The following is a 54,611-nucleotide window of genomic DNA, read 5'->3' as shown; positions in this document are numbered from 1 at the left end:
GGGGCGGGCCAGAGGGCGGTGTGTGCGGGGTTAACGGTCATGCGCCCCACTTTAGTGGCTGAAGACGGCCCGAGATCTCGATCAAAAGCGGCGAAACCGCGACGAAAACCAGGCAGGAGCCGTCGTGTACGGATACACGCCGTACCGGTGTTCACACCTCCAGCAGCCAGCGGCCCCCGCCGATCAGCGAGCACAGCGACACCGCGTGGAACAGGAACAGCCACAGCCCCGCCGGTACGTGCGTGAGCCGCGACAACTGGTCCGCGTCCGAGTCCCCGGCGCCTCCCCGCGACCGCTTCAGCTGCAGCTCGAACGGTGGCCGTACCCCGCCGAACAGCAGGAACCACACCACCGCGTACGCGAACGCGGCCTGCACCTGGGGCCCCGCGAGCCACGACACCAGCAGGAAGGCGCCCCCCGCCAGCACCACGGTCAGGACGCCGTACGCGTTGCGGATCATCACCAGCATCGCCACCAGCAGGGCCGTCGCGGCCCAGAGCAGCAGGGTGATCCGGCCCGCGGCCAGCAACGCGGCCCCGCCCAGTCCCAGCAGGGAGGGCGCCGTGTACCCCGCGGCCGCCGTCAGGATCATGCCGAGACCGTGCGGCTTGCCCCGGCTGACCGTGAGGCCGCTGGTGTCGGAGTGCAGCCGGATACCGGTGAGCCGGCGGCCGGTGAGCAGCGCGATCAGCCCGTGGCCGCCCTCGTGCGCGATGGTGATCGCGTTGCGGGACATCCGCCACACGGTGTGCGGGACGACCACGGCGAGGGCGGCCACCGAGGTGGCGAGCACCACCCACAGGTCGGGATCGGGCTGGGTACCGGTGAGCCGGTCCCAGAGGTCGGGCAGCGCGAGGGCGGCGAGGCTGTCCATATGTCTGAGGGGCCCCTGTTCTCGTACGGAGTCTGGCAGTGTGGCACGTATGTGCGGACGGTATGCATCGAGTCGTAGGCCCGAGGATCTCGCAGGAATCTTTGAGATCGACAAGTGGGAGCCCGAGGAGACCCTGGAACCGGACTACAACGTGGCTCCGACCAAGGAGGTCTACGCCGTCCTCGACCGTCCCCTGAAAGACGCGGACTCCCCGCATCCGGTTCGCCAGCTGCGCAAGCTGAAGTGGGGACTGGTGCCGTCCTGGGCCAAGACGCCCGAGGGCGGCGCCCGGATGATCAACGCGCGGGCCGAGACCGTGCACGAGAAGCCCGCCTACCGCCGTGCCTTCGCCGCCCGGCGCTGCATCGTCCCGGCCGACGGCTACTACGAGTGGGTCACCGGCACGCAGGAGCGCGAGCTGGAGGCCGAGGGGAAGAAGAAGCGGCCGCGCAAGCAGCCGTACTTCGTGCTGCCGGCCGACGGCTCGGTGTTCGCGATGGCCGGGCTGTACGAGTTCTGGCGCGACCGGACGCTTCCGGACGACCACCCCCAGGCCTGGTGGGTCACCTGCTCGGTGATCACCACGGAGGCCGAGCGGACGCCGCTGGCCGTCGCCCCCGCCGAGGGCCCGCACGCCCTGGTCGACATCCACCCCCGGATGCCGCTGATGCTCACCCCGGACCGCTGGGACGCCTGGCTCGACCCGGCGCGCACCGACCCCGACGGCCTGCGCGACCTGCTGGCCCCGCCCCCGCCCGGCCTGATGCGCGCCTACCCGGTCTCCACGGCCGTCAGCAACGTCCGCAACAACGGCCCGGAACTGCTGAAGGAGCTTGAGGCACCGGAAGAAGGGACACTCTTCTGACGTGATCGAGATTGTCGAGACCGACGCCGGGACCGCACGCATCACCTGGCACAAGGCGAAGAAGGCGCGCCTGGTCCTGGCCGTGAGCCATGGCGCGGGCGGTGGCATCGAGGCACGGGACCTCCAGGCGCTCGCCCGGGTGCTCCCCGGGCACGGCGTGACCGTCGCCCTCGTGGAGCAGCCCTGGCGTGTCGCGGGCAAGAAGGTCGCCCCCGCCCCGAAGACCCTGGACACCGGCTGGCGCGGCATCTGGCCCGCGCTGTCCGGGATGGGGCTGCCGGTGATCTCCGGCGGGCGCAGCGCCGGCGCGCGGGTCGCCTGCCGTACGGCGGCCGAGCTGGGCGCGCACGCCGTACTCGCGCTGAGCTTCCCGCTGCACCCGCCGGGCGAGCCGGAGAAGTCCCGGGCCGAGGAACTGCTGGGCGTGGCCGCGCCGGCTCTGGTCGTCCAGGGCGGCAACGACACCTTCGGGAAGCCGGAGGAGTTCCCCGAGGGCTCGTACGCACTGGTCGAGGTGCCGTACGGCGATCACGGCTTCGCGGTCCCCAAGCGAGCGGAGATCACCCAGGAGCGGGCCCTGGAGATCATCACCGAGGGTGTCGTGGAGTGGTGCGCGCCACTCGGGTGACCTCCGGGAATGTTGTGGGGCGGGCCCCTGTTGAGGCGGACAGAAGTGCTGAGGCCTCGGCACCGACGTCGTGGGAGAGGAAGTCCGCCGCATGGGTTCGACCATCTGCCCGAGCCGTAAGCGCAGCGCTGACCTGGACTGGACGGTGCTGCACTCGGCCAAGGCCGCTCCGATTCGAGGGGCGGCAGGCACGGGTCGTGTTCTATCCTCCGAATCGAGTGGGACCGGTTTCGGTCCTGCCCGGGATCTTGAGGAGGTGGGTCCGGTCACCGGTACCGACGCAGGGACCGACAACGGCCAGGCGGAGCAGCCCGAGGGCCAGGGCGTGAGCGCGGAGGCGAACTCCGAGTCCACCGCCGAGCGCACTGCGCGCTTCGAGCGGGACGCGCTCGAGTTCCTCGACCAGATGTACTCGGCCGCGCTGCGCATGACGCGCAACCCCGCCGACGCCGAGGACCTGGTGCAGGAGACCTACGCGAAGGCGTACGCGTCCTTCCACCAGTTCCGCGAGGGCACCAACCTCAAGGCGTGGCTGTACCGGATCCTCACCAACACCTTCATCAACTCCTACCGCAAGAAGCAGCGCGAGCCGCAGCGCTCCGCCGCGGAGGAGATCGAGGACTGGCAGCTCGCCCGCGCCGAGTCGCACATGTCGACGGGTCTGCGCTCCGCCGAGTCGCAGGCGCTCGACCACCTGCCCGACTCGGACGTGAAGGAAGCGCTGCAGGCGATCCCCGAGGAGTTCCGCATCGCCGTCTATCTCGCGGACGTAGAGGGCTTTGCGTACAAGGAGATCGCGGACATCATGGGGACACCCATCGGTACGGTGATGTCCCGGCTGCACCGGGGCCGCCGTCAACTGCGCGGCATGCTGGAGGACTACGCGCGCGAGCGCGGGCTGGTCCCGGCGGGCGCCGGAGAGTCGAACGAAGCGAAAGGCTCGGGCTCATGAGCTGCGGAGAGCCGCACGAGACGGACTGCAGTGAGGTCCTCGACCACCTGTACGAGTTCCTCGACAGCGAGATGCCGGACGTCGATCGCGACAAGTTCCGGCACCACTTCGAGGAATGCTCGCCGTGCCTGGAGAAGTACGGCCTGGAGCAGGCCGTGAAGAAGCTGGTCAAGCGGTGCTGCGGGCATGACGACGTGCCCGCCGACCTGCGGGCCAAGGTGATGGGCCGGCTGGACCTGATCCGCTCCGGCCAGACCGTGCCCGAGCACGACGTGACGGCGACGCCGCAGGAGAGCTGAGCACCGGGGGTGCATCACCCGAACGTGCTAATCCTCAGGTCGTAGACCCCGCACCCCCCGATCCCCGGCCTAGGCTCCCAGCCCGGACAGGCACGGTCGGGGAGGGGCGCGATGGAGGCGGTACCCGCGAGGGCACGCGGCTATGTGGCCGCTGTCGCCCTGCTGGCGCTGCTCTGCCTCCTGCCGCTGACGACGATACGCACCCCCTGGTGGGCGCTCGGCCTGCTCGCCGCGCTCTACGCCGCCTGCGAGCACGTCGTACGCCGCCGCTTCGGCGGCACGTTCTACCCCGTCCTGCTCGCCGGGGCGTTCCTGCTGCCGCCGCCGGCCGCCGCGCTGGTCCCGCTGCCCGCGGCCCTGCTCTCGCCCGCCGGGCAGGACGGGCACCGGCCCGCGCCGCTGCGGCGCGTCTGGCGGGGCGCGCGGCCCGCGCTCGCCGTGTGGGGCGCCGCCCGGGTGCACTGGGCGCTCGGCGGCCGGGACGCCGTCGTCGCCTCCGACTTCCCGTACGCGCTGCTGCCCGCCGGCGCGGCCGTCCTCGCCTTCTGCCTCGTCCTCACCGTCCTCGACGGCGGCATCCGCGCGGCCGCCCTGGGCATCCCGCTGCGCCGGGCCTGGCGCGGGCTGCTGTCCCGCTCTCTCGCGCCGGTCGCGGTGCACGGACTCGCCGGGCTGATGACGGCCGTGCTGTGGCGCAGCCCGTACGGCCCGGTCGCCGCGCTGCTCGTGCTGCTGCCGATGTGCGTGTCCTGGTGGATCTTCGCCCAGTACCACCGGGAACGCGCCGCCCACCAGGCCACCATCCGCGCCCTCGTCCAGGCCGTCGACATCAAGGACGGCTACACCCGCGGCCACAGCGAACGCGTCGGCCATGCCTCCGTGCTGATCGCCCGTGAACTCGGCATGGACGACGACCGCGTCGAGGTGCTGCGCTTCGCCGGCATCCTGCACGACGTCGGCAAGCTCGGCGTCCCGACGAGGCTGCTGCGCAAGGACGGCCCGCTGACCCCCGAGGAACGCCGGGTCATCGAACTGCATCCCGAGTACGGCCATGAGATGGTCCGCGGGATCTCCTTCCTCGGCGAGGCCCGCGCCGCGATCCTGCACCACCACGAACGCCTCGACGGCAGCGGTTACCCGTACGGCCTCGTCGGCGACCGGATCCCCGAGTGCGCCCGGGTCGTCGCCGTCGCCGACGCCTTCGACGCGATGACCTCCACCCGCTCCTACCGCCGGGCCCGGCCCGTCGAGGCGGCCGTCGCCGAGCTGCGGCGCTGCGCGGGCACGCAGTTCGACCCGCGCATGGTCGGCGCGCTCGTCCGCGCGCTGGGCCGCTACGGCTGGCACCCGACGGTCACCGCCGAGGACGCCGGGACGCGGTACGAGGGCCAGGGCCGGGCGCCGGTCATCGGGGCACCCCGGTGACGGCCCTGCGCATCGTCCACGGCGCCGCCGCGCTCACCGCGGCCGGCTCTCTCGCCGTCACCCTGTGGACCGGGCTCGACGAACGGGGTGTCGCGCTCGCCTTCGGGGTGCTCATAGCCGTCGGCGAGCTGACCCGGTGGAGCGACGCCGAGGTACGGCAGGCCGCCCCCCTCGCCACCGCCGGCTCGCTGTCGTACGCCCTGCTCGGAACCGAGGCCGGACGGCACGGGCAGCACGACGCGGCGCAGGTCGTCACCGTCGCCCTCGCGGCCGCCCTGCTCGGCACCGTCCCGCACATCTGGCACGGACACACCCCCACCCTCGACCATCTGGCCCGCCGCGTGCTCACCGTCGGCTTCGCCGCCGTCTGCTTCCAACCGCTCTACAACAAGGGCGTGTTCATCTCCTGGAGCGGCCCCGCCTACGCCCTCCTCCTCGTCGCCCTGCTCTGCCTCACCGCCCTGTGCGACGCCGTCCTGGCCGCCGCCCTCGCCCACTCCCGCACCCGCTGGCCGTTCGGTCCGCTGCTGCGCGAGGAACTGCGCGGGCTGCTCGGCATCGGCTCCGCCGTCTGCGCGACCGGCGCGGTGATCGCGCTCGGGGTCGCCGTCGCCGGGCTGTGGGCGCTGCCCGTGTTCTGCCTGCCCCTGCTGCTCACCCAGTTGTCCCTGCGCCGGTACGCGGCCGTCCGCGCCACCTACCGGCAGACCATCGCCTCCCTCGCCCGGGCCACCGAGATAGCCGGCTGCACCCCCACCGGGCACGCCCGCCGCGTGGCCGCGCTCGGCCTCGCCGTCGGCCGGGACCTCGGCCTGAGCGGGGGTGAACTGACCGTCCTGGAGTACGCGGCGCTCATGCACGACATCGGCCAGCTCAGCCTGGTCGACCCGGTCCCGGCGGGCGCCACCGCCGGACTGCCCGCCGCGGAACAGCGGCGGATCGCGCTGCTCGGCGGGGCCGTCGTACGGCAGACGGGCGTGTCCGCGGCCGTCGCCGTGATGGTGGAACGGCAGGCGGACCCCTACCGCGAACAGCCGCTCGCCGCCCGGATCATCCGGGCCGTGAACGCCTACGAGGAGAAGAGCCGCGACGCGGGCCCCGAGGGGCCCCTGCGGGCGCTGGAGGAACTGCGCCTCGGCACCGCCGGCGACTACGCTCCGGAGGTGGTGGAGTCCCTCGCCCGGGTGCTGGCCCGGCCACGGACCTGGCGGGAGAGCGCGGCGGTGGTGGGCGACGGGAGACGTACGGCACTGTCTGACCCCCCTCGCGGCTGGGTAACCCATGGGTAATGAGCGCCTTTCCCGCCGTACGTGGTTGGATGCGAGGGAGAGGGTGTCCGGGGGCACAAGCCAGCCCACTGAGCGGAACTGGAACTGGCAGGCGGGAATCGTGAGGATCTTCGGCAAGGGACGGCACCGGCCCTCCGCCTCCTGGCGGCAGGCCACGGACCGCGCGTTCACGCTGATCGGCGACGGCCGGTACGAGGACGCGGGCGAGCTGCTGACACGGGCCGCCGATCTGGAGCCCTGGCTCGCGGAGTCCTGGTTCAACCTCGCCCTGCTGCACAAGTTCCGGCACGACTGGGAGCAGGCCCGCGCGGCCGGTCTGCGGGCGGTCGCGCTGCTGGACCGGGAGGCCGGGGCGCCCGACTGGTGGAACGTCGGGATCGCCGCCACCGCCCTGCAGGACTGGTCGCTGGCCCGCCGCGCCTGGCAGGCGTACGGGCTGAAGGTGCCCGGCGGCGCCGCCGTGGCCGGGGAACCGGTCGGCATGGAGCTGGGCAGCGCGGCCGTGCGGCTCTCCCCGGAGGGCGAGGCCGAGGTCGTGTGGGGCCGCAGGCTGGATCCGGCGCGGATCGAGGTGCTGTCCATCCCGCTTCCCTCGTCCGGTCGACGCTGGGGCGAGGTCGTGCTGCACGACGGTGTCCCGCACGGCGAGCGCACGACCTCCACCGGGCACGCCTACCCGGTCTTCGACGAGATCGAGCTGTGGGCGCCCTCACCCGTTCCGACCTGGGTGGTTCTGCTGGAGGCGGCCACGGAGGCGGACCGGGACGCGCTGGAGCAGCTCGCCGCGGACGCGGGGTTCGCCGCGGAGGACTGGTCGTCGTCGGTCAGGCTGCTGTGCCGGATGTGTTCCGAGTCGCGCATGCCCTCCGACGAGGGTGAAGGGCTGCATCTGGACCCGCACGACCACAGTGAGCCGGGGCATCCCGGGCCCTTGGGCCATCGGACGGACGGGCAGCTGTGGGTGCCCGAGCGCGAGTGCGGGGTGGCCGCGCCGGCTTCGCTGGTGCGGGGGCTGCTGGACGGATGGGTTGCTGACAGCCCGGACTCGCGGGACTGGCGGGACCTCGAAGAGGTGTGCTGAGGCCGGCGGCCGGCTGCGGGTCCGTCGTGGCTGGTCGCGCCCACGCGGCGGAGCCGCATATCGGCGCAGTCCCGCGCCGCTTCAGGGCCCGTCCACGTACCCTGTATCAGCATTCACTCCCAGTTTTGCAGGAAGGCGTACGTCGGTCATGGCGCAGCAGGACACCGATCAGCAGCACGCGGGCGTGCTCCCCGTCGACGACGAGGGGTACGTCGTCGACACGGAGGGCTGCGAGGAGCGCGAGACCGCCTGGCGCGAGCGCGGCACCTCGCGGCCGATCACGGTCGTCGGCAACCCGGTGCTGCACAAGGAGTGCAAGGACGTCACCGAGTTCGGCGAGGAGCTGCAGCAGCTCGTCGCCGACATGTTCGCCAGCCAGCGCACCGCCGAGGGCGTGGGCCTGGCCGCCAACCAGATCGGTGTCGACCTGAAGGTCTTCGTCTACGACTGCCCGGACGACGAGGGCGTGCGGCACACCGGCGTGGTGTGCAACCCGAAGCTGGTGGAGCTGCCGGCCGACCGGCGCCGGCTGGACGACAGCAACGAGGGCTGCCTGTCCGTGCCGACGGCGTACGCGCCGCTCGCCCGTCCCGACTACGCCGAGGTGACCGGCCAGGACGAGCAGGGCAACCCGATCAAGGTCCGTGGCACCGGCTACTTCGCACGGTGTTTGCAGCACGAGACCGACCATCTCTACGGCTACCTGTACATCGACCGGCTGTCCAAGCGGGACCGCAAGGACGCGCTGCGACAGATGGCCGAGAACCAGCCACGTTATCCGGTGGTCGCCAACGACTAGTCGGCACCGGGGGCTTGGGGCGCCCGGCCGGGATCACTCCCGGTCGGGCGCCCTTCGCACGGGCCGGTCTCGCTCGTCCGTGCGTCGTACAACCGATCCCTTCTGTGCTCCTGGTGATCCTTAATCGGTCACACGAGGGGGGATTCTCGGCACCTTGGGGTAGTGAGTGAAGCAAATCCGTTCCCATGACGGTCAGTTGTGGTGCTGAATGTAAGTGCGGGGATACGCAACGGCGCACGCCTGGCACGACGGGAGGGGTGTGCGCTCCTGGCGGCGGAGAGGGGTTTGTACGTGCATGCTTTCCGACACGGCACCACAGCGACGCCGACGGCGGTCGTAGTACCACCCTCACTGGCACTCCCGGTGATCGAGTCCGCCTTTCCTCGGCAACTGCACCCGTATTGGCCGCGACTCCAGGAGAAGACGCGGCTGTGGCTCCTGGAAAAGCGGCTCATGCCGGCGGACAAGGTGCGGGAATATGCCGACGGACTGTGCTACACCGACCTCATGGCGGGCTACTACCTCGGTGCCCCCGACGAGGTCCTGCAGGCCATCGCCGACTACAGCGCATGGTTCTTCGTCTGGGACGACCGCCACGACCGGTACGTCGTCCACGGCCGGGCCGACGACTGGCGGCGCCTCCGGCACCGCCTTCACTCGGCCCTCGACGCACCCCGGCACCATCTGCACCACCCGGACCCGCTGGTCGCCGGGTTCGCGGACAGCGTCCTGCGGCTGTACGGCTTCCTGCCGGGCACCTGGAACCAGCGGTTCGCCCGGCACTTCCACGCGGTGATCGAGGCCTACGACCGCGAGTTCCGCAACCGTACCGAGGGATACATACCCGGCGTCGAGGAATACCTCGCCCTGCGCCGGCACACCTTCGCGCACTGGATATGGACGGACCTGCTGGAGCCGAGCGCCGGGTTCGAACTCCCGGACGCGGTAAGGGAAAACCCGGCCTATCGCCGGGCCGCGCTGCTCAGTCAGGAATTCGCCGCCTGGTACAACGACCTGTGCTCGCTGCCGAAGGAAATAGCGGGCGACGAGGTCCACAATCTCGGCATCAGTCTCATCACCCATGAAGGGCTGACACTCGAGGAATCGGTGGACGAAGTCAGGCGGCGCGTCGAGGAATGCATCAGCGAATTCCTCCAGGTCGAAAAGGACGCACTGCGGTTCGCCGACGGCCTCGACGACGGCACCGTCCGCGGAAAGGAACTGAGCGCGGCGGTACGCGCCTGCGTCGGCAATATGCGGAACTGGTTCAGCTCCGTCTACTGGTTCCACCACGAGTCCGGCCGGTACATGGTCGACACCTGGGACGACCGGTCCACGCCCCCGTACGTCACGAACGAAGCGGCAGGTGAGAAATGACCGTCGAGTCTGTGAAGCCCGTGACCCCCGAGGCCATGGGGACCACCGAACTGCGTGAACCGCCGCTGGCCGGCGGCGCGGTGCCGGGCCTCGGGCACGGCCTGAAGCTGGTCCGCGACCCACTCGCGTTCATGTCCCGGCTCCGCGACCACGGAGACGTCGTACGCCTCAAGCTGGGCCCCAAGACGGTGTACGCCGTCACCACCCCGGAACTCACCGGCGCCCTCGCGCTCAACCCCGACTTCAAGATCGACGGACCCCTGTGGGAGTCCCTCGAAGGGCTGCTCGGCAAGGAGGGAGTGGCCACCGCCAACGGCCCTCGGCACCGGCGTCAGCGGCGCACCATCCAGCCCGCGTTCCGGCTCGACGCGATCCCGGACTACGGGCCGATCATGGAGGAGGAGGCGCACGCGCTGACCGAGCGCTGGCGGCCCGGCGAGACCGTCGACTGCACCTCGGAGTCCTTCCGGGTGGCCGTCCGCATCGCCGCCCGCTGCCTGCTGCGCGGCGAGTACATGGACGAGCGCGCCGAGCGGCTCAGCGTCGACCTCGCCACCGTCTTCCGCGGCATGTACCGGCGGATGGTCGTCCCGCTCGGACCGCTGTACCGGCTGCCGTTCCCGGCCAACCGCGAATTCAACCGGGCGCTGGCCGATTTGCATCTGCTGGTCGATGAGATCGTCGCCGAGCGGAGGGCATCTGGTCAAAAGCCGGACGATTTGCTGACGGCATTGCTAGAAGCAAAGGACGACAATGGCGACCCCATCGGGGAACAGGAGATCCACGACCAGGTCGTCGCGATACTCACCCCCGGCAGCGAAACAGTGGCATCCACGATCATGTGGCTGCTGCAGGTCCTCGCGGAACACCCGGAACACGCCGAGAAGGTACGGACCGAGGTCGAATCCGTGACCGGCGGCCGACCGGTCGGATTCGAACACGTCCGCTCACTCACGCACACCAACAATGTCGTCGTCGAGGCCATGCGGCTCCGGCCGGCCGTATGGATATTGACGCGGCGCGCGGTGACCGACACGGCGCTCGGTGACTATCGCATTCCGGCCGGGGCGGACATCGTCTACAGCCCGTACGCGATCCAGCGCGACGCCCGCTCCTACGACCGCCACCTCGACTTCGATCCCGACCGGTGGCTGCCGGAACGGGCCAAGCAGGTGCCCAAGTACGCGATGAGCCCCTTCAGCGTCGGCAACCGCAAGTGCCCCAGCGACCACTTCTCCATGACCCAGCTGAGCCTGATCACGGCGGCGATCTCGGCGAAGTACCGCTTCGAGCGGGTCGCGGGGTCGAACGACACCACCCGTGTGGGCATCACGCTCCGCCCGCACGACCTGCGGCTGAGGCCGCTGCCCTGGTAGCGGTGTCCGGGCAGGAGAGCTGGTACCGGCGCGCGCTCAGGCGGCCTCAGGGCCCCGGAACGCGCGCCGGTAGGCGTTCGGGGTGGTGCCGAGCGCCCGGACGAACTGGTGCCGCAGCGCCGCCGCCGTACCGAACCCGGTGCGCCAGGCGATCGCGTCCATGGTCTCGTCGGTCCCCTCCAGCAACTCCTGTGCGCGCAGCACCCGTTGCCGCAGTATCCACCGGTAGGGAGTGGTCCCGGTCTCCTGCTGGAAGCGGCGGGCGAAGGTGCGCGGCGCCATGTGGGCACGGGCGGCGAGCTGCTCGACGGTCACCTCCTGGTCGAGGTGCTCCTCCATCCAGACCAGCACCTCGCCGACGGTGTCGCACGGGCCCTTCGGCAGCGGCCGCTCGATGTACTGAGCCTGCCCGCCGTCCCGGTGCGGCGGTACGACCATCCGGCGGGCGATCTTGTTGGCGACCTCGGGACCCTGCTCCTTGCGCACGATGTGCAGACAGGCGTCGATCCCGGCGGCGGTGCCGGCCGAGGTGATCACGGGATCCTCGTCGACGTACAGCACGTCCGGCTCCACGCTCAGCCGCGGGTACTGGCGGGCCAGCTCCTCGGCATGGTGCCAGTGCACGGCGCAGCGCCGGCCGTCCAGCAGCCCGGCGGCGGCGAGCACGAAGACGCCCGAGCAGACGCTGAGCACCCGGGCGCCGCGGTCCACCCCGCGCCGCAGGGCATCCAGCAGCTCGGGCGGGAACGCACGCGAGTCGTAGCAGGCCCCGGCCGGTACGGCGATCAGATCGGCCGCTTCCAGGCGCTCCAGGCCGTGCTCGACCTGCAGGGTGAACCCCGCGTTGGAGCGCAGCACAGGGCCCTCGGCCGAGGCGACCGCGAAGTCGTACACCGGCAGACCCTCGTCACTGCGGTCGATGCCGAAGACCTCGCAGACGACGGCCATCTCGAAGGGGTTCACGCCGTCGAGCAGTACGGCGGCCACGTTCTGCAGCATGCTGCCAGTGTGCCTCGCCGGTGGCAGTAAATCGAGGGTGTATGGCAGTCCTGCCACTCCCGGTAAGGAGCATCCGGCGCGAGAGTGGTGTCCATGAACGTGACGCAGACAGAAGGACTGCTCGGAATGATCGCCGTGATCGGGATCCTGGGCCTCCTGGTCCTCCCGGCGGTGATCGGCATCGTCCACGACAAGATCATCGACCGCCAGATCAGCAGGGCGCAGCGCGAGGAGGTGACGCAGACGAAGGAGACGAAGGAGACGAGGCGGCCGAGCCGGCCCCGCGGGCACCATGGCGCGGCCCGCCCCGTCTGAACGGCCGGTCAGAAGTCTTCGTCCAGGTCGACGGTGCCCTCGACCGCGACCTGGTACGCCGACGGGCGGCGCTCGAAGAAGTTCGTCAGTTCCTGGACGCCCTGCAGCTCCATGAAGGAGAACGGGTTCTCCGAGCCGTACACCGGGGCGAAGCCGAGGCGGGTGAGGCGCTGGTCGGCGACGCACTCCAGGTACTGCCGCATCGACTCGGTGTTCATGCCCGGCAGGCCGTCGCCGCACAGGTCGCGCGCGAACTGCAGCTCGGCCTCGACGGCCTCCCTCAGCATGTCGGTGACCTCCCGCCCCAGCTCGTCGTCGAAGAGGTCCGGCTCCTCCTTGCGGACGGTGTCGACCACGTCGAAGGCGAAGGACATGTGCATCGTCTCGTCGCGGAACACCCAGTTGGTGCCGGTCGCCAGGCCGTGCAGGAGGCCCCGGCTGCGGAACCAGTAGACGTACGCGAAGGCGCCGTAGAAGAACAGGCCCTCGATGCACGCGGCGAAGCAGATCAGGTTGAGCAGGAAGCGGCGGCGGTCGGCCTTCGTCTCCAGCCGCTCCAGCTTCTCCACCTCGTTGATCCACTTGAAGCAGAACTGCGCCTTCTCGCGGATGGACGGGATGTTCTCGACGGCCGCGAAGGCCGCCGCCCGGTCGTCCGGGTCGGGCAGGTAGGTGTCCAGCAGCGTCAGATAGAACTGGACGTGCACGGCCTCCTCGAAGAGCTGACGGCTCAGGTAGAGCCGCGCCTCGGGGGAGTTGATGTGCTTGTACAGCGTCAGCACCAGGTTGTTGGCGACGATCGAGTCACCGGTCGCGAAGAAGGCGACCAGGCGGCCGATGAGGTGCTGTTCCTCCGGCGTCAGCTTCGCGAGGTCGGCGACGTCCGAGTGGAGGTCGACCTCCTCCACATGCCAGGTGTTCTTGATGGCGTCCCGGTAGCGCTCGTAGAAGTCGGGGTAGCGCATGGGGCGCAGAGTCAGCTCGAAGCCGGGGTCGAGCAGGTTCTGGTCAGTCATGACAGTCGGCGCGAAGCGCCGTCCTCCAGGGGTGGTGGTCGGGTGGCGGGCGGGAATTACTGGCAGGCCTCGCAGGACTCGGGGTTCTCGAGGGAGCAGGCGACGGCGTCGGGGTCGGCGGCCTGCTGGACCGGGATGGGGGCCGTGGTCCGCTCCTGGCCCTGGGCCGCGCGGGCGATGCGGGTCGCCGGGCGGGAGCGCAGGTAGTACGTCGTCTTCAGCCCGGACTTCCAGGCGTACGCGTACATCGAGGAGAGCTTGCCGATGGTCGGCGTCTCCAGGAAGAGGTTCAGGGACTGGGCCTGGTCCAGGAACGGGGTACGGGCCGCCGCCATGTCGATCAGTCCGCGCTGCGGGATCTCCCACGCCGTGCGGTACAGCCGTCGTACGTCCTCGGGGATCCAGACGAAGTCCTGCACCGAGCCGTTCGCGTCGCGCAGCGCCTCGCGGGTGCGGGCGTCCCACACGCCGAGGTCCTTCAGGTCCTGCACCAGATAGGAGTTGACCTGGAGGAACTCACCGGACAGCGTCTCGCGCTTGAACAGGTTCGACACCTGCGGCTCGATGCACTCGTACACACCCGCGATGGAGGCGATGGTGGCGGTGGGCGCGATGGCGAGCAGCAGGGAGTTGCGCATGCCGACCTCGGCGACACGGCTGCGCAGGGCGGCCCAGCGCTCCGGCCAGGTCAGCTCGACGCCGTAGTGGTCGGGGTGCAGCACGCCCTGGGCCGTACGGGTCTTCTCCCAGGCCGGCAGCGGGCCGCTGCGCTCGGCGAGGTCGGCGGAGGCCTCGTACGCGGCGAGCATGATCCGCTCGGCGATCCGGGTGGACAGGGCCTTGGCCTCCGGCGAGTCGAAGGGCAGGCGCAGCTTGAAGAAGACGTCCTGCAGACCCATCGCGCCGAGGCCGACGGGACGCCACTTGGCGTTCGACCGCCCCGCCTGCTCGGTGGGGTAGAAGTTGATGTCGACCACGCGGTCCAGGAAGGTGACGGCGGTGCGGACGGTCTCGTCCAGCCGCCGCCAGTCGAGGTCAGCGGTCGTCGTGTCGACAAAGGCACCCAGATTGACGGACCCCAGGTTGCACACCGCCGTCTCCCCGTCGTCCGTGACCTCCAGGATCTCCGTGCAGAGGTTGGAGGAGTGGACGACGTGCCCCGGCAGGGCCGTCTGGTTGGCGGTGCGGTTGGCCGCGTCCTTGAAGGTCATCCAGCCGTTGCCGGTCTGCGCGAGGGTGCGCATCATCCGGCCGTACAGCTCACGGGCCGGCATGGTCTTCTTCGCCAGGCCCGCCTGCTCGGCCTTGCGGTAGGCGGCGTCGAACTCCTCGCCCCACAGGTCCACCAGGTCCGGCACGTCCGCCGGGGAGAACAGCGACCACTGCCCGTCGGCGTCGACCCGGCGCATGAACTCGTCCGGGACCCAGTGCGCGAGGTTCAGGTTGTGCGTACGGCGGGCGTCCTCACCGGTGTTGTCCCGCAGCTCCAGGAACTCCTCGATGTCGGAGTGCCAGGTCTCCAGGTAGACGGCCGCGGCACCCTTGCGCCGGCCGCCCTGGTTCACGGCCGCCACCGAGGCGTCCAGGGTCTTCAGGAACGGCACGATGCCGTTGGAGTGCCCGTTGGTGCCCCGGATCAGCGAACCGCGGCTGCGGATGCGGGAGTACGACAGACCGATGCCGCCGGCGTGCTTGGAGAGCCGGGCCACCTGGTGGTAGCGCTCGTAGATGGAGTCGAGCTCGTCCTTCGGGGAGTCGAGGAGGTAGCAGGACGACATCTGGGGGTGCCGGGTGCCGGAGTTGAAGAGCGTGGGGGAGGAGGGGAGGTAGTCGAGGCGGCTCATGAGCCCGTAGAGCGAGGCCACTTCGTCCACGGAACGGGTCGTGTCGTCCTCGGCCAGGCCGCTCGCGACCCGCAGCATGAAGTGCTGGGGCGTCTCGATGACCTTGCGGGTGATCGGGTGCCGGAGGAGATAGCGGCTGTGCAGAGTCCGCAGCCCGAAGTAGCCGAAGCGGTCGTCGGCCCGGCGGTCGATCAGCGCGTCGAGCCGCTCGGCGTGCAGCCGGACGAAGTCGGCGGTGCGGTCGGCGATGAGCCCCTCGCGGTGCCCCACGGCCACGGACCCGGTGAAGGACGTCACGCCCTGCGAGGCGGCCTCGGCGCGGATGGAGAGCGTCAGCAGCCGGGCGGCCAGCCGGGAGTAGGCGGGGTCCTCGGAGATGAGCCCGGCGGCGGCCTCCGTGGCCAGCTCGCGCAACTCCGCCTCGTCGGCGCGCGCAGACCGGCCGCGCAGCGCGGCGGCGGCGACCCGGCCGGGGTCGGCGTCGGGGAGGTCGGCGGTCAGCTCGGTCAGGGTCCGCAGCAGCGCGGTACCGGGACCGTCGGTCTGCGGATCTGTGGCCGAAGTGCCGCTGACTGAAGCCGGATCTGCTGGCGCGATGGTCACGTGGGGCTCTCCCTCGCTCGGCACGGGGGCCTTGCGGAGGGCAGGGGCAGCCACGAGCGCACACGGCGTCGCGTCCACCGGCCCACTCCACGAGGCCCGGACGTCTGAAGGTCACCCGGACCGGACGGCCGGGTGCGCTGCCGACAGGTCCTCGGACTGACTCCTGAGCGCAGACACGCACAAGTACACCGTTGCGGGACAGTTCCGGATTCGCACCGGATTCCCCTGCGGCGACAGCGAGCATGAGCATACATCTAGTGCCGGGCTGTCGTGTCACCCCCAGATGTTGTGTCGTGACGGTGTCAGAGCGTCAACTGGTAGGTGAGCAGAGTGATGTCGTCCAGCTCGGGCAGCGGATTCCAGTCCCGCTCGGGCGTGCGGACGAAACCCAGCCGTTCGTAGATGCGGTGGGCGGCGTGCATGGTGCGCTGGGTGGACAGGACGACGGCTCGGCAGCCCTCGATGGCCCGTGCGCGGTCGACGCAGGCCCGGACGAGGGCCTCGCCCGCGCCCTGGCCACGGCCGGCCCGGGCGACGGCCAGCATGCGGATCTCGGCCTCTTCGGGGCGGGCGATGTCGGCCATGGGGCCGGGGGACGGTACGAAGGTGACTCCGCCGAGGAGGGTGTCGTTCCGTGCGGCCACGAGTACGTCGGCCGCGGCCGCTCTCTTGCCGACGTTGCGCAGCTCGTCGAGGTAGGCGTCGCTCTCCCCGAAGTCGAGGAGGCCGTCCTGGAGGTAGGCCTGGGCGGTGATCTCGCCGAGGGGGCCGTACTCGTCGGGGGTGGCGTGCCGGATCACGATGTCCATGGCACCGAGTCTGCCGGACGGGTACGACGACGGGCCGCCGGAATTCCCTCCGACGGCCCGTCGTACGACAGCTGTTCAGTGACCGGCGCCCGCGGTGGCCGGCGGGAGCTCCACCTGGACCCCGGGGTCTCCCGCGTCCGCCGTGTAGTCCTCCGGCCTGGTCTCGTCGACGCCCTCGGGGGCCTTCAGGGCCTTGAGGACGAAGGTGAGGACCACGGTGACCACGACGTTGAGGACGAAGGCCGTGAGACCGATGTAGCCGATCTCGCCTATGCCGGGGATGTCCTTCGCCGAGCCGCCGAAGTGCTTCTGGGTCGGGGAGGCGACGCCGTACGCGGCGACCGTGCCGTACACCATGCCGACCGCCCAGCCGGCGAGCAGCGCCCAGCGGTGGAACCAGCGGGTGAACAGGCCGCCGACCAGGGCCGGGAAGGTCTGCAGGATCCAGATGCCGCCCAGCAGCTGGAAGTTGATCGCGACGGTCTTGTCCATGGTGAGGACGAAGACCAGCGCGCCGACCTTCACCAGCAGCGACACGAACTTGGAGACCTGGGCCTCCTGCTTCGGCGTCGCGTCCGGCTTGATGAAGTCCCGGTAGATGTTGCGGGTGAAGAGGTTCGCCGCCGCGATGGACATGATCGCCGCCGGGACCAGCGCGCCGATGCCGATCGCCGCGAACGCCACGCCCGCGAACCAGTCCGGGAACATGTCCTCGAACAGCTGCGGGATGGCCAGCTGGCCGTTGGTGACCTTGACCCCGGCCGCGATCGCCATGAAGCCCAGCAGGGCCAGCAGGCCGAGCATCAGGGAGTACAGCGGCAGGATCGTGGTGTTGCGGCGGATCACGTCACGGCTCTTGGAGGACAGGGTCGCGGTGATCGAGTGCGGGTACATGAAGAGCGCGAGTGCGGAGCCCAGGGCCAGGGTGGCGTAGGTCCACTGACCGGCCTCCGGAGGCGCGAGCGCGCCGCGCGGCTTGCCGGTCGCCGGGCTGATCTGGCTGAACGCGTGGCCCGCCTTGGCGAAGATGTCGTCGAAGCCGCCCAGCTTGATCGGGATGTAGATGATCGCCACCGCGATGACGATGTAGATCAGCGCGTCCTTCACGAAGGCGATCAGGGCGGGGGCGCGCAGGCCCGAGGAGTAGGTGTACGCCGCCAGCACGCCGAAGGCGATCAGCAGGGGCAGGTCCCGCACGAACCAGTTGCTGCTGCTGTCCCCGCCGACGCCCATCACGTCCAGCACCGCCTGGATGCCGACGAGCTGGAGCGCGATGTACGGCATCGTCGCCAGGATGCCGGTCAGCGCCACCGCCAGCGACAGTCCCTTGGAGCCGAAGCGGCCCCGCACGAAGTCGGAGGTGGTGACGTACCCATGGCGGTGCGAGACCGACCACAGGCGCGGCAGGAAGGTGAAGATCAGCGGGTAGACCAGGATCGTGTACGGCACCGCGAAGAAGCCGGACGCGCCCGCCGCGTAGATCGCCGCCGGTACGGCGACGAAGGTGTACGCCGTGTACAGGTCGCCGCCGAGCAGGAACCAGGTGATCCAGGTGCCGAACGACCGTCCGCCCAGGCCCCATTCGTCCAGGGAGTGCTCGTTCTCGGCCCTGCGCCAGCGGGCGGCGAGGAAGCCCAGGACCGTGACGGCCAGGAAGAAGAAGATGAAGACGCCGAGCGCGACGCCGTTGACGCCGTTCTTCACTTGGCCTCACCGCCCTGCTGCGCGGCGCGGCCGCGCTGGTCGCGCTGCCACAGCTTGTACGCGGTCATCGTGAGCGCGGTGGAGATCAGCACCCACAGCATCTGGTACCAGTAGAAGAACGGGATCCCGACGAAGGCGGGGTCCGTCTTCGCGTAGGAGCCGACCCAGAGCATCGCCACGAAGGGTGCGACGAGACACAGACCGATGATCACGCGGACCGGTGTCACCACCGGTGGTCTCACTTCAGGCGTTTCGGACATGTCACGGCTCCGTCCCCTCGCTGATGACCTGTGTAATGCGCAGGCAATGTAGGTGACGGGGTCGTGGAAGCGGAAGACCTTGTCCGGATCTCGGTATATCGATTCAGCGACGGTCCGCGGGGTCCTGCTCGGCGGGCCGCTTCAGCCGCGCGACGCTGCATTGCCCCGGGGGATAACCCCCGGACCCCCAGCCGACCTCGCTCTCGGGCGGTTTCACTCGGCGGGCCGCTTCAGCCGCGCGACGCTGCATTGCCCGGGGGATAACCCCCGGACCCCCAGCCGACCTCGCTCTCGGGCGGTTTCACTCGGCGGGCCGCTTCAGCCGCGCGACGAACTTGTAGCGGTCGCCCCGGTAGACCGAGCGCACCCACTCCACCGGCTTGCCCTCGTGGTCCAGGGAGTGGCGGGAGAGCATCAGCATCGGCAGGCCCACATCGGTACCGAGCAGGCCCGCCTCGCGCGGGGTGGCCAGCGAGGTCTCGATGGTCTCCTCGGCCTCGGCGAGGTGGACGTCGTAGACCTCGGCGAGGGCGGTGTAGAGGGACGTGTACTTCACCAGGGAGCGGCGCAGGGCCGGGAAGCGCTTGGCGCTCAGGTGGGTGGTCTCGATGGCCATCGGCTCACCGTTGGCCATGCGCAGCCGCTCGATGCGCAGCACGCGGCCGCCGGCGGTGATGTCGAGCAGCCCGGCGAGCCGGTCGTCGGCGGTGACGTACCCGATGTCCAGCAGCTGCGAGGTCGGCTCCAGGCCCTGGGCGCGCATGTCCTCGGTGTAGGAGGTGAGCTGGAGCGCCTGGGAGACCTTGGGCTTGGCGACGAACGTGCCCTTGCCCTGGATGCGCTCCAGGCGCCCCTCGACCACCAGTTCCTGCAGGGCCTGGCGGACGGTGGTGCGGGAGGTGTCGAACTCGGCCGCCAGCGTGCGCTCGGGCGGGACCGGCGTGCCCGGCGCCTGGGTCTCCGTCATGTCGAGCAGGTGCTTCTTCAGGCGGTAGTACTTGGGCACGCGCGCCGTACGGACGGTCGTCCCGGCCTCGTTCTCCGCACTGCTGACGTCGGTGCTCATGCTCTGCCTTCCCGGCTCCGGATGCCGAAAGCGACCGACATCCCATCGGCCACGGCTCACATCGTGGCACGGGTTCCTCTGTCAGGGCTCCACCCGCACGCTCCGTGATCTCCTCTATATACAGTGGCGACCGAGGCTGGTCTAGTCCAACGGGCGGCGATCGGGCGTCAGATCCCCTGCCAGTCCGGCTTGCCCGCGTAGGTGTGCCGGAAGTAGTCGGCCAGCTTCAGCTTGGACGCGGCCGCCTCGTCGACGACCACCGTGGCGTGCGGGTGCAGCTGGAGCGCGGAGGCCGGGCAGACGGCCGCGACCGGGCCCTCGACCGTCGCGGCGACCGCGTCCGCCTTGCCCTCGCCGGTCGCCAGCAGCACCAGGTGCCGGGCCTCCAGGATGGTGCCGATGCCCTGGGTGATCACGTGGTGCGGCACCTGCTCGATGTCGCCGTCGAAGAAACGGGCGTTGTCGACACGGGTCTGCTCGGTCAGCGTCTTGATCCGGGTGCGGGAGGCGAGGGACGAGCAGGGCTCGTTGAAGCCGATGTGCCCGTCGGTGCCGATGCCCAGCAACTGCAGGTCGACCCCGCCCGCCTCGGCGAGCGCGCGGTCGTACGCCGCGCAGGCCGCCCGGATGTCCTCGGCCGTGCCGTCGGGCCCGAGGAACTTGTCCATGCCGATGCCGAGCGGTTCCAGGACCTCCCGGCGCAGCACCGAGCGGTAGGACTCGGGGTGGTCGGCGGGCAGTCCCACGTACTCGTCGAGCTGGGCGATGCGCGCCCGCGCGGTGTCCACGGCGCCGGAGCGCACCTTCGCGGTCAGCGCCTGGTAGATGGGCAGCGGGGTGGAGCCGGTGGCCACGCCGAGCAGGGCGTCGGGCTTGCGTCGCAGCAGCTGTGCCATGGCCTCGGCGATGAGCTCGCCGCCCGCCGCGGCGTCCGGAACGATGACAACTTCCACGCTGGGCCTGCCGTTCTGAAGTGGGCTCTGGACGTCTCTATGTGGTTTAGACCAATCTAACAGAACCGGGCTCCCGGGATGGGCTTCCGCATTTCTCTAAGGCCCGCTATAAAATGCCTTCCATGGTGACCTCCAGAACGCGCGGCCGACCCCGCTCCTTCGATCGTGCCACCGCCCTGGAGAAGGCGCTCATGGCCTTCTGGGAGCACGGCTACGAGGCCACCTCGGTCGCCGACCTCACCCGGATCATGGGCATCGGCGCGCCGAGCCTGTACGCGGCCTTCGGTGACAAGCGGACGCTGTTCGAGGAGGTCGTGCGGCTCTACACCGACACCTACGGCGCCTTCGGCGAGCGCGCCCTCGCCGAGGAGCCCACCGCCCGCGCGGCCGTCGAGCGCACGCTGCGCGAGGCCGCCGCCGAGTACACCGACCCCGCCCATCCCTACGGCTGCCTGGTCGTGCACGCCGCCACCAACTGCACCAGCCCCGAGGTGGAACGGCTGCTGCGGGAGCGGCGCAACGCGGGCATCGCCGCCCTCGAGTCCCGGATCCGGGCGGACGTCGCGGCGGGGCGGCTCCCGGCCGGCACCGGCGCCGCCGCCCTCGCCCGGCACGCCGGCGCCATGATCCAGGGCATGTCCCAGCAGGCCCGCGACGGAGCGAGCCGCGGTGAACTGGAGGCGCTCGCGGAAATTGCCCTGTCCATCTGGCCCCAAGGGTGAGCCGGGCGGGCTAGGCTGCGTGGCATCGGGTGCCATCAGTCGTGCATGCCGACAAGACCATGGACACATCCTTGTGGTCTAGTCCACAATCGACGCGAGCGTATCTGCGTGCACAAGCCTCCGTCTTCCCCGCACAGGAAGGCGGATCGAGGATCCGGAGCTCTCTGCCCTGACTGCCCCGGCTCCTCGACCTTCGGCCGACCGGGACCGCACACCCCACGGCCGATGATGCTCCGGGCTGCGGTGCCGGGAGGGTTGAGGGTCCCTTCCAGGCGCCGCGGCCCGCGGGTGTTTCCGTGGTCGGTCGCAGGTGTTTTTCGGCCATGTTCGGACGTCCGGGTACGCTCGCAGACGTGCCCTCCATGAACGAACTGGTCCGCCAGCACACCGCCCTCGGCGACTCCGACCTCGAGTGGCTCCATCTGCTGGTCTCGGAGTGGCAGCTGCTCTCCGACCTCTCCTTCGCCGACCTGGTTCTGTGGGTCCCCACCCGGGACGGCACCCGGTACGTCTCGGTCGCCCAGATGCGCCCCAACACCGGCCCCACCTCCTACCAGGACGACATGGTCGGTCACCTGGTCCCGCGCGGCCGGCGGCCCATGCTGGACGCGGCGCTGGACGAGGGCCGGATCGTGCGCGAGGGCGACCCGGAGTGGCGCGAAGAGGTCCCCGTACGGGTCGAGTCCATCCCCGTACGGCGCGAGGGCCGCGTCCTCGGCGTGATCGCCCGCAACACCAACCTGCTCACCGTCCGCACCCCGAGCCGGCTGGAGCTCACCTACCTCCAGAGCGCCTCCGACCTCGCGCAGATGATCGCGGCAGGATCGTTCCCCTTCCCCGACCAGCAGGTCGACATGGACGCCTCGCCGCGCGTCGGCGACGGCCTGATCCGGCTGGACGCCGACGGCATCGTCCAGTACGCCTCCCCGAACGCACTGTCCGCCTACCACCGCCTGGGCCTCGCCGCCGACCTGGTCGGCCAGCACCTCGGGCAGACCACCGCCGAACTCGCCCCGACCCGGGGACCGATCGACGAGGCGCTCGCCAAGGCGGCCAGCGGCTGGGCGCCGCGCGAGTTCGAGATCGAGTCCGACGACGGGGTCATCCAGTTCCGGGCCATCCCGCTCAAGCCCAAGGGCACCCGGATCGGTTCGCTGGTGCTGTGCCGGGACGTCACGGAACTGCGGCGCCGCGAACGGGAGTTGATCACCAAGGACGCGACCATCCGGGAGATCCACCACCGGGTGAAGAACAACCTCCAGACGGTCGCCGCGCTGCTGCGGCTGCAGGCCCGGCGCATCGAGTCCGAGCGCGGCCGGGAAGCCCTGGAGGAGGCCGTCCGCCGGGTCGGCTCCATCGCGATCGTGCATGAGACGCTGTCTCAGAACCTGGACGAGCGCGTGGAGTTCGACGACATCGCCGACCGCGTGCTGGCGATGGTCGCGGAGATCTCGCCGGGCAAGGTGACCGGCCGGCGCAGCGGGCGGTTCGGGATCCTCGACGCCGAGGTGGCCACCCCGCTGTCGATGGTCCTCACCGAGGTCCTGCAGAACGCCCTGGAGCACGGCTTCCGCGAGGGCGACACCGGCACGGTCGAGGTCTCCGCGATCCGTGGCGGTACGACGAAGGAGGCCCGCCTCCTCGTCACCGTCCAGGACGACGGCGTCGGGCTGCCCGAGAACTTCGACCCGCACCGCTCGGGCAACCTGGGCCTGCAGATCGTACGCACCCTGGTGGAGGGCGAGTTGGGCGGCACCTTCGACATGGTCCCGGCGCCGGAGCGGGGGACCAGGGTGATCCTGGACATTCCGGTGCGGGCACAGAAGTAGCCCAACTGCCGTAGGGCAGCGGCCGTTTGTGTTACGGAGCGTGGGCACAGCAAAAAGCCCCGGACCGCCGTTGGTCCGAGGCTCGTGCTCGTTGCTGCTCTGCTAAATCGCTAGCGGCATCGGGGGATACTGCGCGCTGCGGCTCGGGGGCGGGAGATGCGTGCGTGCTGCACGCGCCGCCAAGCTCAGGCTGTCAGCAGGGGTGGGTATGTCAGGCGGAGGCCTGACGGGCCCGGTTGCGGGCGGCGCGGCGCTTCATGGCGCGGCGCTCGTCCTCGCTGAGACCACCCCAGACGCCGGAGTCCTGACCGGACTCGAGCGCCCACTGCAGGCACTGCTCCATGACGGGGCAGCGACGGCAGACGGCCTTGGCTTCCTCGATCTGCAGCAGCGCAGGACCGGTGTTGCCGATGGGGAAGAAGAGCTCGGGGTCTTCCTCGCGGCAAACGGCGTTGTGACGCCAGTCCATGGCTGCTACCTCTCCTAGGTTCTCTGAACGTATTACGTGCAGGTTGCTTGTGAATGTGAACGCTTTCACGAATCCCTCAACAAGTGAAGGGCCGACCGCCGAGTCTCCCCGGCGTGGTCCTTGGTTTGAAGAGGGGTTCCGGTGATCAGTGGAGGCCGGTGTTGCGGGCCGTCCCGATCGCCACGTAGAGACTCGCAAACCTCGGCGACGGATACAACCCCTTCCGGAAAGTTTTTTTTGATTCCTCGGTGTCGACTAGGTCACAGCCGTACTTCCATGGGGTGGACCCTGGCCTAAACGTTCGAGTGAAAGGACTTTTGCCTGTTCCGCTCACACAATCACACGCAGTGCACGGCGTACGCCTGTGAACGTCACGCTCGTACGCAGTCCCAGGTGGTCACCGTCCATCTGCAGGGGCAGAGGCACCTTCGAATGCAAGGTGAACCGGTCCAGATCGTGCAGCGAGGCGACATGTCGACCATGCGGTCCGCGCTCGGGGGACGAAGTGAGCAACTGGGTGCCATACCGGGCAACCGCGGCCGTCGACAGACGGCTGAGACCGAGCACGTCGACGCCGGTATCGAACGAGGCCTTAGGCGATGTGTACATGGGGCGATTGCCGAGATACGTCCAAGGGGACGTGTTCGAGACTATGGCGACCACGAGATCGGCGATCGGGTCCTCGCCGGGCTGCTCCAGCGTGATCGAGCCGTGCCGGCGGTTCGGCTCACCGAGGAACTGCCGGATCACCTGACGTACGTACAACGCGTGCGTCGACTTCTTCCCGCGCTCGCGCTGCTGCTCCACCCGGCCGACGACACCCGCGTCGAAACCCAGCCCCGCGTTGAAGGTGAACCAGCGGTCCGGGACCGCCTCGTCCTCGGTGCCGGGTGTGCCCGAGGTCAGCCCGAGCCCGACGACCCGCTCCCGGCCCTCGCGCAGCGCGTCCAGCAGGGCGCCGGTGGCCTCGACCGGGTCGTTGGGTAGGCCCAGGGCGCGGGCGAAGACGTTCGTGGAGCCGCCGGGTACGACGGCGAGACCGGGCAGGCGCTCGGGGTCGGGGCCGGCGTGCAGCAGGCCGTTGACGACCTCGTTGACCGTGCCGTCGCCGCCGAGGGCCACGACCAGATCGATGTCGTCGCTGTCCGCCGCCTGCCGGCCGAGGTCGCGCGCGTGTCCGCGGTACTGGGTGGTGACCGCTTCCAGCTTCATCTCGCTCGCCAGCGCGTGGATCAGCACGTCACGCGTGCGTGCGCTTGTGGTGGTTGCCGCCGGGTTGACCACGAGAAGTGCACGCATGGACTGCAGCGTACCTACTGGGGGGTACCGGGCCCATAGCGAGGTAGGGATCAGGTAAGAGGTGGGGGCGTGACGGTAGACACGCCGCCCGTCTGCGGGCCGCCCCTGCGGGGCGCTGACACCGCCCCGCTACCCTGCTGGGGTGAGCAGCGAGCAGAACCCCGCCCAGGACACCGCCGAAGCCGGCGCAGCGACACGGCCGCGTCGATTGACGTACGCCGCCCTGCTGGCCGGGCTGGAGGGCGTCGCCCTCGGGGTCGGCGGGCTGTGGGTGCTCGTTCTCGGGCTCACCGGCTCCCCGGACGACCGGCAGCAGGCCGTGACCCTCGGCGTCACGCTGGCCGTCCTCGCGCTGCTGCCGCTGCTCGCCGCGCGCGGACTGCTGCTGCGGCGCAGCTGGAGCCGGGGCCCCGCGGTGATCACCCAGCTCATGGCGCTGCCGATCGCCTACAACCTGCTCCAGGCCGACAGCATGGCCATCCCGGCCGGCATCGCCATCGCGGTCGTCGCCGTGGCCGCGCTCGTCCTGCTCGTCAACGGCGAGACGACCCGGGCCCTCGGCATCAAGGGACCGGGCCGCGCCGAATAACCGGCCTCACTCCTCCACGAGCAGCTTCTCCCGCAGCTGGGCCAGGGTGCGGGCCAGCAGCCGGGAGACGTGCATCTGGGAGATGCCGACCTCCTGCGCGATCTGCGACTGGGTCATGTTCCCGAAGAACCGCAGCAGCAGGATCCGCTTCTCCCGCGGCGGCAGATCCTCCAGCAGCGGCTTGAGGGACTCCCGGTACTCCACGCCCTCCAGCGCCTCGTCCTCCGCGCCGAGCGTGTCGGCGACCGCCGGGGACTCGTCGTCGGTGTCGGGGACGTCCAGGGACAGCGTGGAGTACGCGTTGGCGGACTCCAGGCCCTCCAGGACCTCCTCCTCGGAGATCGCGAGCTTCTCGGCCAGCTCGTGGACCGTGGGGGAGCGGCCGTGCAGCTGGGACAGCTCGGCCGTCGCCGTGGTCAGCGCGAGCCGCAGCTCCTGCAGCCGGCGCGGCACGCGCACCGCCCAGCCCTTGTCGCGGAAGTGCCGCTTGATCTCGCCGACCACGGTGGGCGTGGCGTACGTGGAGAACTCCACGCCACGGTCCGGGTCGAAGCGGTCGACGGACTTGATCAGGCCGATCGTGGCGACCTGGGTGAGGTCGTCCAGCGGCTCGCCGCGGTTGCGGAACCGGCGCGCCAGGTGCTCCACGAGCGGCAGATGCATACGGACCAGCTGATTGCGCAGCTCCGCGTACTCCGGGCTGCCCTCCTTCAGCGCGCGCAGCTCCACGAACATCGCCCGCGCCCCGCTGCGGTCCGCCGGGTCGTGCTGTACGGCCTGCACGGCCTCCGCGGCCGGCGTGTCGTCCTCGGCGTTCCGCTCGTGCTCGCTCATCGTCCCGCCCGTAGCCCTTCCCCGAGCCCTGGCCCCCGTGCGGCCGGCGGAGCCGGCGCCGCCCGACGCCTCCGGCGGTACGCCCTGCACGGCACCGTCGGCGCCGATCCGCGCGGAGTCGTCCTCCGGGTGTGGCCTGGCCTGCTCGGGGATGCCGTCGATGCCGTCCGCCATGCGCCGGGAACCGTCCCGGGGAGTCTCCCCGGCAAGGTCGTCCGGGCTCGGCCAGGGGGCACCCCCGTCCCCGGCCGGCAGCTCCCGTGTGCCGCGCTCTTCGTCCCGCACCGGACCGTCCCCGTTCCTCACGCCGGGCCGGGGCCCGCGCCGCGCTGTTTGTAGAGGCTGATCGACACGGTCTTGTCCTCGTCGACGGCGGACGAGACCTTGCCCGCGAGGGCCGAGAGCACGGTCCAGGCGAAGGTGTCCCGCGAGGGGGCGTGACCGTCCGTGGTCGGCGCCGAGACCGTGACCTCCAGCGAGTCGTCGACGAGCCGGAAGACACAGCTGAGCACGGAGCCGGGCACAGCCTGTTGGAGCAGGATCGCGCAGGCCTCGTCGACGGCGATGCGCAGGTCCTCGATCTCGTCCAGGGTGAAGTCCAAGCGAGCCGCGAGACCGGCCGTGGCCGTCCGCAGCACCGACAGGTAGGCACCCGCGGCCGGCAGCCGGACTTCCACAAAGTCCTGGTTCGCCGCGGGCTCGCCTGCGATCTGGGACACCCTCACCTCCATGGTGGTACAAGCTCTACGGGGCCGAGGGTCGCCCCCCGGGGTAACGCGTGCGCGGTTCCGCGGTGACGCTATCGCGCTCCGAACGGTCCTGTCCCGGGACCCCGACCCCCCTGGCGTCACTCACAGTAAAGCTGTGCATACGCTCCGTGTCTAGAGGGTTTGCGGGCCCAAATGGGAAGAACGCGCGCCGGGTTGACGTACCCAGACGTCAGACGCTCGAACCGTCGTGCGGCAGCCGCCGCATGCAGTGTCACACGAGAACGCGGTCGAGCGGGAATGCGATCGGCCGAGATCCCGCTCGGAAGAGGGCCGGACGGGGGTTGGGCGGGGGTCAGACGAGTACGTGGTCCACGAAGCACCACCGCCAGTCCTCGCCGGGCTCGAAGGTCCGCATCACCGGGTGGCCGGTCGTCTCGTGGTGCTGCGTCGCGTGCCGGCCGGGCGAGGAGTCGCAGCAGCCGACGTGGCCGCAGGTGAGGCACAGCCGCAGCTGCACGGGATGCGTGCCGTCGCGCAGGCACTCCGGGCAGGTGGGCTCGAGCGGTTCCGGTTCCGGGAGCGGCAGCGCGTCGGCGTGCGTGCACTGTTTCATGATTGCCAGATTACGACGGGCGTGCGGGTGACCGCGCGGAAAACGAGGGTGGGCGAGGACCATGGACGTGATGCCGCTGCTGTTGCTGGTGGCGGGCAGTGCGGCGATCGCGGGGGCCGCCCGGCGCACTCCGGTGCCGGCGCCGCTGCTGCTGGTCGCCGTCGGCCTGGCGATCTCGTACGTCCCCGGGATCCCGCACTACACCCTGGACCCGCAGATCGTCCTGCCCCTGGTGCTGCCCCCGCTGCTGTACAAGGAGGGCACGGAGAGCTCGTACCTCGACCTGCGCGCGCAGATGCGGCCGGTGGGGCTGCTGTCGATCGGGTACGTGCTCTTCGCGACCTTCGTCGTCGGCTGGGTCGCCTATCTCGTCGTACCCGGGCTGCCGCTGCCCGCCGCGCTCGTGCTGGGCGCGGTGGTCGCGCCGACGGACGCGGTCGCGGCCGCGGCGATCGCGCGCCGGGTGGGCCTGCCGTCCAGGATCACCACCATCCTCCAGGGCGAGTCCCTGCTCAACGACGCCACCGCGATCACCGCCTACCGGGTGGCCCTCGCCGCGGCCGTCGGCGAGGGTGCCACCTGGGCGGGCGGGATCGGCGAGTTCCTGCGGGCGGCCGTCGGGGGTGTCGTGGTCGGGCTCGTGCTCATGGTGCCGATCCACTGGCTGCGCACGCACCTGAAGGAGGCCCTCCTCCAGAACACCCTCTCCCTGCTGATCCCGTTCACCGCCTACGGCGTCGCCGAGCAGTTCCACGGCTCCGGCGTCCTCGCGGTCGTCGTGGTCGCGGTCTACCTCGGGCACCGCGCGTGGGAGGTCGACTTCGCCACCCGGCTCCAGGAGGACGCGGTCTGGCGGATGGTCGCCTTCGTGCTGGAATCGGCGGTTTTCGCCCTCATCGGGCTGCAACTGCCCACCGTCCTCAAGGGGCTGGGTGCGTATCAGGGTGCCGACGCGGCCTGGTACGCGATCGCGGTCTTCCTCGTGGTCGTCGTGGCCCGATTCGTCTGGGTGTATCCGGCGGCCTTCCTGCCCCGCCTGCTCTTCCGCCGCATCCGGGAACGCGAGGACAACCCCACCTGGCGGGCGCCGATCGTGACGTCGTGGGCGGCCATGCGCGGTGTGGTGTCCCTGGCCATCGCCTTCTCGATCCCGGTCACGGTGCACGGCGGCGCCCCCTTCCCGCAGCGGAACCTGATCCTCTTCCTGACCTTCACCACGGTCATCGGCACCCTCGTGGTGCAGGGCCTGACGCTCGCACCGCTGATCCGCCTGATGAGGTTCCCCGGCCGCGACCCGCAGGCCGAGACCCTCGCCGAGGCCAACGCCCAGGCGCAGGCCTCCCGCGCCGCCGAGAGCCGCCTCGACGACCTCCTCTCCGACGAGCGCAACGAACTGCCCCCACCGCTCGCCGACCGTCTGCGCACGGTACTGGAGCGCCGCCGCAACGCCGTCTGGGAGCGCCTCGGCCAGACCAACCCCGTCACCGGCGAGTCCGTCGACGACACCTACCGCCGCCTCTCGCGCGAGATGATCGGCGCCGAACGCGAGGTCTTCGTACGGCTCCGCGACCTTCGCTACATCGACGACGAGATGCTGCGCGCGCTGCTCAGACGCCTGGACCTGGAGGAGGCGGCGGCCTACCGGGAGGCGGAGTAGCGCTGCGGGGCGCGGAGCAGCGCTACGGGAACGGCCGCCCGGTGACGACGGCGGCGACCGTCGTCCCGCGCGCGAAGGCGCCCTCCTCCGCGAGGGCGACAAGTCCGTAGAGCAACTTGGCGACATAGAGTCGTTCGACGGGCAGCCCGTGGCGGTCCTCGAAGTCCTGGGCGAACGCGTGCAGTTCGGGTGTCGTACGGCCGTAACCGCCGAAGTGGAAGCGCTCGGCGAGGGACCAGGAGCCGGTACGGCCACCGAAGGCACGTTCCTGCAGTGCCTGTACGTCCCCGTCCAGGAAGCCGCCCCTGAGGACCGGCACGCCGAGTGCCCGCTGCCCCGGGGCCAGGCCCGCGGCCAGCCCGGCGAGCGTGCCACCGGTGCCGCAGGCGACGCCGACGACATCGGCGTGCCCGCGCAGTTCCTCTCCCAGTGCCCGGCAGCCGCGCACGGCCGCGCTGTTGCTGCCGCCTTCGGGCACGACGTACGCCTGCTCGGCCCCGGCCGCGCGCAGGATGCCGGCCAGCACCGCGGGCTCGGTCTTGCGTCGATACGTCGCCCTGTCGACGAAGTGCAGCCGCATGCCGTCCGCCGCGCACCGGGCCAGCGAGGGGTTGAGCGGACGGCCGGCCAGCTCGTCGCCGCGGACCACGCCGATGGCCGGCAGCCCGAGGATGCGGCCCGCGGCGGCGGTGGCCCGCAGGTGGTTGGAGTAGGCCCCGCCGAAGGTGACCAGCGGCCGCCCTTGTGCCGCCTCGATGTTCGGCACGAGCTTGCGCCACTTGTTGCCGACGAGGTCGGGGTGGATGAGGTCGTCGCGTTTCAGGAGCAGCCGCAGTCCGTGTCTGTCGAATCGCTCGTCCCCGACCTCTTGAAGAGGTGAGGGGAGGCGGGGGGCGAGCGGGCCGGGGCTGGTCACTGCTTCATTGTCGCCCGACGCCGCCGTCGCCGGCCGGGGCTGGGCCGCCCGCGGGCTGCGGGAGTGCCCCGAAGGGGCACGGGACCCTGTCGATGTGCGGCTCCGCCGCGTGGGCGCGACCAGCCGCCGCGCACTCGCACCCGGCCCGGCCCGGCCATGACAAGGCCCCCCCCACGGCGCTACCCCTTCAGCCGCTCCGCCACCCGCTCCCGCAGCCGGTCCATCCCGAACCCCCTCGGATCCACCTTCCCCGGCTGCCACTCCAGGTGACCGATGACCGACCGCTGCGACCACCCGTGCCGCCGGCACACCGCGGCGGCGACCCGCTCGATCGCGTCCAACTGGGCCTGGGGCCACGGATCCTCCCCGTCGCCCAGGTTCTCGCACTCGAAGCCGTAGAAGTGCCGGTTGCCATCGGTGTCGGCCTCGTTGTCCGGCGGCAGCCCCTTCTCGGCGATGACGGCACGCAGCACGTCGTCGTCGCCGAGGCCGGCGTGGTTGGCGCGGCCGTAGCCGACCAGATGGACCGTGCCGTCCTTGGTGATCACGCCGTGGCACAGCGGGCCCGGCAGCCTGGGACGGCCGTCCCGGCAGACCTGCACCGTGTGCGCGCTGCCCCGGGTCACCGTGTGGTGGATCATCACGCCGTGGACGGGCCCCCACGGTCCCTTGTGGTTGCGGTTGTGGTTCCGCCAGTCGCCGACCTCGACGACCGTGACGCCCTCCGTTCGCAGTGCGTCCAGGAACCCGCTCGCGGACATGGGTGGGGCCATGCAGCCTCCTTCGTGCCGTGCCGTGCCGTGCCGATCTGCCGATGTTCCAGGAAACATCTACCGAAACCGGACGTCCCGGACCACATCGTTCGCACGCTGTGCGAGCCGATCCGGACAGACGGCGCCGGTCGCGGACGTCACGGCACGCAGGACGGAGGTCCCTCTTTGTGCCCGCTCATCAGATGATCCATTCCCGCTCTTTCGGGTAATGGCGCGACTGCGGACCGTGATGGAAGGCTTGATGCCGAGACCGGTGTCCCCTGCGATCCGGCACCGGGCATACCTGGGAGGCAATTCTTTATGTCGGTAGGCGAAGAGGTCCGCACGGATCAGGGCAAGCCGCAGCAGTCCCTCGGGACGGCGGCCGCGCGGAACCTGGCCACCACGACCAAGTCCGTTCCGCAGATGCAGGAGATCAGCTCCCGCTGGCTGCTGCGCACACTCCCGTGGGTCGACGTGCAGGGCGGCACGTACCGCGTCAACCGGCGGCTGACGTACAGCGTCGGCGACGGCCGCATCACCTTCGTGAAGACCGGGGACCAGGTCGAGGTCATCCCGGCCGAGCTCGGCGAACTGCCGGCCCTGCGCTCGTACGAGGACGAGGAGGTGCTGACGGAGCTCGCCCGGCGCTGCCGCCAGCGCGACTTCGCGCCCGGCGAGGTGATCGCCGACTTCGGCAACCAGACGGGCGAGGTGTACCTGCTGGCGCACGGCAGGGTCGAGAAGATCGGCACCGGCCCCTACGGCGACGACGCCGTCCTCGGAGTCCTCGCCGACGGCGCCTACTTCGGCGAGCAGGCGCTGCTGGACCCGGACGCCATCTGGGAGTACACCGTCCGCGCGGACACCGCGACCACCGTACTGATCCTCAGCCGCCAGGACTTCCAGCAGGTCGCCGAGCGCTCGGACACCCTGCGCGAGCACCTCGAACAGCTGCGCTCACTGCCGGAGCAGCGGACCAACAAGTACGGCGAGAAGGAGGTCGAGCTGGCGGCCGGTCACTCCGGCGAGCCCGACATCCCGCACACCTTCGTGGACTACGAGGCGCGGCCCCGCGAGTACGAGCTGAGCATCGCCCAGACGGTACTGCGCATCCACACGCGCGTGGCCGACCTCTACAACCAGCCGATGAACCAGACCGAGCAGCAGCTCAGGCTCACGGTCGAGGCGCTCAAGGAGCGCCAGGAGCACGAGCTGATCAACAACCGCGACTTCGGCCTGCTCCACAACTGCGAGTACGACCAGCGGATCCAGCCGCACGACGGCGTGCCCAGCCCGGACGACATGGACGAACTGCTCAGCCGCCGGCGCAGTACCAAGCTGTTCCTGGCCCACCCGCGCGCGATCGCCGCGTTCGGGCGCGAACTGAACAAGCGCGGACTGGTACCGGAGACGATCGAGATCGGCGGCAACCGCATCCCGACCTGGCGCGGAGTGCCGATCTACCCCTGCAACAAGATCCCGGTCACCCCGGAGCGCACGACCTCGATCATCGCGATGCGTACGGGTGAGCAGGACCAGGGTGTCGTCGGCCTGAGGCAGTCGGGCATCCCGGACGAGATCGAGCCGAGTCTGTCCGTGCGGTTCATGGGCATCAACGAACAGGCCGTCATCAAGTACCTGGTGACGGCCTACTACTCGGCCGCCGTGCTGGTGCCCGACGCGCTCGGCGTGCTGGAGAACGTCGAGATCGGCCGGTGGAGGTGACGTTTCCGCACTTCGCGGCCGTGTCCCCGCCCGCCGGGGAGGGTAGACCCTCGGAATATGCGTCCGGCCGGGCCGGCGTTGCCGGTGTCCGCGGACCTGGCGAGGGGGAGACATGGCCGAGTTCATGACGGAGACCGAACAGCGTTACCCTGCCGTGCCGCACCCCGGCACGGCGGGGGAGCGGCGGCACCTCGAAGGGCAGCCGGAAGGGCATCCCGAAGGGCATCCGGAAGAGCTTCCCGAAGGGCAGGAGGCGCTGGCGCTGCTGGAGCGCACCCGGGCCGTCGTCGACCCGGAGCTGCGGGCGACCCTGGAGTCGCTGCCCGCCCCCATGCGCCGCGTCGCGCTCTACCACTTCGGCTGGCAGTGCGCGGACGGCAGCCCGGCAACGGGCAACGCGGGCAAGGCGATACGGCCCGCGCTCGTCCTGGCGGCGGCCGCGGCTCTCGGCGGACCGGCGGCCCGTACGGCGGCGGTCCGGGCGGCGGTCGCGGTGGAACTGGTCCACAACTTCACGCTGCTGCACGACGACGTGATGGACCGGGACACCTCCCGTCGGCACCGGCCCACGGCCTGGACCGTGTTCGGCGACGCCGACGCGATCCTCGCGGGTGACGCCCTGCAGGCCCTGGCGCTGCGGCTGCTCGCCGAGGACCCGCACCCGGCCTCCGGTCCGGCCGCGGCCCGGCTCGCGGACTGTGTCGTGGAGCTGTGCGCCGGCCAGCACAGCGACACGGACATGGAGCACCGGGCCCCGGACGAGGTCACCCTCGACGAGGTGCTCGCCATGGCCGAGGCGAAGACCGGCGCGCTGCTGGGCTGCGCCTGCGCCCTCGGCGCGCTGTACGCGGGCGCCGGTCAGGAGGACGTGGCGGCGCTGGACGGCTTCGGCCGCCAGGCCGGGCTCGCTTTCCAGCTGATCGACGACGTCATCGGCATATGGGGCGACCCACGGCACACCGGGAAGCCGGCCGGCGCGGATCTGGCCGCCCGCAAGAAGTCGCTGCCCGTGGTGGCGGCCCTGTCCTCCGGCACCGAGGCCGCGACCGAACTCACCGAGCTGTACGCCAAGCCGTACGTCCCCGGTGACGCCGAGGGCATCGCCCGTACGGCACTGGCCGTGGAGCGGGCCGGCGGCCGGGACTGGGCGCAGGCCGAGGCGGCAGACCGAATGGCCCGCGCCGTGCAGGAGCTGTCCCGCGCAGTCCCCGCCCCCGAGTCCGCGGGCGGCCTCCTGGCACTCGCTGAGTTCGTGACCCGCCGCAGCAACTGAGCCCTGCCGACACCGGCAGCCGGGAAAGACCTGGGGGCCTCGGTCGGTGTGGGTGGCTGGGGAGCGCCGGGAGCGTCTGTCGGTGCGGGCGGCTGGGGAGAGCCGGGAGCGTATGTCGGTGCGGGCAGCCGGGGAGAGTCGGGAGCCTCTGTCGGCTCGGGCAGCCGGGAGGAGCCGGGAGCGTTTGCCGGCTCGGGCAGCTGGGAGGAGCTGGGAGCCTTTGCCGGCTCGGGCAGCTGGGAGGAGCTGGGAGCCTTTGCCGGCTCGGGCAGCTGGGAGGAGCTGGGAGCCTTTGCCGGCTCGGGCAGCCGGGAAGACCCGGGAGCGTTTGCCGGCACGGGTAGCCGGGAAGAGCCCGGGCGTTTCTGCCCGTACCGGCAGCCTGAAAACCCCGGGGCCTCGGGCCCGTGCGGCTCCTGACCCCGCGCGGTCACCGGGGCTCCGGCCCGGGGGGTCCCGCGCATCCCCACGGTGCGCGGGGCTCACCGCTTCTCCGAGCCGACGCAGGGATGCGACGAGCCGTCGGGCCGCGGGTCCATCGGCCCTGTTGTCGGGGACGTTAGTCGTGCACGGGCGTCGGGCTGCGCGGGCCCGTTGGGCTTTTTGTCGGGGTGGTCGTCGTGGAGGAGTCGTTGTGCCGCGGCGCTGGTCGGCCTGCCTGTCGGGGGCGTTCGTCGTCTACGAGCCGTCGGGCTGCGCGGGCCCGTTGGGCTTCTTGGCGGGGTGATCGGCGGGTGCGAGTCGATGCGCCGGGGCCCCGGTCGGCCTGCCTGTCGGGGATGTTCGTCGTCTACGAGCCGGCGCCCCGGCCCCCGGCGGCCTACTCGTCGGGGACGATCGTCGTCACGATCCGCTCGATCAGACCTTCCGGCGCGCTCACTCCCTCCAGAGCTCCGTCCAGGACGCCAGGCAGCGTCAGGTGCTCCAGGAGGAGGCCGAGCATGGCGAGGTAGAGGACGGTGACGGTGTCGTCGCCGCCGGGCAGGCCGCTCTCGCGGTGGAACGCCATGCCCTGTTCCAGGTCACCGCGCACCGACCGGGTGAAGGAGGCCCGCAGTTCGGGGCGCCGGGTGGCCTCCAGACGCATCTCCAGCAGGGCCAGATAGCCGGCGCGGTCGCGGGTGGCGCGGTCCATGAGATCCCGCATGAAGGCCATGACCAGGGAGCGGTCGCGCGCTCCGCGCAGCAGCTTCTCCACCACCTCCGGATCGGGCGCGAGCCGGAGGTGCAGCCGGGCGTCGATCTGGCGGAGCAGGTCGTCGCGGTTGGTGAAGTAGTTGGAGGCGGTGCCGGTGGGCACCCCGGCCTCGCCGTCCACCGCGCGGAACGTCAGCCCGCGCGCACCCTCCCGTGCCAGCACCGCGATTCCGGCGTCCACCAGCGCCGCCCGCCGTTCCGGATTGCCCGCCATACGGAATCCCTTCTCCCACTTGTCCTCGGTCCCGACAGCATCCCTGAAAAACCTTGCCACCACTACAACCGGAGTACTACAAATGAAGCACTACAGGCGGAGTGGTCGGGCGGCCGCCCCGCAGCCTACGAAAAGAGACCAAGCTTGCGAAAGCTCACGTACTTCATCGCCTGCTCGCTCGACGGCTTCATCGGCGACGAGCACGGCGACGCCTCAGAGATGGTGCGCCGCTTCCTGGACGACGAGTTCCTCGGCTTCCTCACCACGGAGTTCCCGGAGACCCTGCCCACCCACGTCCGCAAGCCGCTGGGCCTGGACCACCTGGAGAACAAGCGGTTCGACACCGTCATCCAGGGCCGGGCCAGCTACGAGCTGGCGCTGAAGGAGGGCATCACCAGCCCCTACGCCCATCTGCGCGAGTACGTCGCCTCGCGCACGCTGGGCAGCTCTCCCGACCCGAACGTCGAGGTCATCGCCGAGGACATGGTCGGCCGGGTGCGCGAACTGAAGGCCGAGGAAGGGGGGTTGGACATCTACCTGTGCGGTGGTGCGCGGCTCGCGGGCGTGCTGCTCGAGGAGATCGACGAACTCGTCATCAAGACCTACCCCCTCGTGTACGGCACCGGCATGCCGATGTTCGGCACCGGCCTCGACATCAAGGAGTTCACCCTGGACTCGGTGCGCACCTTCGGCAACGGCGCGCTGGTGCGGACGTACCGCAGGAAGCGCTGAACCCCGGCCCGCCCTACCCTGAGCACATGGACAGCGAGGACCACGTCTGTCCCGTCTGCGGCCGGCCCGTCGACACGGTCGTCGGACGGCGCAAGACGCTGGGCGCCTGGGTACCGGTGTGGGGTCCGGGCCCCTGCCGCAACCCCGACTGCGCGGCCTACGGAAAGCCGGTCGAGCCCGCGGCACCGGAGGCCCCCGACGACGGGACCGGGCCCCCGCACCCCGGTGAATCCGCGGCCGGGACATCCTGAGCCGGGGGTTCCGAGCCGAAGGAGCGGACCGTGAAGTACCTGGTGATGGTGCAGGGCACGCAGGCGGACTACGACGCGATGGCCGGCAAGCCCACCGAGCGCGCCCCTGCCTGGACCGAGGTGCAGCTCAAGGCCATGTACCTGTACATGAGCGCGATCAACGACGACCTCGTCGAGTCCGGCGAACTGATCGACGCGGAGGGCTTGGCCGAGCCTGTCCGGACCCGGCTGGTCGCGCGCGGCGAGGACGGCGAGACCGTGATCACCGACGCCCCGTACGGCGATACCGACGCGCTGCCGGCCGGTTACTGGCTGGTGGACTGCGCGAGCCTGGACCGGGTCACCGAGATCGCCGAACGTGTCACCCGCTGTCCCGGCCCCGAGGGCGCGGTCGCCTACCCCGTGGTGATCCGGCCGATCATGGACGCCGCCGACGACATCGGCGCCGCATGAGCAGACGCGCGGCCCGGCCGAGGCCGTAGCGTGGCCGCATGCCGAAACTTCCGCACATCGTCCACCTCACCGAGCGCTCCCTGTGGGAGGCGGCGCGCGAGCGCGGCACCTATGAGGTGTCGACCCGGGGCCGCACCCTGCAGGAGGAGGGTTTCATCCACTTCTCCACCCGCGAACAGCTCCCGCGCATCGCCGAGTTCCTCTACGGCGGCTACGACGGCCCGGACGAGCTGGTCGTGCTGGTCGTGGACCCGGCCCTGGTCGGCGTACCGGTGAAGTACGAGGCCGTGGAGCCCGGCGGGGAGGAGTTCCCGCACGTGTACGGGCCGGTGCCGGCCGACGCCGTGGTGGACGTGGAGCCCTGGGCGTGACTGGCGAGGAGGTGACGACCGGCGGGGGTGACCGGCGCCGTCACCGGTGGCGGTGAGCGCTTACGCGTCCGGCAAGGGCCGAGCACCGTCCGCCAGGCCACCCGGCCGCGGGTCGCGGCCGGTCAGGCAATGGACGCCGCCCGCCGGATCGCGCAGCACCGTCCAGTGCGGGCCGCCGCCCACCACGACGGCGCCGTGCTCCTCGTGCCGGGCGCGGACGGCGGCGACGTCCGCGCAGGCGAGGTCGACATGGGCGGCGGCGGGGCGTTCGGCGTCGAGTCGTTGGAGAGGATCCGGACGGGCAGCCCCGCCGGCGGCCTCAGCACCTCGAACTCCGGCCGCGCCCCGTCAGCCGCTCCCAGCCGGTGAGGCCGGCCCCGAAGTCCGACTCGGCGGCGTACGCCGACGGCGGGATGTCCAGGCACCCCCGGTCCAGCCGGCTTCCCCCACCACCGGCGGCCGTACCGCCTCCCCGTGCCAGGGCCCGGCTCAGAACAACTGCCCCGCCGGAGACCGCAGTACGGCCCGGTCGCCGTGGTCCGCCACCGGCTCCGCGCCGGGTTCCAGGGCCGCTCCGGTCAACTCCCGTACATCCTCGGCGCCAGAGGTCGAGGTGGTCGCCGCCGTCGCCCTCGGCGACGCCCTGGAGCTTCACGCACGCGTCCGTCCCGGCCGCCCCCTGCGGCGGCAGGGTCAGGAAAACGCCCTGCTCACCGCGGGGCCGGGACGCCCGGGTGCCGGTGACGGCCGGCCAGAAGGCGCGCGCCTCGGTGGGCCGCTCGGTGGGCCGGTCGGCGAAGGCGTACGTCCAGCGAATGATCACGGGCGGAGTGCAGGTGCCGACTCCTCGACCGATTCAGGGAATTCGGCCGCAGCATTCACTCCGCGGGCCGCTGCAGGAAGCGGAGCTGGTTGCCCGCCGGGTCCCGGAAGGCGCAGTCGCGCACCCCGTACGGCTGGTCCGTCGGTTCCTGGAGCACATCGGCGCCGGACGCCCGCACCCGCTCGAACAGGGAGTCGCAGTCCTCGGTGGTGAAGATGACACCCCGGAGCATGCCCTTGGCCAGCAGCTCGGCCATCGCCTGCCGGTCGGCGGGGGAGGCGTCCGGGTTCGCGCCGGGCGGCTCCAGCACGATGTCGACGTCCGGCTGCAGCGGCGAGCCCAGCGTCACCCAGCGCATGTCCTCGAAGCTCACGTCATTGCGGACCTCCAGGCCGAGCACGTCACGGTAGAAGGCGAGCGCCTTGTCGTGGTCGTCCACCGCGATGAAGCAGTTCTTGAGTTTCACGTCCATGGGCTCACGCTAGGCCCATCCGGTCCGGAGCGCGCGAGCCGACAGGAAAGCGGCGCCGGGAGAGGGAGGAAGACGGGGAGGGGCGGGCGGCGGGTGCTCGGGGAGACCGAGGGCGGCGGTGCCGACAGTGCGGGGACCCTGGGGCGGCGGTGCCGATGGGCCGGTGCGGGCGGGCATCGAGGCCGGTCGTGCACGGGGGCGGTGAGCCCGGTCGCGTAGGAGGGGAGGGGGGCAGGGGGCGCGCCGTTCAGTAGGGGCGGCGGCGCGGGCGGGTGAACGTACGCGCCACGCAGGACGGGATCACCGCGCTCTCCTCGTGGTCACGGGCCCGGTACGCGCTCGGCGTCTCCCCGACCAGCTCGGTGAAGCGGGAGCTGAAGGAGCCGAGTGACGTACACCCCACGGCGAGGCACACCTCGGTCACGGTGAGGTCGCCCCGGCGCAGCAGCGCCTTGGCCCGCTCGATCCTGCGGGTCATCAGATAGCTGTACGGCGTCTCCCCGAAGGCCTTGCGGAAGCTGCGCTGGAAGTGCCCCGGGGACATGTGGGCGCCCCGGGCCAGCTCCGTCATGTCGAGCGGCTCGGCGTACTCACGGTCCATGCGGTCGCGCACGCGCCGCAGCCGTCTGAGGTCGTCCAGCGTCACGTCCACAGCTTGGCACAGGGCACTGACAGCGGGAGAACGCGAGAGAACACCGGGAGATACAACGGTTTCGCACAGGACTGCACAACAGGCTCCCCCACATTCGACACACCGTTCGCCTTCAGTTCCCCGCGCATTGGCCCGGCCTTGCTTGCCTGGGGGAATGGACCACATCACGTTCCTCGTGGCGGTCGTCATCGTCACGGCACTGGCGTTCGACTTCACGAACGGGTTCCACGACACCGCGAACGCGATGGCGACCTCCATCGCCACCGGCGCGCTCAAGCCGCGCACCGCGGTTCTGGTCAGCGGGATCCTCAATATCGTCGGGGCCTTTCTGTCCACCGAGGTCGCCAGGACGATCTCCGGCGGGATCGTGGACGACACCCTGGTCAGCCCAGCGATGATCTTCGCCGGGCTGGTCGGCGCGATCCTGTGGAACCTGGTGACCTGGCTCGCCGGACTGCCCTCCAGCTCCTCCCACGCCCTCTTCGGCGGCCTGATCGGCGCGGTCTGGGTCGGTGCGGGCTCCGACGGCGTGCACGTCGACAAGGTCGTCGACAAGGTGCTGATCCCGGCAGTGGCCTCCCCGGTGGTGGCCGGCGTGGCCGCCCTGGTCGCCACCTACCTCGCCTACCGGCTCTCCGCCCGCGCCCGCCAGGACTCGGTGACCAAGGGCTTCCGCCTCGGCCAGATCGCCTCCGCCTCCCTGGTGTCCCTCGCGCACGGCACCAACGACGCACAGAAGACGATGGGCGTGATCACGCTGACCCTGATCTCGGCCGGCGCCCTCGGCCACGACGCGGGCCCGCCGGTGTGGGTGATCGGCGCGGCCGGCGTCGCCATCGGCCTCGGCACCTATCTGGGCGGCTGGCGGATCATCCGCACCATGGGCAAGGGCCTGGCGGAGATCCAGTCACCGCAGGGGTTCGCCGCCGAGACGGCGTCCACGACCGTGATCCTCACCTCGGCACACCTGGGCTTCGCGCTGTCCACGACCCAGGTCGCCTCGGGCAGCATCCTGGGCGCGGGGCTGGGCCGCCGGCTCGCGGAGGTCCGCTGGGGCGTGGCCGGACGCATGGTGCTCGCCTGGCTGATCACCCTGCCCGCCGCCGCGCTGGTGGGCGGCCTCGCGGCGAGCGTGGTCAAGCACGGCGGCAACCTCGGTACGGCGGTCATCGCCCTGGTCGCGCTGGCCCTCGCCGCCGCGATCGTCGCCGCGTCCCGCCGCAACCCGGTGCGCGCCGACAACGTCAACGACCACCACGAGGTCACCCTCCGCACCCCGGCTCCGACGAACGTCGGCACGGCCGCCTGAACCTCCGGGAGCCCCCATGCATGTCGACTGGTCCGCCCTCGGCAAGGTCGCCGCGGTCAGCCTCGGCGTCACGGTCGCCGTGGTCGTCGTCTTCACCTTCGGCGTCCTGGGTCTGTCCCGCGCCGAAGCCGACCGCGCCGAGGCCGGAGCCGCCACCGCGGGCCGTGCCCTGGCCGGCCTGTGCTTCCTCGCCTGCGCGGCGGTGGTGGCGTACGGGATCTATCTGATCGTTCCGCAGTTCCACTGACGGCGCGTCCGTACCAGCAGGGGCCCGGTCGAGGGGAAACCGATCGGGCCCCCTTGCCGAACTCGTTCGACAGAAGGCCTCAGGCGCGCGGGAGTTCGCCCTCGGTGTCCCGTTCGCCGTGCGGGGCGGGTGCGGTGGTGGCCCGTGGGATCAGATGGGTGGGCAGCACGATGTGCTGCTTGTGGTCCGCCTCGGAGTCGTCGATCAGGCTCAGGGCCAGCCGGCCGGCCTCGCGGCCGATGTCCGAGGGTGACTGGGCGATGGTGGACAGGTCGAACCAGTCGGCCACCGGCTGGTCGTCGAAGCCCAGGACGGACATCTGTGCGGGTACCTCGATGTGTGTCCGGCGCAGGGCCCGGATGACGGCGACGGCGACCTCGTCCTGTTCGGCGAAGACCGCGGTGGGCGGTTCGCGCAGGCTCAGCAGCTTTCCGAGCGCTTCCGCGGTGGCGCGATCGTCGCGGACCGGCAGGGCGGCCACCAGGCCGTCGTCGAGCGGGATGCCCGCTTCGGTGAGCGCCTGCTGGTAGCCGACCAGCCGCTCGTTGGAGCTGAACGAGAAGCCGCTCGCGCCCACCGTCTTGATGAAGGCGATGCGGCGGTGACCGAGGTTGAGCAGGTGCCGGGTGCCGTGCAGGGCGCCGGCGACGTCGTCGACGTACACGCTGGGGCGGCCGTCGACGTGCTGGCTCACGTAGATGACCGGCATCCCGAGGGTGTCCAGCCGGTCGGTCTCCTCCGCGGTGAGGTCGAAGGAGAAGACCAGCAGCGCGTCGGCGTTCCGGCGGGCGGGCAGCCGGTCGAAGAACGAGTCCCGCGCGGCGAGGTCGGGGATCACGTAGACCGTCAGCTCCATGCCCGCCGCCCGCAGCACCGGGGCCAGGCTGGACAGGGCCGAGCCCATGAACCACGCGTTGAGGGTGGGGACGAGCACCGCCACGGTCCCGGTCTTCCCCGTGACAAGGCTTGCGGCCTGCCGGGAGACGGCGAAGTTCAGTTCGCGGGCAGCCTGTTCGACGCGGGCGCGGACGTCCGGTGAGACGGTGGTCAGGCCGCGCAGGGTCCGCGAGACGGTGGACGTGGACACCCCGGCCCGTTCGGCGACGTCAGCCATCGTGGGGTGTCGCTGAGCTGGTGGCATGTCACGGACGGTAGCACAACGAACCCGCTGTCGAGGCTCCGCGTGACAGCGCTTTCATGGCGCCAGAGGCCTGCTGTCGTGTCATTACCCGGAAGTAACGCATTGACTTCCGCTTGGCCCACTCCTAGCGTGCAAGCGTTGTCTCGACCAAGTCAAAGCCGATTCCTGTGGGTGCAGGGCAGTGGCTTTGACCTGCGTGTTTGATCAAGAAGTTGCTGTGACAACGCAGTCTCACAACAGAGTCGCCTCAGGTTCCGCACGACCAGGAGAGACAGTGAAGACCACAACCGCCAGAGCCCTTCGATGCTCGGCCGCGTTCGCCGCCGCCGGACTCCTCCTCGCCGCCTGCGGCTCGTCCGACGACGGCGGTGCCTCGGGGAAGTCCGGGTCCGCCTCCTTCACCGGCCGCGGCCCCATCACCTACGTGGCAGGAAAGGACACCACCGGCGCCGTCCAGCCGATCCTCGACCAGTGGAACAAGCTGCACCCCAAGGAGAAGGTCACCTTCATCCAGCTGCCGACGGACGCCGACGCGCAGCGCCAGCAGATGATCCAGAACGCGGAGACGAAGTCCGACGCCTACACGGTGCTCTCCCTCGACGTCGTGTGGACCTCGGAGTTCGCCGCCCACCAATGGATCGACAAGCTGCCCGCGCAGAGCTTCCCGCTGGACAAGATGCTCAAGCCGGTGGTGGAGACCGCGAAGTACCGCGGCGGTCTGTATGCGGCCCCGGCCAGCTCCGACGGCGGAATGCTGTACTACCGCACCGACCTGCTGAAGCGGGCCGGCATCGGCAAGCCCCCCACGACCTGGGCGGAGTTGAAGGCCGACTGCGCCAAGGTGAAGAAGCTGCCCGAGGCCAAGGGCGCGTCCTGCTACGCCGGGCAGTTCCAGAAGTACGAGGGCCTGACGGTGAACTTCTCCGAGGCCGTGAACTCCGCCGGCGGTTCCGTCGCCGACCCCAACGGCAAGCCCGATGTGGACACCCCCGCGGCGCGGAAGGGCCTGGACTTCCTCGCCGGCTCGTTCCGCGACGGCACGATCCCCAAGGAGGCCATCACCTATCAGGAGGAGGACGGCCGGCAGGCGTTCCAGGCCGGCAAGCTGGTCTTCCTGCGCAACTGGCCGTACATGTACGCGCTCGCCGGCAAGAGCAAGGTGGCCGGCAAGTACGCCGTCGCGCCGCTGCCCGGCCTGAACGGACCCGGCGCCTCCAGCCTCGGCGGACACAACCTGGCCCTGTCGTCCTTCGCCAAGAACAAGGCCACCGCCCTGGACTTCATGAAGTTCTACAGCAGTGAGGCCACCGCGAAGACCTTCCTCGAAAAGGCCTCGCTGGCCCCGCCGTACGCGGCCCTGTACGACGACCCGGCCCTGACCGGGCAGTACCCGTACCTCCCCGTCCTCAAGCAGTCGATCCTGCGCGCCGCGCCGCGCCCGCGCGTCGTCCAGTACGGCGATGTGACCTCGGCGGTCCAGGCGGAGGCGTACGCCGCGCTGACCGGCACCAAGAGCAGCGCACAGGCGCTGAAGGACCTGCAGCAGGAGCTGCTCAAGGCCACGGCGCAGTGAGGAGCGGGGCCATGACCGACATCGAGATCCCGCCCGGACCCGCCGCCGGCGAGTCCCACCCCGCGTCCCGTGCACCGGTGACGGGCCCGCGGCCGCGCTCCCGGACCCAGGCCACGGCCGGCGCCCGGCGGATGGCGGCCCTGCTGGTGTCCCCGACGCTCCTGGTGCTGACGGTCGTCGTGCTGTACCCGACGGTGATGGCCCTGCGGGAGTCGCTGTACGGGCCGAAGGGGCTGGACCCGAAGACCGGTTTCATCCGCAGCACCGAGCCGTTCGTCGGGCTGAGGAACTACGCCGACATCTTCGGCGCGGCCGGGGACCGGTTCTGGAACGCCTTCTGGAACACCACCTTCTTCACCGTCGTCACCGTCGGTCTGGAGACGGTGATCGGTGTGGCCATGGCCCTCATCATGCACCGGGCGTTCAGCGGCCGGGCCCTGGTCCGGGCGAGCATCCTGGTCCCCTGGGCGGTGCCCACGGCCATCTCCGGTCTGCTGTGGCGGTGGATCTTCAACAGTGACGGCATCGCCAACGCCTTGATCGGCCACCAGATCCTGTGGACCACCGAGGGCTTCCACGCCAAGGTCGCGGTCATCGTCGCCGAGGTGTGGAAGACCGCCCCGTTCATCGGGCTGCTGGTCCTGGCCGGACTGCAGGTGATCCCGAACGAGGTCTACGAGGCGGCCCGCATCGACGGCGCCAGGGCGCTGCGCCGGTTCTGGCACATCACGCTGCCGCTGGTGAAACCCGCTCTGCTGGTGGCGATGCTGTTCCGCTGCATGGACGCGCTGCGGATGTTCGACCTGCCGTACATCCTGATCGGCGCGCAGAAGAACTCGGTGGAGACCCTGTCCATGCTGGCGCAGAACGAGGCGTCCAACGTCCGCTTCGGCCCGGCCTCCGCGTATGCGGTCCTGCTCTTCCTGTACGTCTTCCTCATCGCGCTCGCCTTCGTAGGGCTGCTGGGCGCCGACCTCGTCGGCGACGCCGGCGGCGGCTCGGTCGGGCGCCGGAGGAGAGGCAGGCTCGTGTTCGCGCGCCGTGCGGAGGTGACGGCATGACGACCACGGCGAAGTGGCGCGGCCGGATGCTGTACGTGGGGGTCGCCGCGGTGGTGGCCTACTGTCTGGCCCCGTTCTACTGGATGCTGGTCTCCAGCCTGCGCCGCACCTCCGACATCTTCGACACCTCGCTCGTCCCGTCCCCGGTGTCGTTCGCGAACTACCGGTCGCTGTTCGGCGCCTCCCAGGGATTCACCCGGGCGCTGCTCAACAGCCTGGTCGTGGCCGGCACCACCACTGTGCTGGCGCTGCTGCTGGCCACGTTCACCGCCTACGCGATGGCCCGGCTGGAGTTCCGGTTCAAGCGGCTGATCCTCACCCTGATCATCGCCACCTCGATGTTCCCGGTCGTGTCGATCGTGGTGCCGCTGCTCAAGCTGTTCACGGACATCGGCTGGATCAACACCTACCAGGCCATGATCGTGCCGAGCATGTCCTTCGCGCTGCCGCTCGCGGTGTGGAACCTGACCACGTTCTTCCGGCAGATGCCGGACGAGCTGGAGCACGCCGCCATGGTCGACGGCTGCACCCGCGGCCAGGCCTTCCGCAAGATCATCATCCCGCTCGCCGCACCCGGCATCTTCACCACCGCGATCATCACGTTCATCGCCGCCTGGAACGAGTTCCTCATCGCCCTGTCGATGACCAACCGGCCGAACATGCAGACCGCACCGGTCGCCATCTCCAAGTTCACCGGCGCCACGACGTACGAGACCCCGTTCGGCAGCCAGATGGCCGCGGGTGTCCTCGTCACGATCCCGCTGGTGGTCATGGTGCTGCTCTTCCAGCGCCGCATCGTCGCCGGACTGACCGCCGGCGCCGCGAAGTAGACCCTCTCACTGTTAAGGAACAGCATGCCCGGTACCGCACCCTGGTGGCGCAGCGCCGTCATCTACCAGGTCTACATCCGCAGCTTCGCCGACGGTAACGGGGACGGCGTCGGCGACATCGCCGGCATCCGCTCCCGCCTGCCGTACCTCGAGGCGCTGGGCGTGGACGCCCTGTGGATCAACCCGTGGTACAAGTCGCCGCAGGCGGACCACGGTTACGACGTGGCCGACTACCGTGCGATCGACCCGCTGTTCGGCACCGTGGAGGAGGCCGAGCAGCTCATCGAGGAGGCCCACCGGCACGGGATCCGCATCATCCCCGACATGGTGCCCAACCACACCTCCGACCAGCACGCCTGGTTCCAGGCGGCGCTGGCGGCCGGACCGGGCAGCCCGGAGCGCGAGCGCTACGTCTTCCGCCCCGGCCGCGGCTCCGACGGCGCCCTGCCGCCCAATGACTGGGTCTCCTCCTTCGGCGGCCCGGCCTGGACCCGGCTGCCGGACGGGGAGTGGTACCTGCACCTCTTCGCCCCGCAGCAGCCCGACCTGAACTGGCAGCACCCCGAGGTACGGGCCGAGTTCGAGTCGGTCCTGCGATTCTGGTTCGCCCGCGGCGTGGACGGCTTCCGCATCGACGTGGCACACGGCCTGATCAAGCACCCCGAACTGCCCGACCTGCCGCCGCCTGGGGCCGGGCCCGCACGGCGCGGGCAGCACCTCGACCACCCGCACTGGGACCGCGACGAGGTCCACGACGTCTACCGGGCCTGGCGCAAGGTGGCCGACGAGTTTCCCGGGGACCGGTGCTTCGTCGCCGAGGCCTGGGCGGACACCCCCGAGCGGCTGGCGGCCTACGTCCGCGCCGACGGCCTGCACACCGCCTTCAACTTCGACTTCCTGATGTCCAGTTGGGACCCGAAGGACCTGCGCACGGTCATCGACGACTCCCTCGCCATGCTCGGCGCCGTCGGCGCCCCCGCCACCTGGGTGCTCTCCAACCACGACGTCATGCGGCACGCCAGCCGGTACGGCCGCAGGGCGGCCAAACGCTGGGTGGCCAACGAGCGCTACGAACCCGAAGGCCCCCTCGACCTGGAACTGGGCACCCGGCGCGCCCGCGCCGCCGCCCTCCTGATGCTCGCCCTGCCCGGCGGCGCCTACGTCTACCAGGGCGAGGAACTCGGCCTGCCCGAGGTCGAGGACCTCCCCGAATCCGTCCTCCAGGACCCCGTCTGGGAACGCTCCGGCCACACCGACCGCGGCCGCGACGGCTGCCGCGTGCCGATCCCCTGGTCCGGCCGCAGCGCACCGTACGGCTTCAGCCCCGAGGACGCCTCCGCCGCGCCCTGGCTGCCGCAGCCCGCGGACTGGGCCGCGCACACCGTCGAGGCGCAGACCGGCGACGCGACCTCGATGCTGGAGCTCTACCGCGCCGCGCTGCGCCGTCGCCGCGAGCACCCCGCCCTCGGCGACGGCACCCTCACCTGGCTGGACACCCCCGCCGGAGTCCTCGCCTTCCACCGCGACCCCGGCTTCGTCTGCGTGGTCAACCTCTCCCCCGAGCCGTGTCCCCTGCCCGCCCACACCATGATCCTGCTGACCAGCGGCCCTGTGGCGAACGGCCTACTGGGTCCCGACCAGGCGGCTTGGCTGGCGGTGTAACGGAAGGGGAGTTCCCAGCCGCTGGGCGGCCGCCCCGTTGTCTCGTCTGGACAAGGGCGCCTGATACAGGGACTCGCCCATAAGGGAGGGGCGCCGATGACGTAGGAGCGGATCGACGCCGGGTACTCATCACGCCCGACCCGGCTGCCCCGCGAACTGCCCACGGAATGCCTCACATCCGGCCTCCGGGGAGGCGGCAACGAGGTTCAACTGGAGATGGAGCCGTAAAGCTCAGGCGGTCCGCGGATGACGACCGCCCGAGTGGACCGGTCAGACCTCACGGCGGCGCACGACGATGAGGGCGGCGAGAAGCGTGAGGAGCGGCCAGAAGGCGAGCGCGGTCCAGGACTGGAGTGCCGTGGGAGGAAAGGGACCGACGCTGTCCCACTCGGTGCCGAGGCTGGTCAGGGTGTTCCACGCGTTCTGGGGTGCCGAGTTGCTCAGTGCGGCCGTCAACTGGTTGCCGCCGGTAGGTACGGCGCCCAGCAGGACCGGGGCTAGGACGGTCGTGAACAGGGCAGCCGCGGAGGTTCGGATGAGTGTGCCGACGGCCATGCCGATGACCGCGCACACCGGCAGGATCGCGGTGGACGCCACAAAGCCCTGCAGGACACCGGGCTGACCGATCGGGATGCCCAGTCGGTCGCCGGACAGGATCGTCTGGGCGGTGATGAACGAAGCGATCGCGGTGATGAGGCCGACGACGGACGTGACGCTCGCGACGACGACCGCCTTGGCGAGTACGACACGCCGACGGTTCGGGACGGCGAGGAAGGTCGTGCGGATCAGTCCGCTGGAGTACTCGCTGCTCATGGCCAGGGTGCCGAGGATGCCGGCGCCGACCATGAGGAAGCCCCACGTGCCGGAGTTGAAGGAGCCTCTCAGCGGATCGTAAGCGGTATGCGCCGACGCACCGACAAGGTGGACACCCGAACAGGTGAACCACTCACCGCAGACGGTGATCACCGGAGTGAGTGCCAGCAGGACGTAGGTCGAGCGCTGCGAGAACAGTTTGATCCGTTCCGCGGCGAGCAGGTCGCGGAACCGGCCGCGCGGTTCGTCGCCGGCTGCGGCTGGAGGTGCAGTGGCATGGCCGACGCCGCCCGCTCGCCTCCGAGATCGAGCTCGCCGCCTACCGTGTCATCCAGGAGTCGGTGACCAACGTCGTACGTCACGCGGGAGCCGCCCACTGCCTCGTCCGCGTCGAGTACGCGGAGGAGGAGCTGTCCATCGCGATCACCGACGACGGACACGCGAGGGCGGCCACGAACCCGCGTAACGGCTACGGAATCACCGGAATGCGCGAGCGCATCGCCCTGCTCCACGGCCACTTCAGCTCCGGACCGCGTGCCGAAGGCGGCTTCCGGGTCGCGGCTAGGCTGCCCATATGACGATCCGTGTGCTCCTCGCCGACGATCAGCCAGTGGTCCGCGCCGGACTGCGCATGCTGATCAACGACATCCCGGACATCGAGATCGTCGGTGAAGCCGGGACCGGCGCCGAGGCGGTCCGGTTGGCCACCGATGTCCACCCCGACGTCGTCGTGATGGACATCCGGATGCCCGTCATGGACGGCATCGAGGCCACCCGGCTCATCACGACGGAATCCCCGGCACGCGTGGTCATCCTCACCACCTTCGACGACGACGAGAACGTCCACGCCTCGCTGCACGCCGGCGCGAGCGGCTTCCTGATCAAGGACATGGTGCTGGACGACATCGTGACGGCGGTCCGCGTCGTAGCCGCCGGCGACGCCCTGATCGCACCCGGCGTCACTCGCCGCCTCATCCGGGAGTTCACCGGCCGGGGCGTCGCCCCGGCCCGACGCCGACGTGAGATCAAGGGGATCACCGATCGCGAACGCGAAGTGCTGACCCTTGTCGGACGCGGCATGTCCAACGCCGAGATCGCCGCCCACCTGTACATCAGCATGGCCACCACCAAGAGCCACATGGCGCGGCTGCTGACCAAGCTGGACGCCCGCGATCGGGTCCAACTCGGCATCGCCGCCTACGAGTCAGGCATCGTCTGACCAGCCGCGTAGCAGACCATCGCATCGCGCCGGCCCATCCCCCGTCAGGATCCGCTGCAACTGCGCCGTGACGTCCCGGACACTGTGGCTACGGGGCCCATGCCGGACGAGGAGGTCACCCCGCCCACGGTCGCGCAGGTTGAGGCCATGGCCCGTGTGATGCCGCCGTACATGCGCGCGGCGATCGTCACCCTCGCCGGATCGGGCTTGCGTATAGGCGAGACGAGGCAGCCGAGCGCGAGGGGCGTAAGCCCGTCGAGCTGCCCCACATGGTGACCCACGACCTGCGCCACTTCTGACCGCACCCGGACCGTCATGGACGCCGTGTTCGGCGGCCTGCGGACCGGGTGCGGACAGAGTGACGCTGCAATCAAGGAAACCGCAGGTCAGAAGGCGTAAGAAAAGATCAGGCCTTCTTGGTCTCCCAGAAGATCTTGTCGATCTGGGCGATGTAGTCCAGCGCCTTCTGGCCCGTCGCCGGGTCGGTGGACGCCTTGGCGGCCGAGAGGGCCTTCAGGGTGTCGTTGACCAGCTGGTGCAGCTCCGGGTACTTCTCGAAGTGCGGGGCCTTGAAGTAGTCGCTCCACAGCACGGAGACGTGGTGCTTCGCGAGCTCCGCGCGCTGCTCCTTGATGACGGTGGCACGCGCCTGGTAGTGGGGGTCGTCGTTGCCGGCCATCTTCTCCTGGACGGCCTTCACCGACTCCGCCTCGATGCGGGCCTGGGCCGGGTCGTACACGCCGCAGGGCAGGTCGCAGTGGGCGCTGACCTTGACCTTGGGGGCAAACAGGCGGGAAAGCATGGAGCATTCCTTCCTCGTGATCGTCTTCTCAGGTGCGACATTACTCCCTGAGCAAGGCGATTTCTCGGGTGCCCCCTAGGGCTTAGGACAAAAGTCCAGGGTCAGACTGAGACTGGTGGAGGAACGGACCGGGGAGGTGCCGGGGATGCCGGAGCTGTCGCAGGAGACCGAGCGGGGGAGGGCCGTGGCGCCCTTCGGGGTGGCGGAAGTGACCGGGCCGTCCATGGTGCCCACCCTCCTGCACGGGGACCGGCTGCTGGTGCAGTACGGCGCGTCGGTCAGGGCGGGCGACGTCGTCGTCCTGCGGCATCCGTTCCAGCAGGACCTGCTCGTCGTCAAGCGAGCCGTGGAGCGGCGCGACGGCGGCTGGTGGGTGCTCGGGGACAATCCGTACGCGGGTGGGGACAGCACGGACTACGGCGTCGTACCCGACGAGCTCGTCCTCGGGCGTGCGCGCTTCCGGTACCGGCCACTGCCCGCCGGTCAGCGTTCGCCGCTGGCGCTGGTGCGCTGGGTGCTCTCGGCGGCGAGGCCGTTGCTGCCCGACCGGTCGGCCTCCAGGCGCTTGCGGGCCCGGTAGGCGGCCACGTTCGCGCGGGTCGCGCAGCGGTCGGAGCAGTAGCGCCGGGAGCGGTTGGTGGAGGTGTCGAGGTAGGCGTTGCGGCAGGGTGCGGCCTCGCACAGGCCGAGGCGGTCGACGCCGTACTCGGTGAGGTGGAAGGCCAGGCCCATCGCGGCGATCGCCGCGTAGCCCGCGGTTGCGTTCGACGGGTGGTCGGCCAGGTGCATGTGCCACAGCGGGCGGCCGTCCTCGTCGCGGTGGTCGTGGCCGGAGATCTGCGGCGACACCGGGAACTCGAGCAGAAGTGAGTTCAGCAGGTCCACGGCCAGCGTCTCGTCGCCCTTGTCGGCCGCCTCGAACACCCCGCGCAGCCGCGCCCGCACCGAGCGGAAGCGCGTGACATCGGCGTCGGTGGCGCGGCGGGCCGCCGACATGTCACCGAACAGGTCGCGGACGGCCTCGACCGAGGTCAGCGAGTCCTTGCCCCGGACCGGTTCCTCGCTGTTGACGAGACGGACGGCGTAATCCGAGTAATAGGCCAGTTCCACTTGTAGTCCTTACGAGGGCGCTTTATGGTCGTGTCTGCGGTCGGGTAACAGCCGGTCGTGCTTCCAGGGTATTACGCAGACAAGGGGGACAGGCTCCATGACGACGAGCACCGGCACCGACTGGGCCGCGTGGCAGGAGAGCTGGGACCGGCAGCAGGAGTGGTACATGCCGGACCGGGAGGAGCGCTTCCGGATCATGCTCGACATGGTCGAGGCGCTGGTCGGTACGGCCCCGCGGGTCCTCGACCTCGCGTGCGGCACCGGCAGCATCACGGCGCGACTGCTCCGCCGGTTCCCGGAGGCCACCAGTACCGGCGTCGACCTCGACCCGGCCCTGCTCGCCATCGCGCGCGGCACCTTCGAGGGCGACGAGCGGGTCACCTTGGTCGCGGCCGACCTCACGGATCCCGGCTGGCGGGCGAAGCTGCCGTACGACTCCTACGACGCCGTCCTGACCGCAACGGCCCTGCACTGGCTGCACAGCGAACCCCTCGCGGCCCTCTACGGTCAGGTCGCGGAGCTGGTCCGCGACGGCGGTGTCTTCATGAACGCGGACCACATGATCGACGACAGCACGCCCCGGATCAACGCCGCCGAGCGCGCCCTGCGCCACGCCCGCATGGATCAGGCCAAGCGGGACGGCGCCCTGGACTGGGCCGAATGGTGGCAGCTCGCGGCCGAGGACCCGGTCCTCGCCGAGCCCACCGCCCGCCGGTTCGAGATCTACGGCGAGCACGCGGAGGGGGACACGCCCTCGGCCGCCTGGCACGCCCGCACGCTGCTCGCGCAGGGGTTCGCCGAGGCCCGGCCGGTGTGGTGCTCGCCGTCGGACACGCTGCTGCTCGCCCTCAAGTAGCCCCCGGTTCTCCTGGACCCCGGTTCGACGGGCGGAGGCGGTACGAAAATTCGTACCGCCTCCGCTGCGTCCCGGGGGGACTCCCACCGCACTGGAACGGGTGAGACGGTCCGTATCCGGTGGACCGGCGGAAAGGGGGAGGGATGACGCGGGGCGCGGAAGCGACGCTGCACGCCTTCGTCGAGGGCAGACGCACGGCGCTGTTCCGCAGCGCTTATCTGCTGTGCGGCAACCGCGACGAGGCCGAGGACCTCGTCCAGACGACGCTCGTGCGGGTCGTCCTCGGCGCGCGCAGGCACGGGCGTCTGGAGAACCTCGACGCGTATGCGCGCAAGACGCTGGTCAACACCTTCATCTCGGCCCGCCGCCGGTTCTGGCGGCGCGAACAGGCCTACGGCGAACTGCCCGACCTGCCGGGCCGGCCGGTGGACAACGACACCGGTCTGATGGTCCGGGCCGCTCTCGCGGAACTCGCGCCCCAACAGCGGGCGGTGCTCGTGCTGCGCTACTGGGAGGACCTCAGCGTGGCCGCCACCGCCGAGCTGCTCGGGATGCGGGAGAGCACGGTCAAGAGCCACACGGCGAGGGGACTGGCGGCGCTGAAGGCCGCGGTGCGGGAGGAGTACGTATGAGCGAGAACGAAGTCGTGCGGGAACTGCTGTGGAAGGCGGCGGCCACCGTGCCCGTACCGGAGAGCCGGGGGAGCGAGGCCGTGTTCGTGCGGGCCTCGCGGCTGCGCCGGCGCCGGCGCGCGGCGGTGACGGGTGTCGTCGCCGCCGTGGTCGCGGGGGGCGTCGCCCTCGGGTCCGGCGTGCTGCCCGGCGGGAACGGGCAGAGCGTGGCCGCCTCGCCGACCGCCGGCGAGTTCGGCGGCGGTGCGGCGGGCTTCGCCAAGCTGCTGCCGCCGGGCGTGGGCAAGGTCCGGGAGGTCTCGCTGCTGCGGCTGATCAAGGGGGTGCCGAACGCGCCGCTGCCCAAGGACGTGGGGCCGTACGACGGTGACTACGCCATCGCCCGGAAAGACGGGGTCGGATACGTCACCGTGCGCGTGATGCCGGCGAAGGCGGTGCAGGCCAAGCAGGCCGACGGGGATCCCTGCAAGGTCGGCAACGTGACACCGCCGGTGCTGAAGTGCAGCAACGAGAAGGTGCCCGGCGGCGTGCTGTCCATCTGGCTCGCACCCGCCCAGAAGCTCACCCGGCCGTCGTACTACGGCGCCGAACTTCAGGCCCGGCTGCTGCGCAAGGACGGCAGCCTGCTGTTCGTCCGTGACTGGACGGGCTTCCTGGGCAAGGGCTCGCAGGGCCCGCTGCTCAAGACGTTCCCGCTGAGCCGGGCGCAGCTGCGCGAACTGGCCCTGAAGCCGCAGCTGCTGCCGTAGCGGGCAGCCGCCGTAGCTGGGCGTACGACGAGAGCGCGCGAAAAGGGGCGGTACGAGGATCCCGTACCGCCCCTTGCCGTGCGTGCCGTTACAGCACCTTGGACAGGAACGCCTGCGTCCGCTCGTGCTGAGGGTTCGTCAGGACATCGCGGGGACGGCCCGATTCCACCACCACGCCCTCGTCCATGAACACCAGGCTGTCGCCCACCTCACGGGCGAAGCCCATCTCGTGGGTGACGACGACCATGGTCATACCGGACTCGGCCAGGTCCCGCATGACGTCCAGGACGTCACCGACCAGCTCCGGGTCCAGCGCCGAGGTCGGCTCGTCGAACAGCATCAGCTTCGGATCCATGGCGAGGGCCCGGGCGATCGCCACCCGCTGCTGCTGGCCGCCGGAGAGCTGCGAGGGGTAGTGCCCGGCCCGGTCGGCCAGGCCCACGCGGTCGAGCAGCTGCCCGGCCCGCTCCCGGGCCTGCGCCTTGTTCACGCCCTTGACCTGGACCGGCGCTTCCATGACGTTCTCCAGCGCCGTCATGTGCGGGAACAGGTTGAAGCGCTGGAAGACCATGCCGATGTCCCGGCGCTTGCGCGCGACCTCGCTGTCCTTCAGCTCGTACAGCTTGTCGCCCTTCTGGCGGTAGCCGACCAGCTCGCCGTCGACGTACAGCCGGCCGGCGTTGATCTTCTCCAGGTGGTTGATGCAGCGCAGGAACGTCGACTTGCCGGAGCCGGAGGGGCCGATCAGGCAGAACACCTCGCCCGGCTTCACCTCCAGGTCGATGCCCTTGAGTACCTCGACATGGCCGAAGGACTTGTGCACGCCCTGCGCCCTGACCATCGGCACCGTGTCCTGAGGCGGGGTGTCCTGGGCCTTGCTCAGCTCGTCGGTCATGCGCTCACCGCTCCCTTCGGCCGGCCCAGCGAGAGCATGTTGGCCTTGACCTTCTGCCACGGGGTCGCCGGCAGCTGGCGGCTGGAACCGCGGGCGTAGTAGCGCTCGATGTAGTACTGGCCGACGCTCAGTACCGAGGTCATGATCAGGTACCAGGCCGCGGCGAGGAAGTACATCTCCACCGGGGCGCCGGAGTTCTGGCCGATGTCCTGGGCGAAGCGGAACAGCTCGGGATACTGGACGGCCGCCACGAGTGAGGTCGTCTTCAGCATGTTGATGACCTCGTTGCCCGTCGGCGGCACGATCACGCGCATCGCCTGCGGGATGATCACCCGGCGCAGGGTCTTGCCGTGGCTCATGCCCAGCGCGTGGGCCGCCTCGGTCTGGCCCTCGTCCACCGCGAGCAGACCCGCCCGGCAGATCTCGGCCATGTACGCCGCCTCGTTCAGACCCAGGCCGAGCAGCGCCGTCAGCAGCGGCGTCATGAAGTTCGACCAGTAGTCCTTGTAGAACGGCATCAGATTGATGTACTCGAAGACCAGGCCCAGGTTGAACCACAGGAACAGCTGGACCAGGACCGGGGTGCCGCGGAAGAACCAGATGTAGAACCAGGCGATCGACG

The 54,611-nt window shown here is 70.6% G+C and carries 59 protein-coding genes, 2 pseudogenes and 1 riboswitch (2 of these 62 running past the window's edge); of the genes and pseudogenes, 34 read left to right on the top strand and 27 right to left on the bottom strand.

What is annotated here, in order from left to right; translation table 11 throughout:
• A protein-coding gene (aroA, locus tag SRB17_RS14155) for a 3-phosphoshikimate 1-carboxyvinyltransferase (RefSeq protein ID WP_153538565.1) crosses the window boundary here: on the bottom strand, window positions 1-41 show its start. It extends 1,300 nt beyond the left edge of the window; 41 of the gene's 1,341 nt are visible here — the first part of the coding sequence; the start codon lies at window positions 39-41; its stop codon lies off the left edge, out of view.
• A gap of 110 nt (window positions 42-151) precedes the next feature.
• On the bottom strand, window positions 152-874 hold the full coding sequence (locus tag SRB17_RS14150) for a M50 family metallopeptidase (RefSeq protein ID WP_153538563.1): 723 nt from the start codon (window positions 872-874) through the stop codon (window positions 152-154).
• Window positions 875-923: 49 nt separating this feature from the next.
• Here SRB17_RS14150 and SRB17_RS14145 point away from each other — a divergent pair, with 49 nt between their 5' ends.
• The 10 genes from SRB17_RS14145 (at window position 924) to SRB17_RS14100 (ending at window position 10,965) form a co-directional block, all read left to right on the top strand.
• The gene (locus tag SRB17_RS14145; RefSeq protein ID WP_153538561.1) at window positions 924-1,739 is read left to right on the top strand and encodes an SOS response-associated peptidase; all 816 of its coding nucleotides are present in this window, start codon (window positions 924-926) and stop codon (window positions 1,737-1,739) included.
• Window position 1,740: 1 nt separating this feature from the next.
• Window positions 1,741-2,367: an alpha/beta family hydrolase gene (locus SRB17_RS14140; protein ID WP_323375495.1), complete on the top strand. Its 627-nt coding sequence runs from the start codon at window positions 1,741-1,743 to the stop codon at window positions 2,365-2,367.
• A 256-nt stretch (window positions 2,368-2,623) separates the two neighbouring features.
• A complete protein-coding gene (gene sigR, locus SRB17_RS14135; RefSeq protein ID WP_323375494.1) occupies window positions 2,624-3,319 on the top strand; it encodes an RNA polymerase sigma factor SigR in 696 nt (231 codons plus the stop codon).
• Entirely contained in the window at window positions 3,316-3,618 is a 303-nt protein-coding gene (gene rsrA / locus SRB17_RS14130) for a mycothiol system anti-sigma-R factor (protein ID WP_153538555.1), read from the top strand. The genes sigR and rsrA overlap by 4 nt, the downstream gene beginning before the upstream one ends.
• Window positions 3,619-3,729: 111 nt before the next feature.
• Window positions 3,730-5,043: an HD-GYP domain-containing protein gene (locus tag SRB17_RS14125; RefSeq protein WP_153538553.1), complete on the top strand. Its 1,314-nt coding sequence runs from the start codon at window positions 3,730-3,732 to the stop codon at window positions 5,041-5,043.
• Entirely contained in the window at window positions 5,040-6,332 is a 1,293-nt protein-coding gene (locus SRB17_RS14120; RefSeq protein ID WP_323375492.1) for a metal-dependent phosphohydrolase, read from the top strand. The genes SRB17_RS14125 and SRB17_RS14120 overlap by 4 nt, the downstream gene beginning before the upstream one ends.
• 100 nt (window positions 6,333-6,432) lie before the next feature.
• Window positions 6,433-7,413, top strand: a complete 981-nt coding sequence (locus SRB17_RS14115; RefSeq protein ID WP_323375490.1) for a tetratricopeptide repeat protein — start codon at window positions 6,433-6,435, stop codon at window positions 7,411-7,413.
• 148 nt (window positions 7,414-7,561) lie between these two features.
• Complete coding sequence (gene def, locus SRB17_RS14110; RefSeq protein ID WP_153538549.1) at window positions 7,562-8,212, top strand: peptide deformylase; 651 nt, start codon at window positions 7,562-7,564, stop codon at window positions 8,210-8,212.
• 291 nt (window positions 8,213-8,503) lie between these two features.
• On the top strand, window positions 8,504-9,589 hold the full coding sequence (gene cyc1, locus SRB17_RS14105) for an epi-isozizaene synthase (protein WP_323375489.1): 1,086 nt from the start codon (window positions 8,504-8,506) through the stop codon (window positions 9,587-9,589).
• The gene (locus SRB17_RS14100) at window positions 9,586-10,965 is read left to right on the top strand and encodes a cytochrome P450 (RefSeq protein WP_153538547.1); all 1,380 of its coding nucleotides are present in this window, start codon (window positions 9,586-9,588) and stop codon (window positions 10,963-10,965) included. Before cyc1 ends, SRB17_RS14100 begins: the two co-directional genes overlap by 4 nt.
• Window positions 10,966-11,001: 36 nt before the next feature.
• Here the strand turns inward: SRB17_RS14100 and SRB17_RS14095 are convergent, their stop codons facing one another.
• Complete coding sequence (locus SRB17_RS14095) at window positions 11,002-11,964, bottom strand: GlxA family transcriptional regulator (RefSeq protein WP_153538545.1); 963 nt, start codon at window positions 11,962-11,964, stop codon at window positions 11,002-11,004.
• A gap of 93 nt (window positions 11,965-12,057) precedes the next feature.
• Between SRB17_RS14095 and SRB17_RS14090 the strand changes: the two genes are divergently transcribed.
• Window positions 12,058-12,279, top strand: coding sequence for a hypothetical protein (locus SRB17_RS14090; protein ID WP_228396068.1), 222 nt, complete (start codon window positions 12,058-12,060; stop codon window positions 12,277-12,279).
• An 8-nt stretch (window positions 12,280-12,287) separates the two neighbouring features.
• On the opposite strand, the gene SRB17_RS14085 is transcribed toward SRB17_RS14090, so the two are convergent.
• From SRB17_RS14085 to nagB, 7 genes are all read right to left on the bottom strand, one after another.
• On the bottom strand, window positions 12,288-13,295 hold the full coding sequence (locus SRB17_RS14085) for a ribonucleotide-diphosphate reductase subunit beta (RefSeq protein ID WP_153538543.1): 1,008 nt from the start codon (window positions 13,293-13,295) through the stop codon (window positions 12,288-12,290).
• 56 nt (window positions 13,296-13,351) lie between these two features.
• Complete coding sequence (locus SRB17_RS14080; RefSeq protein ID WP_323375487.1) at window positions 13,352-15,742, bottom strand: ribonucleoside-diphosphate reductase subunit alpha; 2,391 nt, start codon at window positions 15,740-15,742, stop codon at window positions 13,352-13,354.
• Window positions 15,743-15,866: 124 nt separating this feature from the next.
• A riboswitch (cobalamin riboswitch) is annotated at window positions 15,867-16,005 on the bottom strand.
• 39 nt (window positions 16,006-16,044) lie between these two features.
• Complete coding sequence (locus SRB17_RS14075) at window positions 16,045-16,551, bottom strand: GNAT family N-acetyltransferase (RefSeq protein WP_153538541.1); 507 nt, start codon at window positions 16,549-16,551, stop codon at window positions 16,045-16,047.
• Window positions 16,552-16,626: 75 nt separating this feature from the next.
• Window positions 16,627-18,255 carry a monocarboxylate uptake permease MctP gene (mctP, locus tag SRB17_RS14070; RefSeq protein WP_323375486.1) on the bottom strand — a complete coding sequence of 543 codons (1,629 nt, stop codon included), beginning with the start codon at window positions 18,253-18,255 and terminating at the stop codon, window positions 16,627-16,629.
• Window positions 18,252-18,515, bottom strand: a complete 264-nt coding sequence (locus SRB17_RS14065; protein WP_153538539.1) for a DUF3311 domain-containing protein — start codon at window positions 18,513-18,515, stop codon at window positions 18,252-18,254. Before SRB17_RS14065 ends, mctP begins: the two co-directional genes overlap by 4 nt.
• A 301-nt stretch (window positions 18,516-18,816) precedes the next feature.
• A complete protein-coding gene (locus tag SRB17_RS14060; RefSeq protein WP_153538537.1) occupies window positions 18,817-19,581 on the bottom strand; it encodes a GntR family transcriptional regulator in 765 nt (254 codons plus the stop codon).
• 167 nt (window positions 19,582-19,748) lie between these two features.
• On the bottom strand, window positions 19,749-20,534 hold the full coding sequence (gene nagB / locus SRB17_RS14055; RefSeq protein ID WP_323375484.1) for a glucosamine-6-phosphate deaminase: 786 nt from the start codon (window positions 20,532-20,534) through the stop codon (window positions 19,749-19,751).
• Window positions 20,535-20,656: 122 nt separating this feature from the next.
• On the opposite strand from nagB, the gene SRB17_RS14050 reads away from it, so the two are divergent.
• The gene (locus SRB17_RS14050) at window positions 20,657-21,256 is read left to right on the top strand and encodes a TetR/AcrR family transcriptional regulator (protein WP_194294005.1); all 600 of its coding nucleotides are present in this window, start codon (window positions 20,657-20,659) and stop codon (window positions 21,254-21,256) included.
• A gap of 353 nt (window positions 21,257-21,609) precedes the next feature.
• The gene (locus SRB17_RS14045) at window positions 21,610-23,085 is read left to right on the top strand and encodes a PAS domain-containing sensor histidine kinase (protein WP_323375483.1); all 1,476 of its coding nucleotides are present in this window, start codon (window positions 21,610-21,612) and stop codon (window positions 23,083-23,085) included.
• Window positions 23,086-23,296: 211 nt separating this feature from the next.
• On the opposite strand, the gene SRB17_RS14040 is transcribed toward SRB17_RS14045, so the two are convergent.
• Both SRB17_RS14040 and SRB17_RS14035 read right to left on the bottom strand, forming a co-directional pair.
• Window positions 23,297-23,554 carry a WhiB family transcriptional regulator gene (locus tag SRB17_RS14040; protein ID WP_016639615.1) on the bottom strand — a complete coding sequence of 86 codons (258 nt, stop codon included), beginning with the start codon at window positions 23,552-23,554 and terminating at the stop codon, window positions 23,297-23,299.
• A 330-nt stretch (window positions 23,555-23,884) separates the two neighbouring features.
• A complete protein-coding gene (locus SRB17_RS14035; protein ID WP_153538529.1) occupies window positions 23,885-24,853 on the bottom strand; it encodes a diacylglycerol/lipid kinase family protein in 969 nt (322 codons plus the stop codon).
• 142 nt (window positions 24,854-24,995) lie between these two features.
• Here SRB17_RS14035 and SRB17_RS14030 point away from each other — a divergent pair, with 142 nt between their 5' ends.
• Window positions 24,996-25,442, top strand: a complete 447-nt coding sequence (locus tag SRB17_RS14030) for a hypothetical protein (protein ID WP_323375482.1) — start codon at window positions 24,996-24,998, stop codon at window positions 25,440-25,442.
• Between the two features lie 6 nt (window positions 25,443-25,448).
• On the opposite strand, the gene SRB17_RS14025 is transcribed toward SRB17_RS14030, so the two are convergent.
• From SRB17_RS14025 to SRB17_RS14015, 3 genes are all read right to left on the bottom strand, one after another.
• The gene (locus SRB17_RS14025; RefSeq protein WP_323375481.1) at window positions 25,449-26,561 is read right to left on the bottom strand and encodes an RNA polymerase sigma factor SigF; all 1,113 of its coding nucleotides are present in this window, start codon (window positions 26,559-26,561) and stop codon (window positions 25,449-25,451) included.
• A gap of 17 nt (window positions 26,562-26,578) precedes the next feature.
• On the bottom strand, window positions 26,579-26,995 hold the full coding sequence (locus tag SRB17_RS14020; RefSeq protein ID WP_009190566.1) for an anti-sigma regulatory factor: 417 nt from the start codon (window positions 26,993-26,995) through the stop codon (window positions 26,579-26,581).
• 343 nt (window positions 26,996-27,338) lie between these two features.
• The gene (locus SRB17_RS14015) at window positions 27,339-27,599 is read right to left on the bottom strand and encodes a UBP-type zinc finger domain-containing protein (RefSeq protein ID WP_153538522.1); all 261 of its coding nucleotides are present in this window, start codon (window positions 27,597-27,599) and stop codon (window positions 27,339-27,341) included.
• Window positions 27,600-27,660: 61 nt separating this feature from the next.
• Between SRB17_RS14015 and SRB17_RS14010 the strand changes: the two genes are divergently transcribed.
• Complete coding sequence (locus SRB17_RS14010) at window positions 27,661-29,256, top strand: Na+/H+ antiporter (protein ID WP_153538520.1); 1,596 nt, start codon at window positions 27,661-27,663, stop codon at window positions 29,254-29,256.
• Window positions 29,257-29,278: 22 nt separating this feature from the next.
• Here SRB17_RS14010 and SRB17_RS14005 read toward each other — a convergent pair whose 3' ends face one another.
• Both SRB17_RS14005 and SRB17_RS14000 read right to left on the bottom strand, forming a co-directional pair.
• Window positions 29,279-30,172 (bottom strand): 1-aminocyclopropane-1-carboxylate deaminase/D-cysteine desulfhydrase, encoded by an 894-nt coding sequence (locus tag SRB17_RS14005; protein WP_323375478.1) that lies wholly within the window; start codon window positions 30,170-30,172, stop codon window positions 29,279-29,281.
• Window positions 30,173-30,351: 179 nt separating this feature from the next.
• A complete protein-coding gene (locus tag SRB17_RS14000) occupies window positions 30,352-30,945 on the bottom strand; it encodes an N-acetylmuramoyl-L-alanine amidase (protein ID WP_153538518.1) in 594 nt (197 codons plus the stop codon).
• 300 nt (window positions 30,946-31,245) lie between these two features.
• Between SRB17_RS14000 and SRB17_RS13995 the strand changes: the two genes are divergently transcribed.
• Both SRB17_RS13995 and SRB17_RS13990 read left to right on the top strand, forming a co-directional pair.
• Window positions 31,246-32,652 carry a family 2B encapsulin nanocompartment shell protein gene (locus SRB17_RS13995; RefSeq protein WP_153538516.1) on the top strand — a complete coding sequence of 469 codons (1,407 nt, stop codon included), beginning with the start codon at window positions 31,246-31,248 and terminating at the stop codon, window positions 32,650-32,652.
• A gap of 112 nt (window positions 32,653-32,764) precedes the next feature.
• Entirely contained in the window at window positions 32,765-33,925 is a 1,161-nt protein-coding gene (locus SRB17_RS13990; protein WP_153538514.1) for a family 2 encapsulin nanocompartment cargo protein polyprenyl transferase, read from the top strand.
• 820 nt (window positions 33,926-34,745) lie between these two features.
• Here the strand turns inward: SRB17_RS13990 and SRB17_RS13985 are convergent.
• Window positions 34,746-35,336 carry a TetR/AcrR family transcriptional regulator gene (locus SRB17_RS13985; RefSeq protein ID WP_153538512.1) on the bottom strand — a complete coding sequence of 197 codons (591 nt, stop codon included), beginning with the start codon at window positions 35,334-35,336 and terminating at the stop codon, window positions 34,746-34,748.
• A 144-nt stretch (window positions 35,337-35,480) separates the two neighbouring features.
• Between SRB17_RS13985 and SRB17_RS13980 the strand changes: the two genes are divergently transcribed.
• The 4 genes from SRB17_RS13980 to SRB17_RS13965 are packed head-to-tail and all read left to right on the top strand — an operon-like array spanning window position 35,481 to window position 37,143.
• Window positions 35,481-36,068, top strand: a complete 588-nt coding sequence (locus SRB17_RS13980) for a dihydrofolate reductase family protein (protein ID WP_153538510.1) — start codon at window positions 35,481-35,483, stop codon at window positions 36,066-36,068.
• Between the two features lie 26 nt (window positions 36,069-36,094).
• Entirely contained in the window at window positions 36,095-36,319 is a 225-nt protein-coding gene (locus SRB17_RS13975; RefSeq protein WP_153538508.1) for a hypothetical protein, read from the top strand.
• Between the two features lie 30 nt (window positions 36,320-36,349).
• The gene (locus SRB17_RS13970; RefSeq protein WP_323375477.1) at window positions 36,350-36,772 is read left to right on the top strand and encodes a YciI family protein; all 423 of its coding nucleotides are present in this window, start codon (window positions 36,350-36,352) and stop codon (window positions 36,770-36,772) included.
• Window positions 36,773-36,810: 38 nt separating this feature from the next.
• The gene (locus SRB17_RS13965; protein ID WP_153538506.1) at window positions 36,811-37,143 is read left to right on the top strand and encodes a DUF952 domain-containing protein; all 333 of its coding nucleotides are present in this window, start codon (window positions 36,811-36,813) and stop codon (window positions 37,141-37,143) included.
• Between the two features lie 60 nt (window positions 37,144-37,203).
• Here SRB17_RS13965 and SRB17_RS13960 read toward each other — a convergent pair.
• The 3 genes and pseudogenes from SRB17_RS13960 to SRB17_RS13950 form a co-directional block, all read right to left on the bottom strand.
• A pseudogene (locus SRB17_RS13960) lies at window positions 37,204-37,966 on the bottom strand (VOC family protein).
• A gap of 55 nt (window positions 37,967-38,021) precedes the next feature.
• On the bottom strand, window positions 38,022-38,438 hold the full coding sequence (locus SRB17_RS13955) for a VOC family protein (RefSeq protein WP_153538504.1): 417 nt from the start codon (window positions 38,436-38,438) through the stop codon (window positions 38,022-38,024).
• A gap of 247 nt (window positions 38,439-38,685) precedes the next feature.
• A complete protein-coding gene (locus SRB17_RS13950; RefSeq protein WP_031224885.1) occupies window positions 38,686-39,084 on the bottom strand; it encodes a helix-turn-helix transcriptional regulator in 399 nt (132 codons plus the stop codon).
• A gap of 160 nt (window positions 39,085-39,244) precedes the next feature.
• On the opposite strand from SRB17_RS13950, the gene SRB17_RS13945 reads away from it, so the two are divergent.
• Together SRB17_RS13945 and SRB17_RS13940 are read left to right on the top strand one after the other, a co-directional pair.
• Window positions 39,245-40,399 (top strand): inorganic phosphate transporter, encoded by a 1,155-nt coding sequence (locus tag SRB17_RS13945; RefSeq protein WP_153538502.1) that lies wholly within the window; start codon window positions 39,245-39,247, stop codon window positions 40,397-40,399.
• Between the two features lie 16 nt (window positions 40,400-40,415).
• Entirely contained in the window at window positions 40,416-40,646 is a 231-nt protein-coding gene (locus SRB17_RS13940; protein ID WP_153538500.1) for a hypothetical protein, read from the top strand.
• Between the two features lie 79 nt (window positions 40,647-40,725).
• Here SRB17_RS13940 and SRB17_RS13935 read toward each other — a convergent pair whose 3' ends face one another.
• Window positions 40,726-41,787 carry a LacI family DNA-binding transcriptional regulator gene (locus tag SRB17_RS13935; RefSeq protein ID WP_323375476.1) on the bottom strand — a complete coding sequence of 354 codons (1,062 nt, stop codon included), beginning with the start codon at window positions 41,785-41,787 and terminating at the stop codon, window positions 40,726-40,728.
• 274 nt (window positions 41,788-42,061) lie between these two features.
• On the opposite strand from SRB17_RS13935, the gene SRB17_RS13930 reads away from it, so the two are divergent.
• From SRB17_RS13930 to SRB17_RS13915, 4 genes are read left to right on the top strand one after another with little or no spacing between them, the layout of a single operon-like run.
• Entirely contained in the window at window positions 42,062-43,360 is a 1,299-nt protein-coding gene (locus SRB17_RS13930) for an ABC transporter substrate-binding protein (protein ID WP_323375474.1), read from the top strand.
• Between the two features lie 11 nt (window positions 43,361-43,371).
• Entirely contained in the window at window positions 43,372-44,421 is a 1,050-nt protein-coding gene (locus tag SRB17_RS13925; RefSeq protein ID WP_153538498.1) for a carbohydrate ABC transporter permease, read from the top strand.
• Window positions 44,418-45,251, top strand: a complete 834-nt coding sequence (locus SRB17_RS13920; RefSeq protein WP_153538496.1) for a carbohydrate ABC transporter permease — start codon at window positions 44,418-44,420, stop codon at window positions 45,249-45,251. The genes SRB17_RS13925 and SRB17_RS13920 overlap by 4 nt, the downstream gene beginning before the upstream one ends.
• 24 nt (window positions 45,252-45,275) lie before the next feature.
• Window positions 45,276-46,913, top strand: coding sequence for a glycoside hydrolase family 13 protein (locus tag SRB17_RS13915; protein WP_153538494.1), 1,638 nt, complete (start codon window positions 45,276-45,278; stop codon window positions 46,911-46,913).
• A 270-nt stretch (window positions 46,914-47,183) separates the two neighbouring features.
• Here SRB17_RS13915 and SRB17_RS13910 read toward each other — a convergent pair whose 3' ends face one another.
• Window positions 47,184-47,948 (bottom strand): ABC transporter permease, encoded by a 765-nt coding sequence (locus SRB17_RS13910; RefSeq protein WP_153538492.1) that lies wholly within the window; start codon window positions 47,946-47,948, stop codon window positions 47,184-47,186.
• A 44-nt stretch (window positions 47,949-47,992) separates the two neighbouring features.
• On the opposite strand from SRB17_RS13910, the gene SRB17_RS13905 reads away from it, so the two are divergent.
• From SRB17_RS13905 to SRB17_RS48065, 3 genes and pseudogenes are all read left to right on the top strand, one after another.
• Window positions 47,993-48,304, top strand: coding sequence for an ATP-binding protein (locus SRB17_RS13905; RefSeq protein ID WP_194294004.1), 312 nt, complete (start codon window positions 47,993-47,995; stop codon window positions 48,302-48,304).
• A complete protein-coding gene (locus SRB17_RS13900; RefSeq protein WP_153538487.1) occupies window positions 48,301-48,945 on the top strand; it encodes a response regulator in 645 nt (214 codons plus the stop codon). Before SRB17_RS13905 ends, SRB17_RS13900 begins: the two co-directional genes overlap by 4 nt.
• A 96-nt stretch (window positions 48,946-49,041) precedes the next feature.
• Window positions 49,042-49,344 (top strand): annotated as a pseudogene (locus tag SRB17_RS48065) (hypothetical protein); the annotation flags it as partial.
• A gap of 7 nt (window positions 49,345-49,351) precedes the next feature.
• Here SRB17_RS48065 and sodN read toward each other — a convergent pair.
• On the bottom strand, window positions 49,352-49,747 hold the full coding sequence (gene sodN, locus SRB17_RS13890) for a superoxide dismutase, Ni (protein WP_064535234.1): 396 nt from the start codon (window positions 49,745-49,747) through the stop codon (window positions 49,352-49,354).
• A gap of 145 nt (window positions 49,748-49,892) precedes the next feature.
• Here sodN and sodX point away from each other — a divergent pair, with 145 nt between their 5' ends.
• Complete coding sequence (gene sodX, locus SRB17_RS13885; protein ID WP_153539615.1) at window positions 49,893-50,327, top strand: nickel-type superoxide dismutase maturation protease; 435 nt, start codon at window positions 49,893-49,895, stop codon at window positions 50,325-50,327.
• Here sodX and SRB17_RS13880 read toward each other — a convergent pair.
• Entirely contained in the window at window positions 50,231-50,857 is a 627-nt protein-coding gene (locus SRB17_RS13880) for a CGNR zinc finger domain-containing protein (RefSeq protein ID WP_323375471.1), read from the bottom strand. The genes sodX and SRB17_RS13880 overlap by 97 nt on opposite strands.
• Before the next feature lie 97 nt (window positions 50,858-50,954).
• On the opposite strand from SRB17_RS13880, the gene SRB17_RS13875 reads away from it, so the two are divergent.
• The 3 genes from SRB17_RS13875 to SRB17_RS13865 all read left to right on the top strand — a co-directional run bounded on the left by SRB17_RS13875 (window position 50,955) and on the right by SRB17_RS13865 (window position 53,094).
• Window positions 50,955-51,713 (top strand): class I SAM-dependent methyltransferase, encoded by a 759-nt coding sequence (locus tag SRB17_RS13875; protein ID WP_153538485.1) that lies wholly within the window; start codon window positions 50,955-50,957, stop codon window positions 51,711-51,713.
• Between the two features lie 143 nt (window positions 51,714-51,856).
• Window positions 51,857-52,345, top strand: coding sequence for a SigE family RNA polymerase sigma factor (locus tag SRB17_RS13870; RefSeq protein ID WP_153538483.1), 489 nt, complete (start codon window positions 51,857-51,859; stop codon window positions 52,343-52,345).
• Window positions 52,342-53,094, top strand: a complete 753-nt coding sequence (locus SRB17_RS13865; RefSeq protein ID WP_153538481.1) for a hypothetical protein — start codon at window positions 52,342-52,344, stop codon at window positions 53,092-53,094. The genes SRB17_RS13870 and SRB17_RS13865 overlap by 4 nt, the downstream gene beginning before the upstream one ends.
• An 88-nt stretch (window positions 53,095-53,182) precedes the next feature.
• On the opposite strand, the gene SRB17_RS13860 is transcribed toward SRB17_RS13865, so the two are convergent.
• Window positions 53,183-53,989, bottom strand: coding sequence for an amino acid ABC transporter ATP-binding protein (locus SRB17_RS13860; protein ID WP_416237054.1), 807 nt, complete (start codon window positions 53,987-53,989; stop codon window positions 53,183-53,185).
• Window positions 53,986-54,611 carry the 3' portion of an amino acid ABC transporter permease gene (locus SRB17_RS13855; RefSeq protein WP_416237053.1) on the bottom strand. It continues 337 nt past the right edge of the window, so 626 of the gene's 963 nt are visible here — the last part of the coding sequence; the start codon falls outside the window, past its right edge — the gene reads right to left on this strand; its stop codon occupies window positions 53,986-53,988. Before SRB17_RS13855 ends, SRB17_RS13860 begins: the two co-directional genes overlap by 4 nt.

The organism is Streptomyces sp. RB17 (genome assembly GCF_009604455.1).
Lineage (GTDB): Bacteria > Actinomycetota > Actinomycetes > Streptomycetales > Streptomycetaceae > Streptomyces.
Note: the sequence above shows the minus strand (reverse complement) of the source record. Positions and strands in the feature narration are given on the sequence as shown.

Bases quoted from the DNA above. Each gene is read 5' to 3' on its own strand.
- SRB17_RS14150 (WP_153538563.1), bottom strand. From the start codon at position 874: ATGGACAGCCTCGCCGCCCTCGCGCTGCCCGACCTCTGGGACCGGCTC.
- SRB17_RS14145 (WP_153538561.1), top strand. From the start codon at position 924: ATGTGCGGACGGTATGCATCGAGTCGTAGGCCCGAGGATCTCGCAGGA.
- rsrA (WP_153538555.1), top strand. From the start codon at position 3,316: ATGAGCTGCGGAGAGCCGCACGAGACGGACTGCAGTGAGGTCCTCGAC.
- SRB17_RS14125 (WP_153538553.1), top strand. From the start codon at position 3,730: ATGGAGGCGGTACCCGCGAGGGCACGCGGCTATGTGGCCGCTGTCGCC.
- def (WP_153538549.1), top strand. From the start codon at position 7,562: ATGGCGCAGCAGGACACCGATCAGCAGCACGCGGGCGTGCTCCCCGTC.
- SRB17_RS14100 (WP_153538547.1), top strand. From the start codon at position 9,586: ATGACCGTCGAGTCTGTGAAGCCCGTGACCCCCGAGGCCATGGGGACC.
- SRB17_RS14095 (WP_153538545.1), bottom strand. From the start codon at position 11,964: ATGCTGCAGAACGTGGCCGCCGTACTGCTCGACGGCGTGAACCCCTTC.
- SRB17_RS14090 (WP_228396068.1), top strand. From the start codon at position 12,058: ATGAACGTGACGCAGACAGAAGGACTGCTCGGAATGATCGCCGTGATC.
- SRB17_RS14085 (WP_153538543.1), bottom strand. From the start codon at position 13,295: ATGACTGACCAGAACCTGCTCGACCCCGGCTTCGAGCTGACTCTGCGC.
- SRB17_RS14075 (WP_153538541.1), bottom strand. From the start codon at position 16,551: ATGGACATCGTGATCCGGCACGCCACCCCCGACGAGTACGGCCCCCTC.
- SRB17_RS14065 (WP_153538539.1), bottom strand. From the start codon at position 18,515: ATGTCCGAAACGCCTGAAGTGAGACCACCGGTGGTGACACCGGTCCGC.
- SRB17_RS14060 (WP_153538537.1), bottom strand. From the start codon at position 19,581: ATGAGCACCGACGTCAGCAGTGCGGAGAACGAGGCCGGGACGACCGTC.
- SRB17_RS14050 (WP_194294005.1), top strand. From the start codon at position 20,657: ATGGTGACCTCCAGAACGCGCGGCCGACCCCGCTCCTTCGATCGTGCC.
- SRB17_RS14040 (WP_016639615.1), bottom strand. From the start codon at position 23,554: ATGGACTGGCGTCACAACGCCGTTTGCCGCGAGGAAGACCCCGAGCTC.
- SRB17_RS14035 (WP_153538529.1), bottom strand. From the start codon at position 24,853: ATGCGTGCACTTCTCGTGGTCAACCCGGCGGCAACCACCACAAGCGCA.
- SRB17_RS14015 (WP_153538522.1), bottom strand. From the start codon at position 27,599: ATGAAACAGTGCACGCACGCCGACGCGCTGCCGCTCCCGGAACCGGAA.
- SRB17_RS14010 (WP_153538520.1), top strand. From the start codon at position 27,661: ATGGACGTGATGCCGCTGCTGTTGCTGGTGGCGGGCAGTGCGGCGATC.
- SRB17_RS14000 (WP_153538518.1), bottom strand. From the start codon at position 30,945: ATGGCCCCACCCATGTCCGCGAGCGGGTTCCTGGACGCACTGCGAACG.
- SRB17_RS13995 (WP_153538516.1), top strand. From the start codon at position 31,246: ATGTCGGTAGGCGAAGAGGTCCGCACGGATCAGGGCAAGCCGCAGCAG.
- SRB17_RS13990 (WP_153538514.1), top strand. From the start codon at position 32,765: ATGGCCGAGTTCATGACGGAGACCGAACAGCGTTACCCTGCCGTGCCG.
- SRB17_RS13985 (WP_153538512.1), bottom strand. From the start codon at position 35,336: ATGGCGGGCAATCCGGAACGGCGGGCGGCGCTGGTGGACGCCGGAATC.
- SRB17_RS13975 (WP_153538508.1), top strand. From the start codon at position 36,095: ATGGACAGCGAGGACCACGTCTGTCCCGTCTGCGGCCGGCCCGTCGAC.
- SRB17_RS13965 (WP_153538506.1), top strand. From the start codon at position 36,811: ATGCCGAAACTTCCGCACATCGTCCACCTCACCGAGCGCTCCCTGTGG.
- SRB17_RS13955 (WP_153538504.1), bottom strand. From the start codon at position 38,438: ATGGACGTGAAACTCAAGAACTGCTTCATCGCGGTGGACGACCACGAC.
- SRB17_RS13945 (WP_153538502.1), top strand. From the start codon at position 39,245: ATGGACCACATCACGTTCCTCGTGGCGGTCGTCATCGTCACGGCACTG.
- SRB17_RS13940 (WP_153538500.1), top strand. From the start codon at position 40,416: ATGCATGTCGACTGGTCCGCCCTCGGCAAGGTCGCCGCGGTCAGCCTC.
- SRB17_RS13935 (WP_323375476.1), bottom strand. From the start codon at position 41,787: ATGCCACCAGCTCAGCGACACCCCACGATGGCTGACGTCGCCGAACGG.
- SRB17_RS13925 (WP_153538498.1), top strand. From the start codon at position 43,372: ATGACCGACATCGAGATCCCGCCCGGACCCGCCGCCGGCGAGTCCCAC.
- SRB17_RS13920 (WP_153538496.1), top strand. From the start codon at position 44,418: ATGACGACCACGGCGAAGTGGCGCGGCCGGATGCTGTACGTGGGGGTC.
- SRB17_RS13915 (WP_153538494.1), top strand. From the start codon at position 45,276: ATGCCCGGTACCGCACCCTGGTGGCGCAGCGCCGTCATCTACCAGGTC.
- SRB17_RS13900 (WP_153538487.1), top strand. From the start codon at position 48,301: ATGACGATCCGTGTGCTCCTCGCCGACGATCAGCCAGTGGTCCGCGCC.
- sodN (WP_064535234.1), bottom strand. From the start codon at position 49,747: ATGCTTTCCCGCCTGTTTGCCCCCAAGGTCAAGGTCAGCGCCCACTGC.
- sodX (WP_153539615.1), top strand. From the start codon at position 49,893: ATGCCGGAGCTGTCGCAGGAGACCGAGCGGGGGAGGGCCGTGGCGCCC.
- SRB17_RS13875 (WP_153538485.1), top strand. From the start codon at position 50,955: ATGACGACGAGCACCGGCACCGACTGGGCCGCGTGGCAGGAGAGCTGG.
- SRB17_RS13870 (WP_153538483.1), top strand. From the start codon at position 51,857: ATGACGCGGGGCGCGGAAGCGACGCTGCACGCCTTCGTCGAGGGCAGA.
- SRB17_RS13865 (WP_153538481.1), top strand. From the start codon at position 52,342: ATGAGCGAGAACGAAGTCGTGCGGGAACTGCTGTGGAAGGCGGCGGCC.
- SRB17_RS13860 (WP_416237054.1), bottom strand. From the start codon at position 53,989: ATGACCGACGAGCTGAGCAAGGCCCAGGACACCCCGCCTCAGGACACG.